This is a genomic window from Pseudomonas sp. 7P_10.2_Bac1, from assembly GCF_025465935.1.
GTDB lineage: Bacteria > Pseudomonadota > Gammaproteobacteria > Pseudomonadales > Pseudomonadaceae > Aquipseudomonas.
Genome location: NZ_JANLNV010000058.1, coordinates 288356 through 340562 on the forward strand (window position 1 = coordinate 288356; position 52207 = coordinate 340562).

At 58.5% G+C, this 52207-nt stretch carries 44 protein-coding genes (1 of these 44 only partly in view); 22 read left to right on the forward strand and 22 right to left on the reverse strand.

Annotated features, from left to right (window positions below; translation table 11 throughout):
• Positions 1-434, forward strand: the 3' portion of a protein-coding gene (locus tag NTD86_RS10990) for a glutathione S-transferase (protein ID WP_262202239.1). It extends 157 nt beyond the left edge of the window; only the last 434 of its 591 coding nucleotides appear in the window; the start codon falls outside the window, past its left edge; its stop codon occupies positions 432-434.
• Between the two features lie 112 nt (positions 435-546).
• Here the strand turns inward: NTD86_RS10990 and NTD86_RS10995 are convergent, their stop codons facing one another.
• Positions 547-1086 carry a cytochrome b gene (locus NTD86_RS10995; RefSeq protein ID WP_262202240.1) on the reverse strand — a complete coding sequence of 180 codons (540 nt, stop codon included), beginning with the start codon at positions 1084-1086 and terminating at the stop codon, positions 547-549.
• The gene (locus tag NTD86_RS11000; RefSeq protein ID WP_262202241.1) at positions 1083-2165 is read right to left on the reverse strand and encodes a catalase family peroxidase; all 1083 of its coding nucleotides are present in this window, start codon (positions 2163-2165) and stop codon (positions 1083-1085) included. The genes NTD86_RS10995 and NTD86_RS11000 overlap by 4 nt, the downstream gene beginning before the upstream one ends.
• A gap of 185 nt (positions 2166-2350) precedes the next feature.
• Between NTD86_RS11000 and NTD86_RS11005 the strand changes: the two genes are divergently transcribed.
• Positions 2351-2857 carry a sigma-70 family RNA polymerase sigma factor gene (locus tag NTD86_RS11005; protein WP_262202242.1) on the forward strand — a complete coding sequence of 169 codons (507 nt, stop codon included), beginning with the start codon at positions 2351-2353 and terminating at the stop codon, positions 2855-2857.
• Entirely contained in the window at positions 2854-3603 is a 750-nt protein-coding gene (locus NTD86_RS11010; protein WP_262202243.1) for an anti-sigma factor family protein, read from the forward strand. Before NTD86_RS11005 ends, NTD86_RS11010 begins: the two co-directional genes overlap by 4 nt.
• Before the next feature lie 219 nt (positions 3604-3822).
• On the opposite strand, the gene NTD86_RS11015 is transcribed toward NTD86_RS11010, so the two are convergent.
• The 10 genes from NTD86_RS11015 to NTD86_RS11060 form a co-directional block, all read right to left on the reverse strand.
• Positions 3823-3996 (reverse strand): hypothetical protein, encoded by a 174-nt coding sequence (locus NTD86_RS11015; protein ID WP_262202244.1) that lies wholly within the window; start codon positions 3994-3996, stop codon positions 3823-3825.
• Between the two features lie 147 nt (positions 3997-4143).
• Complete coding sequence (locus tag NTD86_RS11020) at positions 4144-5316, reverse strand: lactonase family protein (protein ID WP_262202245.1); 1173 nt, start codon at positions 5314-5316, stop codon at positions 4144-4146.
• Positions 5306-5602 (reverse strand): DUF5629 family protein, encoded by a 297-nt coding sequence (locus tag NTD86_RS11025; RefSeq protein ID WP_262202246.1) that lies wholly within the window; start codon positions 5600-5602, stop codon positions 5306-5308. Before NTD86_RS11025 ends, NTD86_RS11020 begins: the two co-directional genes overlap by 11 nt.
• Before the next feature lie 70 nt (positions 5603-5672).
• Positions 5673-10349, reverse strand: a complete 4677-nt coding sequence (locus NTD86_RS11030) for a dermonecrotic toxin domain-containing protein (protein WP_262202247.1) — start codon at positions 10347-10349, stop codon at positions 5673-5675.
• A 305-nt stretch (positions 10350-10654) separates the two neighbouring features.
• Positions 10655-13312: an aminopeptidase N gene (gene pepN / locus NTD86_RS11035; protein ID WP_262202248.1), complete on the reverse strand. Its 2658-nt coding sequence runs from the start codon at positions 13310-13312 to the stop codon at positions 10655-10657.
• A 13-nt stretch (positions 13313-13325) separates the two neighbouring features.
• Positions 13326-14156, reverse strand: coding sequence for a DUF2797 domain-containing protein (locus NTD86_RS11040; RefSeq protein ID WP_262202249.1), 831 nt, complete (start codon positions 14154-14156; stop codon positions 13326-13328).
• Entirely contained in the window at positions 14153-14413 is a 261-nt protein-coding gene (locus NTD86_RS11045) for a YeaC family protein (protein WP_048370246.1), read from the reverse strand. The genes NTD86_RS11040 and NTD86_RS11045 overlap by 4 nt, the downstream gene beginning before the upstream one ends.
• A 101-nt stretch (positions 14414-14514) precedes the next feature.
• A complete protein-coding gene (locus NTD86_RS11050; protein ID WP_262202250.1) occupies positions 14515-15384 on the reverse strand; it encodes a rhomboid family intramembrane serine protease in 870 nt (289 codons plus the stop codon).
• Positions 15381-16352, reverse strand: a complete 972-nt coding sequence (locus tag NTD86_RS11055) for a metallophosphoesterase (RefSeq protein WP_262202251.1) — start codon at positions 16350-16352, stop codon at positions 15381-15383. The genes NTD86_RS11050 and NTD86_RS11055 overlap by 4 nt, the downstream gene beginning before the upstream one ends.
• Entirely contained in the window at positions 16352-17242 is an 891-nt protein-coding gene (locus tag NTD86_RS11060) for an NAD(+) kinase (protein ID WP_153332966.1), read from the reverse strand. Before NTD86_RS11060 ends, NTD86_RS11055 begins: the two co-directional genes overlap by 1 nt.
• Positions 17243-17341: 99 nt before the next feature.
• Between NTD86_RS11060 and NTD86_RS11065 the strand changes: the two genes are divergently transcribed.
• The gene (locus tag NTD86_RS11065) at positions 17342-18298 is read left to right on the forward strand and encodes a DUF1853 family protein (RefSeq protein ID WP_262202252.1); all 957 of its coding nucleotides are present in this window, start codon (positions 17342-17344) and stop codon (positions 18296-18298) included.
• Between the two features lie 93 nt (positions 18299-18391).
• Complete coding sequence (locus NTD86_RS11070; protein ID WP_262202253.1) at positions 18392-18937, forward strand: cytochrome b; 546 nt, start codon at positions 18392-18394, stop codon at positions 18935-18937.
• Positions 18938-18944: 7 nt separating this feature from the next.
• Here NTD86_RS11070 and NTD86_RS11075 read toward each other — a convergent pair whose 3' ends face one another.
• Positions 18945-19868: a 1-aminocyclopropane-1-carboxylate deaminase/D-cysteine desulfhydrase gene (locus NTD86_RS11075; protein WP_262202254.1), complete on the reverse strand. Its 924-nt coding sequence runs from the start codon at positions 19866-19868 to the stop codon at positions 18945-18947.
• 194 nt (positions 19869-20062) lie between these two features.
• Between NTD86_RS11075 and mrdA the strand changes: the two genes are divergently transcribed.
• The 3 genes from mrdA to NTD86_RS11090 all read left to right on the forward strand — a co-directional run bounded on the left by mrdA (position 20063) and on the right by NTD86_RS11090 (position 24395).
• Positions 20063-21958 (forward strand): penicillin-binding protein 2, encoded by a 1896-nt coding sequence (gene mrdA / locus NTD86_RS11080; RefSeq protein ID WP_262202255.1) that lies wholly within the window; start codon positions 20063-20065, stop codon positions 21956-21958.
• A gap of 323 nt (positions 21959-22281) precedes the next feature.
• Positions 22282-23256, forward strand: a complete 975-nt coding sequence (tauA, locus tag NTD86_RS11085; protein WP_262202256.1) for a taurine ABC transporter substrate-binding protein — start codon at positions 22282-22284, stop codon at positions 23254-23256.
• Between the two features lie 143 nt (positions 23257-23399).
• Complete coding sequence (locus NTD86_RS11090) at positions 23400-24395, forward strand: GlxA family transcriptional regulator (RefSeq protein WP_262202257.1); 996 nt, start codon at positions 23400-23402, stop codon at positions 24393-24395.
• Between the two features lie 84 nt (positions 24396-24479).
• On the opposite strand, the gene NTD86_RS11095 is transcribed toward NTD86_RS11090, so the two are convergent.
• Complete coding sequence (locus NTD86_RS11095) at positions 24480-25820, reverse strand: MFS transporter (RefSeq protein ID WP_262202258.1); 1341 nt, start codon at positions 25818-25820, stop codon at positions 24480-24482.
• A 137-nt stretch (positions 25821-25957) separates the two neighbouring features.
• Positions 25958-27169 (reverse strand): M24 family metallopeptidase, encoded by a 1212-nt coding sequence (locus tag NTD86_RS11100; RefSeq protein ID WP_262202259.1) that lies wholly within the window; start codon positions 27167-27169, stop codon positions 25958-25960.
• Between the two features lie 250 nt (positions 27170-27419).
• Here NTD86_RS11100 and NTD86_RS11105 point away from each other — a divergent pair, with 250 nt between their 5' ends.
• From NTD86_RS11105 to NTD86_RS11125, 5 genes are all read left to right on the forward strand, one after another.
• Entirely contained in the window at positions 27420-28112 is a 693-nt protein-coding gene (locus tag NTD86_RS11105; RefSeq protein ID WP_262202289.1) for a response regulator transcription factor, read from the forward strand.
• On the forward strand, positions 28112-29461 hold the full coding sequence (locus NTD86_RS11110; protein WP_262202260.1) for a sensor histidine kinase: 1350 nt from the start codon (positions 28112-28114) through the stop codon (positions 29459-29461). The genes NTD86_RS11105 and NTD86_RS11110 overlap by 1 nt, the downstream gene beginning before the upstream one ends.
• Positions 29462-29534: 73 nt before the next feature.
• On the forward strand, positions 29535-31775 hold the full coding sequence (locus NTD86_RS11115) for a TonB-dependent siderophore receptor (RefSeq protein WP_262202261.1): 2241 nt from the start codon (positions 29535-29537) through the stop codon (positions 31773-31775).
• A gap of 19 nt (positions 31776-31794) precedes the next feature.
• Positions 31795-32676, forward strand: coding sequence for an alpha/beta hydrolase (locus tag NTD86_RS11120; RefSeq protein WP_262202262.1), 882 nt, complete (start codon positions 31795-31797; stop codon positions 32674-32676).
• A 426-nt stretch (positions 32677-33102) separates the two neighbouring features.
• On the forward strand, positions 33103-34353 hold the full coding sequence (locus tag NTD86_RS11125) for an MFS transporter (protein ID WP_262202263.1): 1251 nt from the start codon (positions 33103-33105) through the stop codon (positions 34351-34353).
• Between the two features lie 49 nt (positions 34354-34402).
• Here the strand turns inward: NTD86_RS11125 and NTD86_RS11130 are convergent, their stop codons facing one another.
• A complete protein-coding gene (locus NTD86_RS11130) occupies positions 34403-35599 on the reverse strand; it encodes a sugar transporter (RefSeq protein WP_262202264.1) in 1197 nt (398 codons plus the stop codon).
• Positions 35600-35899: 300 nt separating this feature from the next.
• Complete coding sequence (locus NTD86_RS11135; protein WP_262202265.1) at positions 35900-37228, reverse strand: MFS transporter; 1329 nt, start codon at positions 37226-37228, stop codon at positions 35900-35902.
• A 476-nt stretch (positions 37229-37704) separates the two neighbouring features.
• Here NTD86_RS11135 and NTD86_RS11140 point away from each other — a divergent pair, with 476 nt between their 5' ends.
• The gene (locus NTD86_RS11140) at positions 37705-38916 is read left to right on the forward strand and encodes an MFS transporter (RefSeq protein WP_262202266.1); all 1212 of its coding nucleotides are present in this window, start codon (positions 37705-37707) and stop codon (positions 38914-38916) included.
• 2 nt (positions 38917-38918) lie between these two features.
• On the opposite strand, the gene nikR is transcribed toward NTD86_RS11140, so the two are convergent.
• The gene (gene nikR, locus NTD86_RS11145) at positions 38919-39335 is read right to left on the reverse strand and encodes a nickel-responsive transcriptional regulator NikR (protein ID WP_262202267.1); all 417 of its coding nucleotides are present in this window, start codon (positions 39333-39335) and stop codon (positions 38919-38921) included.
• A gap of 109 nt (positions 39336-39444) precedes the next feature.
• On the opposite strand from nikR, the gene nikA reads away from it, so the two are divergent.
• The 6 genes from nikA (at position 39445) to NTD86_RS11175 (ending at position 46629) form a co-directional block, all read left to right on the forward strand.
• The gene (gene nikA / locus NTD86_RS11150) at positions 39445-41004 is read left to right on the forward strand and encodes a nickel ABC transporter substrate-binding protein (protein ID WP_410016972.1); all 1560 of its coding nucleotides are present in this window, start codon (positions 39445-39447) and stop codon (positions 41002-41004) included.
• Positions 41005-41007: 3 nt separating this feature from the next.
• Positions 41008-41949, forward strand: coding sequence for a nickel ABC transporter permease subunit NikB (nikB, locus tag NTD86_RS11155; protein ID WP_262202269.1), 942 nt, complete (start codon positions 41008-41010; stop codon positions 41947-41949).
• Positions 41946-42791: a nickel ABC transporter permease subunit NikC gene (nikC, locus tag NTD86_RS11160; RefSeq protein ID WP_262202270.1), complete on the forward strand. Its 846-nt coding sequence runs from the start codon at positions 41946-41948 to the stop codon at positions 42789-42791. Before nikB ends, nikC begins: the two co-directional genes overlap by 4 nt.
• Positions 42788-43561 carry an ATP-binding cassette domain-containing protein gene (locus tag NTD86_RS11165; protein WP_262202271.1) on the forward strand — a complete coding sequence of 258 codons (774 nt, stop codon included), beginning with the start codon at positions 42788-42790 and terminating at the stop codon, positions 43559-43561. Before nikC ends, NTD86_RS11165 begins: the two co-directional genes overlap by 4 nt.
• Positions 43558-44352: a nickel import ATP-binding protein NikE gene (gene nikE / locus NTD86_RS11170; RefSeq protein ID WP_262202272.1), complete on the forward strand. Its 795-nt coding sequence runs from the start codon at positions 43558-43560 to the stop codon at positions 44350-44352. The genes NTD86_RS11165 and nikE overlap by 4 nt, the downstream gene beginning before the upstream one ends.
• Before the next feature lie 162 nt (positions 44353-44514).
• The gene (locus NTD86_RS11175) at positions 44515-46629 is read left to right on the forward strand and encodes a TonB-dependent siderophore receptor (RefSeq protein ID WP_262202273.1); all 2115 of its coding nucleotides are present in this window, start codon (positions 44515-44517) and stop codon (positions 46627-46629) included.
• A 49-nt stretch (positions 46630-46678) separates the two neighbouring features.
• Here the strand turns inward: NTD86_RS11175 and NTD86_RS11180 are convergent, their stop codons facing one another.
• Positions 46679-47551 carry an alpha/beta fold hydrolase gene (locus NTD86_RS11180; RefSeq protein WP_262202274.1) on the reverse strand — a complete coding sequence of 291 codons (873 nt, stop codon included), beginning with the start codon at positions 47549-47551 and terminating at the stop codon, positions 46679-46681.
• 172 nt (positions 47552-47723) lie between these two features.
• On the opposite strand from NTD86_RS11180, the gene NTD86_RS11185 reads away from it, so the two are divergent.
• Complete coding sequence (locus NTD86_RS11185; RefSeq protein ID WP_262202275.1) at positions 47724-48314, forward strand: CGNR zinc finger domain-containing protein; 591 nt, start codon at positions 47724-47726, stop codon at positions 48312-48314.
• Between the two features lie 24 nt (positions 48315-48338).
• On the opposite strand, the gene NTD86_RS11190 is transcribed toward NTD86_RS11185, so the two are convergent.
• A complete protein-coding gene (locus tag NTD86_RS11190; RefSeq protein ID WP_262202276.1) occupies positions 48339-48791 on the reverse strand; it encodes a carboxymuconolactone decarboxylase family protein in 453 nt (150 codons plus the stop codon).
• A 121-nt stretch (positions 48792-48912) separates the two neighbouring features.
• Between NTD86_RS11190 and NTD86_RS11195 the strand changes: the two genes are divergently transcribed.
• Positions 48913-50331 (forward strand): PLP-dependent aminotransferase family protein, encoded by a 1419-nt coding sequence (locus tag NTD86_RS11195; protein WP_262202277.1) that lies wholly within the window; start codon positions 48913-48915, stop codon positions 50329-50331.
• A 53-nt stretch (positions 50332-50384) separates the two neighbouring features.
• Here the strand turns inward: NTD86_RS11195 and NTD86_RS11200 are convergent, their stop codons facing one another.
• Positions 50385-51065 (reverse strand): MgtC/SapB family protein, encoded by a 681-nt coding sequence (locus NTD86_RS11200; RefSeq protein WP_262202278.1) that lies wholly within the window; start codon positions 51063-51065, stop codon positions 50385-50387.
• 81 nt (positions 51066-51146) lie between these two features.
• Positions 51147-51836, reverse strand: coding sequence for an HAD-IA family hydrolase (locus NTD86_RS11205; protein WP_262202279.1), 690 nt, complete (start codon positions 51834-51836; stop codon positions 51147-51149).
• Between the last annotated feature and the right edge of the window lie 371 nt (positions 51837-52207).

The following is a 52207-nucleotide window of genomic DNA, read 5'->3' on the forward strand; positions in this document are numbered from 1 at the left end:
CGGTATTGGCCTGTGCCGATGGCCGGGTGATTGAACAAAGCCTGGAGATCATGCACTGGGCCTTGGCCCAGCATGACCCGGACAACTGGCTTGGCCCGGACAGTGCGGCGCTGATTGAAGCCAACGACGTTGAATTCAAGGCCCATCTGGACCGTTACAAATACGCCATCCGCTACCCGGAACAGCCGATGGAGCATTATCGGGCGCAAGGCGCGGCGTTTTTACAGCGGCTTGAAGGCCTGCTTGAACAGACCCCGTACCTGGCAGGCGACAGCTTGAGCCTGGCGGACGTTGCCCTGGCGCCATTCATACGCCAATTCGCCCACGTCGACCGTGAATGGTTTGATCAAGCCCCCTACCCGCGCCTGAATGCCTGGCTTGAACGGTTTTTAGCGTCAGAACTGTTTACCTCCGTCATGGCCAAAACGGCCTGACTGGGGACGCTGCGTACGCGATCTGTCAGTAATGCGGCGCGCAGGACCGCCATCTTGGCGGTCGCTGCGCACCCCATCGCAGCCTCATTCTTGGGCAGCGACTACAGGGCTTTTAATCCTTGCCCCGGACCATGCTTTCCAACACCCCGTCACGGCGTACCCAGCCATGGAACAACGCCGCGGCCAAGTGCAGCAGCACGGTAAGGAACATTAAATACGCCAGGTACGTATGGGCCTTGCGCAAGAATGCAAAGGTGCCTGGATTGGCAGGCAGGATGGCTGGCAGTTGCAACGAACTGCTCAGCATCACCGGGTCTCCCGCCGCCGAGATCATCGCCCAACCCACGACGGGCAACGCGAACATCAGCGCGTACAGCAACAGGTGCGACAGTTTTGCCGCCAGCACCTGTACCGACGCCATATCAGCAGGCAGCGACGGTTGTCGGGTCGTGAAACGCACAAACAGTCTCACGATCACCAGCAGCAAAATCGCAATGCCCAAGGGTTTGTGCAGGTTCAACAGCCATTCATGCCGCTCGGAGACCGAAGCCGCCAGCCCAGCCCCAATAAACAGCATGGCAATGATCATCAGCGCCATTAGCCAGTGCAGGAGGCGCGCCAGAGGTGCGAAATGCGAATTCGGTGTGCTCATGGACGTTTCTCCTGGGACAGCTGATCAACTTCACTGGTACGCCGCAAATAAGAGCTGGCATAAGCGGCCGAGCGCGCAGCCAGCAGCGGGTCATCCGAGCCTTCGATGCCATTGGGCAAAATCAACGGATCGTAGTTGATGTCACGGCATTCCCCATCGTTTTGTGGCTCCGCACTTTGCAGCACCAGGGTTCCCGCATTGACCACCTTACGGCTGGCTGGCCAGGTTTTACTCGCATCGTTTACCGGGTCGCCCGCCTCGGCCAAGGTCAGGTTGAACTGCCATCGCAATGGGCCGGCTGACAAGCGTTGCACCAGGTCTTTTTGCAGATAGTCAGCATCGTTTGGTGCACTCGCGTCAGCTGCGTCCCGCCCTTCTGGTACTACTGCCCAACGCACCGCCTGACGTTGTCCGGCCTCATTGACCAGATAAAAAGCGTTAATTGCGTTGTAAGTTTCGGTGGCAAAGCTGGCAGAGGGTTTAGCGGTCTTCACCCATTGCAGAAACGCTGCCGTCTCCGGGTGCGCGGCAAAAAACGCCGGCATGGCGTCGGGCTTCGGCTTGCCGGTGGCCGGGTCCGGCGCCCCCGCTTGCAACATTGCATAGAACGCTTCAGGCGTGCCCACCGGGAAAACCGGCATGCTGTTCATCCCGGTGCGCCACTGCTGGCCATTGGCCTGGGTAAAGCGTAGCGCCAGACTGCGAATCGGCACACTGCTGTCCGGCGCATAAGGGTTACCGCTCGGCAAGGCAAAACGCCCCACAACCGGCGTGCGTCCAGCCGCAAACACTTGCGCATTCGATAACGCCTGTGCACTACCGTTACTCTCGAAATAACCGATCACACACATGCCTTTGGCGTGGTTGCGTCGATAACCGGGGTGTACGCCGTTGTTGCGCTCCAGTGCGTTGACCAGGGTCTTGGGGCGCAACCGCTGCGCATCAAGGGTGCCATTGACGTAATAGAAGGCTGCGGCGATAGCCGCCACCACTGCACCGATAGCCGCCAGACGCAGCATCATGCTGGTAGGGCTCAGTGCAGCCTTGAGGGGCCGCACAGGCGGCAATTGATCTACCATAAAGCGCTCCGAGGCCATGGGCCATCAGGTGGATATGGCCTGTGAGACGCAGGTCGATCAGGCTTATTCCCGGCGCAAGGCAATTTTTTCTGATTATTTATTTTTCAAGTCCGTGGAATAAAAGTTAAACCTGGCCGTCTTCATGACGCTGATCCGATTAACGACCTCACCCGGCGCCAGTCACCATGCCCTCATTTGACGAGCAATTGCGCGAACTAATGCCGAGCCTCAGGCGCTTTGCCCTGTCGTTGACGCGCCACGCCAGCAATGCCGACGACCTGGTGCAAAACTGTCTTGAGCGCGCGCTCGGCAATGCCGCCAGTAAACGCCCGGACGGTGATTTACGCGCCTGGCTGTTTACCATCCTGTACCGCCAGTTTGTCGACCACCATCGGCGTAACCGGCGCTATGCGCGCATGCTGGAATTCTTTACTGGCCGCGACGACGCGCAACCGTCCACCGAGCGCACCGTGATAGCCCAATCCACACTGCAAGCATTCGACCAGTTGAGCACCGAGCAACGGGCGCTGCTGTTATGGATTTCTGTCGAGGGCTTGAGTTACCAACAGGTGGCCGACATTCTCGAAGTGCCGATCGGCACGGTGATGTCGCGCCTGTCACGCGCACGCCAGGCCCTGCGCGCACTCAGTGAAGGCGACATTACCCGCCCTGCTTTGCGGAGACTTAAATGATCACCATCCCGCCCAGTGAGCACGACCTGCATGCTTACGTCGATCACGCGCTCAGCGAGTCGGAACGACAACATGTCGAGCGTTATCTAGACGCCCACCCCGAGGTTGCCGCCAAGGTTCATGCCTGGCAACGCGATGCGCAAAACCTGCGCACGGCATTGCAGCAAACCCTGCTACAACCAGACAACCCGACACTCGATCCCGCGGCCATTCGCCAGCGCCAACGTCGCCAGGTAATGCGTCATTGGGCTACGGCGGCAGTCTTGTTGATTGCGGTCAGCGTGGGTGGGCTCGGCGGCTGGCAGGCCCGGCAAATGACCCTCAGCCCGGCCATCTTGCCGATGACCGATGCACTGGCGGCGCACCGCATGTTTGCCGAACAAGGGTTTCTGCCTGCCGACTATAAAGTCGAGCACAGCAGCGACATGCAAGCCTGGATGGACCGTTATTTCAGCCATGCTGAACGTTTGCCGGACTTGAGCCGTGCAGGCTTTGAACCAATCAGTTGCCGCTTGCTGAGCACCGATCAGGGCGGCGCGGCAATGGTGTTATATGAAAACCCTCAGGGTCAGCAAATCAGCTTTTACATCCGCCCGCCAGGCCCGCAAAACAGCTTGCTGGCACGGGGTATCCGACGCGACGGCGACTTGCAGGCAGACTACTGGTCAGGCTCCGGCTACAACTACGCCATGGTCGGCCCCGCCGAAGGGCCGACTGCAAAGTTGCTGAACACGCTGAGCTTTTGACCCGGCCCTGGTTGGATACTGACTAGTGACTGACGGCAATACGTGCCATAAACGAGCGTGTCAGGCGCAACAGGTTCACACCTACGTGGGGGGGGACCGCAGGACTGGATTGCTGCATCCATATGCAGACCTGTCAACGTTAGGGCGGGAGAAGGTTTTAGTGTCTCGCGATCGATCATAGGTCAAAAGATCGCGAGGCAGCCCCACCCCTAACGGGTTTCAGGAGTGGGTTTTAGGGTCCAGGGCCGCATAGAAGTTGGCGCTTTGCTGCAGGTATTTCTGGGTATAGGCCGTGGACTTTTTGTCGCTCGCCACCGAGCTGGCACTGGCTGGCAAGGCCACGGTGGCGGAAATGGCAGAAGCAGCGATCACAGAGAAAAGATTGAAGTTCATAGCGGTAACCCTCGACGATTCAGTTAGCTTGCTTGCCTGTTCAGGCCGTGGAACCAACTTAACGCCAAGGGTCTTCGCGCTGAAATTCATTGCGCCACTAACCAGTATTACTGCGATTGATAGAAGGCTTAGCCTCCAGCTGCACGCTTATGGGCGATTGATGAATTTGACGTCTGAGGGCGCATCCATTGCCAGCTTTTGCAGGGTTTTGCCCAGCTTGCCGGTGGTCGGATCTCGCTCCACTACCACGATTTCGTTGCTCATCTGGTTGGCGATCAGCAGGAATTTGCCGTTGGGGCTCAGGGTAAATTCACGCGGATGATCACCGTCTACCGAGCGACGCTGGATTTCGCTCAACTCTCCATTCGCCGGGTTGATGCTAAACACCAGTATCTCGTTGGCTTTGCCGCGATTGCTCACATACAGGAACTTGCCATCGGCGGATGCATGTAACGCGCCCGCGGCTCGGTTCTGGGCAGGCATGCCATGGGCCAGATCCACAGCCTGACGCTGTTTGAGCTGACCGTTGTCATAGTCGAAGACAAACACCTGGGCGCTCATTTCAGTGGTCAAGTACGCGTGCTTGCCGTCCTTGGAGAACAACAAGTGTCGAGGCCCGCTACCCGGTGGTAACTCAATGTCCGCAGGCGTGGCAGCAACCAGAGGGTGTTCCGGGTTGGCCGCTGGGTCGTAACGGTAGACAAACACTTTGTCGGCGCCCAGATCACTGGCGTAGACAAACTTGCCGTCAGGCGACGACACCACCGAATGCACATGGGCGGACATCTGGCGTTCGGGGTTGACCCGGCTCGGCTGATGGCTGCTCATTTGCGTCACAGGCTGCAACTGGCCGTCGGCATTGATCGGCACCACGGCAAGGCTGCCACCCGGATCGGCCCCTACGCCGTAGTTGGCCACAAACAGGTACTTTTCATCGGCGCTGAGGCTGGAGTGGGTTGGGTTCTCCCCCAACGTATTGACCTGACTGATCAGGCGCAACGTGTGGGTAGCAGGGTCTATTGCAATACTGCTAACGCGCCCGACCACATCGGCCTGGCCTTGCCCATTCTCATTCACCACAAACAGACGGCGTTGGTCTGGGGACAAGGTCAGCCATGACGGGTTGGCGGCCTTGAAGACTTGCAACGGCTCAGGCGTGATATGTCCGCTTTGGCTGTCAAACTGCAAGCGATAAATCCCTTGGCTCGTGCCTTGGGTGTAAGAGCCCACCAGCAGCTCCACATCAGGGCCCGAGGCGGCATGAGCAGACATGGCCCCGACACTCGAGGCCATCAACAGGGGCAACCATCTAAGCTTCATCCAGCACCTCTTCGTCATCATCGTTGCTCGCGCACACCGCGCTAAAGCAAACCAGGCGGTGTTCACTCGAGTCGCCGGTCAATGTCCAGCTTTGCAGCTGTTGGTCATACACAGCAGCATCGACCTGCTCGGGGGTGATACTCCAACGTTTATTCGCCCGACCGTCCATGGCTTCAATGAGCAGCCCCTTGGCATCAAGGGTAAAGTCAAAGGCATGCAGCCCGTCAATTTCCAGCATGTCGCTGGTTTCAAGGGCTGCACGCAAGGTCTGGTTTGAATCGCTCATTAATCATTCACCTGTGAGAAAGGCGTAATGATAGGTCAAAGCCGCGCATGAACCCATGCCTGTCTGTGTGTTACTGCACCTCCAGTGGCAGAAAACGCCGAGTCAGCATCGCCGGGTGGATAGCGCCGTAATACACCTGGGTAGGGACGCTGCCCGGTTTGGCTTTGGCGTCTTCGGCGCGTTGGCTCATGTAACGCTGGGAAGCCAGCTTGAAATGTGCCGTGTTGACCTTTTGTGCCGGGGTGTTCAGGTCCGGGTAATGCAAGTGCGCGTACCAGAGCACTCGCCCCTTGGTGTTTTTGATTTCGAACTCCTGGACAAAATCCTGACGCTCCCCCCTCATGGAAATTCGCGCATTGATTTTGACAAGGCTGACCTGTTGTCGCTCCAGCAAGGACTCAACGGTGGCAGCCGTAGGCGGCAACGACCATAACAGCTCTACGCCCTGCTCTCGCAGATGCCTGGCTCCCACTGCAAGGCGCTTGAGATACATCGGCACGGTACCCGGGCGCGGCGTATCAACGGGTGGTTGGTCCGGCGCAGCATGCCTGATTTCGAGCCCGAGCTTATCGAGCTTCTGAGCATAACGATCCAGAATTTCTTCGAGCTCCAGGGGGAACTTTGAACGTTTGGCGTAGCTCTTGACCCGATGTATCTGGGTATTCACGCTATCGATCAGTGCGTTGGCCTCTGCCTTGAGCACGCCCAGTGGCCTCGCGCTGACAGGCAATTGCGGTATTTGCACCTCTACCCACTGGCCAGGCGCTGTTTGCTGGAATGATGCCGTCACAAATGAAGAAGGGCCGCTATGGCTACCTTGAGCCTCTGCTGCCCCTCCAACATCCGCGATATCGGTTTGCCCTTCCGCGCTTCTGCCCTTACCGATCAAAATCCCCCTTTTACGGGTGCGAATGATTTTGCGTGTGTAGTGAGGGACACGCGCAGGCACGGATTGCGCCGGCAACCACTCTGAGTCAAGCCTGGCTTGCTCCAGCAGCATCGTCTCGGCATTTCGATCCAATTCTTTGATGACCAACAGCATGCGTTCGAACACAGGCAGGAACAAGCGCGAACTGGCTCCTTCGCGGAAGATCCCCAGCCGGTCTTCTGCCCTTGCATAACGCTCGCGAATATCATTGAGGATTTCAGTGCGCTCTGCGGCACTGAATAAATCGGGGTCGACCAGTTCATGCTGGCTGTCAGCGGTGTAGTACAACTCTGAGAGGATCTGCCGCAAAGTGATCCACTCTTCACTGCCCGGGGTCTGCACGATCAGGTCAATGTAAGCAACCAGCTGATGGGCCCGGCAAATGACGGCTGAACGGTAGAAGGTCGAACTGTCACCGACATAGAGCTTTTTAGCTTCAACTGCCGCTTCATGACCCAGTTTGGGGACATCCCGCAGTTTTTGAATATAACGGTCCATCTCCAGGAAATAACCAGCCGACTTTTCCAGCGTTGCAACCTGCGCCAGACAATCCAGCCGATAGGCTACCGATTCAAGCAGATCGACCCTGATGAAGCGTCCCTCAATGCTGTACACCTCGGGATATTGCAATTGATGCACACCTGTCAGCAGGATGTGGCAGTCGTACAACGTACTTGTAAGGCGCACCAGGTACTTATAGAAGCCGATTAAATTGGTCGGATCCTTATCTTCGGGCCGTATCGTCTGCTTTTCCAGAAACAGCTCAAGCGCTTCAGTGTATTCCGGCTTTTGCCGTTCAAGTACCGCGATCAACTCTTTGAGTGCAGCGCGTCGCTCGGGCAATAGCTCGGCAGCATCCTTATGAAATAAACGGTCACTGGCGTTTTGAGCGATTTCAAGCTCAGCTTCCAGCTCTTTGGCCCGCGAGTTGTAGCGTGTCAATTTTTCACGCAGTTCGTCATAACGTTTATTGCGTTGTTCTCTCATCGCCCACAAACGTCTTTTTGGCCCTCCGCCCAATAAACGGGCACGAACATCAAATCTCCAGACACCCGCATCATCGCCCACAATACGTGGCCCAAGGTCTTGCGGATCGTGAGGGCTCATCAGGTAAACATCGTCATCTTCAAACTGCACAGGGTATAAAAAGCCATCAATGACGGCGTACATCTTCCGGTTGGCGGTGAACAACCCTTTATATTCCCCGCGGGTAACGCCCACCATTTCACCGGCCACGTTTCCTGCACGGTTTCGATCCAACCAACTGAGCTGCCATTGCGTAAGCTTTATTCGGGGGTTGTTGAACCAGGAAAAATCCAATGCGGTTTGACGGTTGCCGACAGGGACTTCCACAGGATTACTGTTGGCCAGTTCAACGGCCGCTGATCTCACCGGTGACGTCATTTCGGCTAACGTTTTAACGCTTCCCGGAAGCCAGTCGCTGTCTGATACGACCGATCGCGGTGCAAGACGCGTGGTCGCCGGCGTGAGATGCAAAAGGACCACGGCGCAGTTGAAGAGCAAATCAATCACAACGGGAGTTTTGCTCTGCTCATCCATCGAGCGCAACGTTTCAATATCCTTCTGCACGGCCAGATACGTGAACGTCATGCCCGTCAACATACGCAAGGGCCAGGTCAAGGGCAGGTTGGGAATTACCGTACTGAACAGCAACCAACCACCGGTGATCAAGGACTGCCAGCGTTGCTCGGTATTGGACACCGATTGCCGATCGGCCAGCTCGGTTAACGTTGCACTCATGCTGGCATATAACGTATGCATGAAATCTGCACTCAAGGCTGACTCAGACAACTTGGCCGCACCAGCCCGAATCGGGAACGAAGAGGACTCATGGACACTCTGGGACGCCAGGTTCATCCGGTAAAACCCACCCGCCTCATACAACCGACGCGCACTGTCCGGCAGCCATTGCAGCACGCTGTTCTGCACGGCTCCTGGCTGTGCAATCCCGGCAAACAACGCAGACCAACTGGGGTATTCGATCAATGGCTGGCGATGCAATGGCCGGTACAAGACATGCCGACCCGCGTTAACGTTGACAGGGCCTATCACAAACATACCGGCAACCACGTGGGGAGGCAGCGAAGGCACCGATAACAGCGTGAGGGGCCGGATACAGATGGCCTGGTCGCCCACCACGCGCCCCTCAGGATGAAGCTGCATGAGTGCCTTGATCATCTGATACCCAGACTCCGTCATGTACGACGTCTTGAGCACTTTGCACTCAAGCGCTTGTAGCACAAGCAATTCGCGCAGTTCATCGCTGTAGAGTTTTTCCCGACGCTGGGCTTCATCAACCGTACTGAGCAGCCGCTGATAAATCCATTGCGGGTAGCGCTGACCAATATTGACGCGGGTAACCAGGTTCTTGATATAGGCCGGCGTCAACCACCACGACTGGATCAGTTGCCCCTTGGCATGGGTGATGGTCATATGGCTGCTACGAACGGCTGTCAGGTTCTCCACAGCCAGTTCCGTAAGCGTCAGCGTGTACTTGTTGAGCGTGCCCACCGTCCCCTCGCCCCCCGGGCCTAGCGGGTCGACGAAGGTGAGCAACAGGTCATCCGCGTGATAGCCCGGTGCCAGCGGTTGATCCCTGCGCATTTGTGCCTGCAAGGCATTCGCGGCAAAAGTATACAAATCGCTGATGTCATCGTTGAAGCGCTTGCCCTTGGCCTCTTTGTACACACTGGCCAGGGCGATCAGGTGCGAACGGTAGGCATACCGGTCTGCGATGGATGCCCCACGCAACCACTCGGGCAACGCGTTATAGACAGGCGTCAGATCGGGTGGATCGCTTTCTCCCAGCGCGGAAAAAGCAACAACCGGGTCAGTGGCAATGGCCACCTGGCGCTCCAGTTCGGCCAGCGTCAACGGCCGATTCAATGCCATGATTGCAGCCAGTTGGCGCTCTAATATGCACATCGCCTGCGTGTCGAGAAAGTCGCTGCCCGGCTCGTAAAGCTCGCATTTGACCGATTTGAGCACATACCTGTCGGTAAACCTTGTGCTCCAGGCGAGAGTGAACTGGTCCAGCAAGGAAAACCATTCAATTGAGCCATTGACCTTGCAGTGGCAATAGGTGATTTTGCGACCTTCAACACACTCGATGAGAATCTCTGACGTGAGCACATGGTAGGTTTGCTCCGCCTCAAACGTGCCGGCCACACTGTAGACCTTGGTACGACGATCAAGGGTGGACTTGTTCAAACGATCATTGCGATTGGGATAGTTGAGCATTTGCAGCAAGAAAGTACGTTGCCCGTCCGACAGGTGAGGCGTCACACTGACACCCTGGCGCAACTGATCCTGAATCATCTGCGCCAACCAGTGCAGACGGTCGCCACCGGTATCGGCGGGTTGATTCCAGTAGGTGGTGAGCGCGTCTTGCAGAGCCACCTGCCACACGGCAATGACATTCAGCAGTACCGGCTCGATTGCGCTCATCGCCTCAATTGCGCTGAACCCTCCTGCGGGCGGCACGTGCTCACTCATTGCGACAAAACATTCGCTGGCACTGTAATACCGGTAATTGAGCGGTTTTTGATTGGCTACATGCTCCAGCACAATATCCAGCAATAAACGATAACGTTGACGGCCCAGAGGTTTGCCCTCGTCGTCTACGGTCAGCACCACATAGGTGGTGTTCACGTCAAAAGCGTGCTGCCAGAACTTGGTATTCAAGCGTTCCGTCAGCAGTTGCGTCACCGCCGAACGTACGGTTGGACGCGATGCGAACTGCGCAGCCACCGCTTGCTGAATCAAGTGCGCGGCATATACGGGAGTGGAATCCGTCATGATCTCTTCCTTTTCATCGAACAGGGATCAGCCCCTGCCTGACAGGAAGAGTGAGAGGTTTTGAACGGGTGCAGGCGGTAGCGGGTTATCTACCAAGCAGCAACGGGTATTTCGTCAAAGATCTCTGGTTCTGGGTCATGAGCAAGAATGGAGACAGCCGGGAGGGAATGCGCAACCACTGCTGCGGCGCATGCAGGTGACGGCACGCTTCGCTTTTCAGCGACGACGTGGTGTGAGAGATCTAGAGGTGCCCCAAGCGTGAAAGCTGGCGCAAGAAGCACCAGCTTTCACAGGGCTAGCGCGGATTACGCCAGGCTTTTGCTGACCACTTCAAACACGTCGCTGGACAGCTCGCCGGAGCTGCGGATGCGCTCCAGCTCGGCTTTCATCAGCGCCTGACGGGCGCTGTCGTATTTACGCCAGCGGGTCAGCGGAGCCAACTGCCGGGAGGCAATTTGCGGGTTCAGCGCATTGAGCTGGATCACCAGGTCGGCAAGGAAGCGATAACCCGAACCATCGGCCGCGTGGAAGTTGACCAGGTTCTGCCCGGCAAAGGCACCGATCAAGGCCCGGACCTTATTCGGGTTTTTGATGTTGAATGCCGGGTGCTCCATCAGTTGCTTGACCCGACCTAAACCACCTGGCAGCGGGCTGGCCGCCTGCACGCTGAACCACTGGTCCATGACCAGCGGATTGTCCTTGAAGTGCTCGGCAAAGCTGGCCAGCGCCAGGGCTTTTTCGGTATCAAATGGCGAGTTGACCAGAATGGCCAGCGCGTTCAGGCGCTCGGTCATGTTGTCGCTGTGCTCGAATTGCTCCAGGGTGGCTGCCACGACTTCAGGCTTGCCGCTGAGGCTCAAATAAGACAGCGCAATGTTTTGTAGGCTGCGACGGGCAAAATGCTCATCTTCGGCCACATACGGCGTCACTTTGGACACTTCGCGGTTCGCCTGATAGCGCGCCCACAACGCGTCGAACAGGCCGTCTGCCAGTTGCTTGCGAGCAAACTCACGGGCAGCGTGGATAGCGTCCACATCAGCCACTTCGCTGATTTCGGTCAAGTAGGCTTCACCCGGCAGCGAGAGCATCTCCGCGACCATTGCCTGATCCAGCTCAGTGTTGGTCAACACGCTGCGTAGTGCCTCAACCAAACGCGGGTCCATGACCAGTGTTTCACCGCGCTGATATTGGCCAATCAGCGTCTGCAGAACCTGTACCGACAGTTGCTGACCGGCGTCCCAACGGTTGAAACCATCTGTGTCGTGTTGCATCAGGAACATCAGTTGGTCACTGCTGTACGCAAACTGCAACTTGACCGGTGCCGAGAACCCCCGCAGCAACGACGGCAGCGGCTTTTCCGTGATGCCGACAAAAGTGAAGGTCTGCTCAGCCTCGGTGACCGACAGCACGCGGCTTGTCCCCACGCCAGCCTGCTCGCCTACCAGTTGCAGCGGCAATTCGGCGCCCTGTGCATCCAGCAGGCCCAACTCGACCGGGATCACGAACGGTAGTTTTTCAACTTTATCCGGGGTTTGCGGGCAGCTCTGCGCGAAGGTCAGGCTATAGGTTTGCTGTGCAGCGTCGTAATGCTCGCTGACCGCCAGACGCGGGGTACCGGCCTGGCTGTACCAGCGCTTGAATTGCGTCAGGTCAGCACCATTGGCGTCTTCCATGGCCTTGATGAAGTCATCGCAGGTCACGGCCTGGCCGTCATGGCGTTCAAAGTACAGATCGCTACCCTTGCGGAAGCCTTCTGCGCCCAACAGCGTCTGGAGCATGCGCACTACTTCCGAGCCCTTCTCGTAAACAGTCAGGGTGTAGAAGTTGGAAATTTCGATAAAGCTCTCAGGGCGCACGGCGTGAGCCATCGGGCCTGCGTCTTCGGCGAACTGGTTGGTGCGCAGGAAGGCCACGTCCTGAATACGCTTGACCACCCGCGAGTTCATGTCGGCCGAGAACTCGGAATCACGGAACACCGTGAAGCCTTCCTTGAGCGACAATTGGAACCAGTCGCGGCAGGTCACGCGGTTGCCCGACCAGTTGTGAAAATATTCGTGAGCAACAATCGCTTCAACCCGCTGGTGAGCGGCGTCGGTCGCCGTTTCGGCGCGGGCCAGCACGGCGCTGGAGTTGAAAATGTTGAGGCCCTTGTTTTCCATGGCGCCCATGTTGAAGTCGTTCACCGCAACGATCATGAAGATGTCCAGATCGTATTCACGACCGTAGGTTTCTTCGTCCCAGCGCATCGACTTTTTCAGGCTGTTCATTGCGTGCTGGCACTTGTCGATGTTCTCTGGCTCGACATAAATGCGCAGCGCCACGGTGCGCTCGGTCATGGTGGTGAACGTGTCTTCCACGCACCACAAATCCCCGGCCACCAGGGCAAACAGATAGGCAGGCTTCTTGAACGGGTCTTCCCAGGTCGCCCAGTGACGACCGTCTTCATCGGGGCCGCTGGCAATCGGGTTACCGTTGGACAGCAGGATCGGATAGCGATGCTGCTCGGCCACCACCGTGGTGGTGAACTTGCTCATCACGTCCGGGCGATCGAGGTAATAGGTGATCTTGCGAAAGCCTTCGGCCTCGCACTGGGTGCAGAACATCGTGCCGGACTTGTACAGGCCTTCCAGCGCGGTATTGGATTCGGGGTGGATCTTGACGCTGGTATCGACCACAAACTGCTCACGGGTCGGGTGCAGGGTCAGGTGGCTGTCGGTCAGTTCGTAGTCCGCCGCTGTCAGCTCGACATCGTCCAGCTTGACCGACAACAGCTCCAGTTGCTGGCCGTCCAGCGCCAGGGCCGGGAAGCCGGCGCCACGCTCAGGGTTGCGGCGCATCACCAGTTGCGCATGGACCAGCGTGTGGTCCTCGAACAACTCGAAGGTCAGGTGCGTCTCGTCAATCAGGTACTCGGGCGCCTGGTAATCCTTCAGGTAGATCATTTGCGGTTGTTCGGTGCGCATGCTGCCATCCTTTTTACTGATGCACGGCCAACTGGTAGGCCGTGTATTTGCGAATATTGATAACGCCGGTGTCGAAGATAAGGTATTGACCCTTGATCCCCATCAACGTGCCTTCAACGATAGGGTCTTTGTCCAGATTAAAGCTCACGATCTTGCTCGGGTACTGCTCGACCGGGTAGCGAATCTCGATGGGCTCGACGCTATGCAAAGGTTGTACCGCCTGAAGGCCAAAACGTTCCTGCAAGATCTGCAGGCCTTCGGCGCAACTGCCAAACAGCTGATCACGCACCGCTACCAGATCCACCGGCTCGGCATCGCCCTTAAGCAGTGCGCGCCAGTTGGTACGGTCGGCCACTTGAGTGCGCAGCAGGTCTTCGACAAAACCCGATTGCTGGCGGGTGGCCACGCGCACAATCGGCAATGCCTGGCTCGCGCCCTGGTCCAGCCAACGAGTGGGCAGTTGCGTTGCCCGGGTAATGCCGACCTTGATCCCGGACGAGTTGGCCAGGTAGACCACATGGTCAGTCATGCAAAACTTCTCGCCCCACGATGGCTCACGACACGTGCCTGCATCGTAATGGCAGCGTTCCGGGCTCATGATGCACACATCGCATTGCGCCAGTTTGGTCATGCACGGGTAGCAATATCCCTGGCTGAAGCTTTTTTTGGTTTTGCGTCCGCAGTGGGTGCAGTTGATCTCCCCCAAGAACTCCAGACGCAATTTGGTACCGATCAACGGATTGACCGGCACCTGGGTATCGCCTAAACGAAACGCATATTGAACGGTCGGCGTTTCAAGGCTTGCCGACATTTTGCTGATTGCACCGCGACCAATCTCAATCAATGGATAGCATCCGACTTGAACAGGATGTTAGGCACGGGCGCCGACTTGGAACTGCACTCTTGTGGGCCCATGTAGCCGGTACGCTCCTCTTCGGGCAGGTTTTGCACTTCCCAGGCGATCATCGCCTGCAATGACAGCTCGCGCTGCTCGGCAGTCAGCTTGTTGCCATCGGCCCATTTGCCGATTTCAACCGCCAGCTTCAGGCTCTGATAGATATCAGGGGTGATGTTTTTAATCATTTCATTGAAAGAGGACATGCTTCTTTTCCTGCTCGATAACATTTGCATGAAATTAAACCCCTGCAGGAGCGAGCTTTCAAAGCTCAAAAGATCGCGAGCAAGCTCGCTCCTACACGGTCTTAAACCTGTTTGCGGCTTGCCCACAGCCCGCCCAGCAAGCCGGTCAGGCAGCCAATCAACAACCCGCCGACGTGTGCCGCGTTGGCGATTTCACCAAAGCCGATCATCGACACCAGCCCGGACATGCACAGTGCCAACCACACCAGCATCATTACCAGCACGCCGCGCGGCAAGTGAAAGACCGGATTGGGTGCCATCACCTGGTAAATCCACACATGCCCGAGCAAACCGTACAGCACACCGGACAAACCGCCGAACAGGCTCGGGCCGCCAAACAGGTACTGGGCAAAGTTCGACACCAGGCTGAACAACAAGCTCAAGCCAATGAGGTTGATGCTGCCCTGGCGTATTTCAACCCGACGCCCCAGCTCCCAGAACCACATGCCATTCATGGCAATGTGCAGGACGCCAAAATGGATGAACATCGGCGTAAACAACCGCCACCACTGCCCCGAGGCGAGGCTTTCCGACAAAGGCGTGAATTCGACGTATTGCCCATGGATATTGAAGCCCACAAAGGTCAACGCACTCAGGCTGGACAGGTTCTCGCCCAGCTGGGTGATCACCGCCACGACGATGCACACCAGCAAGATCAACGCGGTCGCCGGGCTGGCCCGCAGTTGCTGGGCGAAACTGGGGCGGCTCATTGCGGCAGGCCGCTCGGCTATCGGTAACTCGTTATTGGGGTCACCCGCCGGGTATTGCTGATACAGACTGCGGACATCATCGGCAATGGACTCTGGGGCCCACAGCACCTGCTGCCCGGCTTCTTCGCTGACCCGATGCGGGACTTGCAGGCGCTTGAGCAATGCCACAAATCCGCCCAGGTCGACCGAAATCGGTAAACGTAAAACAGCCACCACACTCATTGCACAGCCTCCGGGCGTTCTACATCCACCCACACAAACTTGTCGGGATCGAGCCGGGTTTCTTGATCCAGCCGGTACGCCACCAGCTTGCCGTACAACACCGCGCTGTAGTCCAGGCAGGCAAGGTTTGGCCGTATGGCCGCTGGCTCGCCGCTGCGCCAGTAGTGGCCAACAAACAGCATTGGCTCATCGCTGCCATAGCGCAGCAGCGTGCCCTTTTCCGTCGGCGACAGCGGCTTTTGCGCCACACGCTCTGGCAGTGCGTCAGGTTGAAACACGATATCTCCGTAGGTCTTGGGGTCGTCTTCCCAGAATTTGGTGCGGAAAAACGCTCGCGTCAGGCCGTCACCGCCGGTCAGGGTCATGCCATCCGGCAAACGCATGTCGGTGCCCCGCAGTAGCCGATTGAAGCTCAGGTGGGCAAAACTGTCTGAGTCCGCGGCGGCCTGCAGAAAGCGCTGATCAATACGCCCATCCGGGTAATGCGAACGTAGCGCGGCAATCACCTGCGGGTCCCAACAGGCATGCACCACCCGGAAGCGACCCGCATCGACAAACAGCGGCATGTCATAAAACCACTGCACAAAGTCGTGCCACTCGCCCGGGTAATGAGCGAATTGCTCCAGGGTTTCGTGAATCAGCCGGGTGTGCCGTGCATTGTGCTCACGCACATACTCTTTGCCACTGCCCGGCGGGGCCGGTGTGCACCAGCCCAGGGCGTTGAATTCATGGTTGCCCATCAGGCAGAGCGCCTGACCGGCCTGAACCATGTCGTACACAATATGCAGCGACTCGCGAATACGCGGGCCGCGGTCAATGATGTCACCCAGAAACACCGCCATCCGTTGCGGGTGTCGCCAGATACCGGCGAGTTTTCGATAGCCCAGACGTTCCAGCAGGTGCTCAAGGGTATGAGCACAGCCATGCACGTCACCGATCAGATCGTAACTGCGCGCAGGATCGAGCATCAGTCGCTCCTACCGCCCAGTCGGCTGCCCCAGCCAAGCTTGGTCCGACACACTTCATAGTAGTTGTGGTCCAACGGATGAATCAGGCGCAGCTTCTGCGCTTTTTTGCTGACAGTAATGGTGTCGCCCGGCGCACAGGTGAAGTGATTCTGGCCATCGCACGAGACTTGCGGGTAGATCTGCATGTCCTTGGCCACGACGATCTTCAGTTCGCTGTTGCCATCGACCACAATCGGGCGGCTGCTGAGGGTATGTGGGTACATCGGCACGATAACGATGGCGTCCAGCTTGGGGTGCATGATCGGGCCACCAGCCGACATGGCGTAGGCAGTGGAGCCCGTAGGCGTGGCCACGATCAGGCCGTCAGCCTTCTGGCTGCACACGAACTGGCCGTCGATGTGCATTTCGAATTCGATCATCCGCGTGGACTTGCCGGGGTGCAGCACCACGTCATTCAAGGCATCGCCCTGTCCGATGGCTTCACCGTGGCGACGTACTTCGGCCTGTAACAAGAAGCGATTTTCGACCTTATAGTGGCCATCGAGCACTTCTGCGACCTTGACTTCGAGCTCATCCGGGCGAATATCGGTTAAAAAACCCAGGCTGCCGCGGTTAATGCCCAATACGGGAACATTGTGACGGGCCAGTGCACGGGCCGCGCCGAGCAAACTGCCATCGCCGCCGACCACAATCACCATGTCACAGACCTCGCCGAGCATCTTGCGCGAAGAGGTCTGCAGGCCGTGCCCAGGCAACACCTCGGCGATGGTGTCTTCAAGGATCACGTGCATGTGCCGCTCAAGCAGAAATTTTTTCAGTCGGCGAACCGTATCGAGCACCTGTGAACTGCCCAAACGACCAATAATGCCGATATTACGAAATTGCTCCATGAGGCTCCTGCAAGGTTTTAGGCGTGCGAAAACAGCGATTATGGTCGAAACACGACAATAGACAAAACCCTTTCAGGCGATGGGAGCTATGCTCGCACAATGACCCTCTTTCCAGACTTGCTCAACCTGCCCCGCCAATTGCGTCACCCGCAGGTGCGTGATTTGGCGTGGGTAATACTCGCTCCGCCCATGCTCAGCCAAACCCCTTGGCCGCAGCGTCATCCTCTGGCGGGTAGTGATTGGGTCCAGGCCCCTGGCCAGTTGGAACGCTGGCTGCGAGAACTCGACCAGGACAGCCAGCCGCTGCAACACTGGCTGGAACAGGCAACCACCCGTCGCCTGGGGCGATACTACGAACGGCTCTGGCAATACGCCATCCAACACGCCCCAGGCGTAGAACTGATTGCAGCCAATCTGCCAATCCGTCTGGGAGGTCATACGCTGGGCGAGCTGGATTTGCTGGTGCGTGACCGAGACGGGGTTCACCACCTGGAGCTGGCTATCAAGCTCTACCTCGGCCCGCAGCAAGATGACGGCCGGGATCCGGCCAACTGGCTGGGCCCTGGCAGCAATGACCGACTGGATCGCAAACTCAAACACTTCAGCCAGCATCAGTTGCCCATGTCTAACCGCCCTGAAAGTCGCGACATACTGAATGCGCTGGATATCCAGGCATTCAGCGCCCAGATGTGGCTGGGAGGTTATCTGTTATACCCGTGGCCGGGGCATTCACTGCCGCCAGAAGGCGCACACCCGCAGCATCTGCGCGGCCGCTGGCTGCACCAGTGTGATTGGCCAGCCTTTGTGCGCCAAAGTGCGGCCGGTTGCTGGCAGCCCCTGCCCCGGCATGCCTGGCTGGCGCCAGCGCACTATCAGCAAGAGGGCTTGTGGAGCGAACAACAGCTCAGCGTATGGCTGGCCGAACTGCACCCGCAGGCACCGGCGCAACTGATGGTGCGCCTGGTCGAAAACGGCAACGGCGAGTGGGAAGAGGCTGAGCGGCTGTTTTTAGTGTCCGACCTATGGCCAAAGGTGCCCGGCAACCCAGAAAGCTGACCCAGCTCAGCCTTTTCACCGGCAGGCGTATTACAGTTAAGGCACTCCGTCGAACAAGAACGGAGGCTAAAACCTGAACCGTGAGGAAACGCCATGTCCTGGAAAAGCACCGCTGATCGCTACAGCCGGGCGTCCATTGCGCTGCACTGGCTGATGGTCCTGCTGTTTATTCTGATTTACGCCTCGATCGAATTACGGGGAATTTTCCCTAAAGACAGCGACGGCCGAACACTGATGAAAGACGCGCACTTTATGCTCGGCCTGACGGTGTTTGTGCTGGTCTGGCTGCGACTGCTGGCGCGAACCTTGGGCGTGGCACCCGACATCGTACCCGCCCCGCCCGCCTGGCAAACGGCGCTGGCCACCGTGATGCATTGGGCGCTGTACCTGTTCATGATCACCATGCCGGTGCTGGGTTACCTGATTCTTAGCCATAACGACAAGCCCGTGTTCTTCTATGGGATCGACATCCCGCCCCTGACCGCGAAAAACGTAGACCTCGCCAGGCAAATCAAAGGCTGGCACGAACTGTTGGCAACCCTGGGCTACTGGCTGATCGGCCTGCACGCGCTCGCCGGGCTCGGTCATCACTACCTGATCAGAGACAACACCCTGCTGCGCATGCTGCCAAAACGCTGAACGGCTCCTACGAAGCGAAGGTAACCCCCCGGCGCCCTTGCAAACCGCCGGTATGCACAAATATCACACGCTGCCCACGACCGATACGCCCCGCCTCAATCGCTTGCTTGAGCGCCATCAGGGCTTTGCCGGTATACAGCGGCTCCAGCGGCAAACCACTGGCCGCTTCGCTGGTCTGGATAAACGCCAGCAAGGCCTCATCCACTTTGGCAAAACCGCCACGACTGGCGTCGATCAGTTCAAAATGGCGCCCTGCATGCCCCGCCGCCTGCAAAATCGCCTCAACCTGCGGCGCCACGCCATGATCGTCCGGCACCGCCAACGCGCCATACACCGGGCGCTGCCCTGCCTCTGCGAGTACCAACCCGGCCAAGGTCGTGCCGGTACCGGCGGCCAGCCACCAAGCGTCGTAATCGGCCCAGCCCAGCGTGGCCAATTGCTCTTGCACCTGATGCACCAGCGTCATGCAGCCCAGCGCACCCGGCAGCCCACCACCGCCTTCCGGCACGGGATACAACGCTGGGTATTGGGCCTGCCAGGGCTCCCAAAAACCCGGTGCGTGCCGTGCCCGATAACCGGCAAAACCCAGCCAGTGCAGTTGCATGCCATAACGCTCAAGGTCCTGCGTGGTCGGGGTTTGCTGGGCGTAACCACGCATCAGCCCGACAGTCGCAAAACCAAACCGCTTGCCCGCCGCCGCCAGGGCATGCAAATGGTTGGAATGGGCTCCGCCAAGGCTGATCAAACCTTGTGCCCCAGCGGCGCGTGCGGCCGTCAGATGCTCGGTGAGTTTGAACCACTTGTTGCCACTGATCAGCGGGTCGATCTGATCCAGGCGCAAGACGGCCACCTCAACACCGGCCTGTTGCAGCCAATCCAGGTGTAAGCTCTGCAACAACGCGCGCGGGCGCCAATCCATCAAAGGCAGCATCGACACCGTTTCCTTAAAAGGAAGCAAGTTTACAGCAGGCTGTGACAACAGCAGACTGTCGGCTTGCGCGGATTTGCCGACCAATAAACCGACTTGAACTCGAGCTTCTTGGTAAGGTGTGCGCCGATTTTGCTGCCCGTTGTCGCCCCCGCTGGCTGCTTCATTTTTGTTTACTGACATGAGACACCCGGAACATGCCCGAGCCGATCCCTCTTAAAGATCACGACACCGAGAAACGGCTGGTCAATAAAAGACTGATTGCGTGCGCCCTGCTGGTCTTGGCGATCAGTTGCACGCTCATCGGTCGACTGTATTTTTTGCAAGTCACCGAGTTCGACTACAACTCGACGGTCTCTGAGAACAATCGGGTTCACGTGCTGCCCATACCGCCGGAACGCGGCCTGATCTATGACCGCAACGGCGTGCTGCTGGCCGATAACCAGCCAAGCTTCAACATGACCATCACCCGTGAGCGGGCCGGTGACACCGCCAAGGTGCTGGACAACGTGATGAACATCCTGCACCTGCCTGAAGAAGACCGCGCCGTGTTCACCAAGGCCATGAAGCAGGCCCGCCATCCGTTTGACCCTTCGACCTTGCTGTACGAACTGACCGAAGAGCAAATTGCCCTGCTGGCCGTCAACCAGTACCGCTTGCCGGGCATTGATGTCGAAGCGCAATTCGTCCGTCATTACCCTCAGGGCGATCACTTTGCGCATTCCGTGGGCTACGTCGGTCGGATCAACGAGAAAGAAGCCAAGCAGTTGGACCCGACCGAGTACCGGGGCACGCAGTCGATCGGCAAAACCGGCATCGAGCGCTTTTATGAGCCCGAACTGCATGGCCAGGTAGGTTTTGAAGAAGTCGAGACCAATGCCCAGGGCCGGGTGATGCGCGTGCTGCGCCACCATGATGCGGTTGCGGGCAAGAACATCGTCCTGAGTCTGGATATCCACCTGCAAGAAGCCGCCGAAGAGGCCTTGGGCGACCGTCGCGGCTCCATCATCGCCATCGACCCGAAAACCGGTGAAGTGCTGGCAATGGTCAGCAAGCCCAGCTTCGACCCCAATCTGTTTGTGACCGGCATCAGCTCCAAGGATTACTCGGCACTGCGTGACTCGGTGGACAAACCCTTGTTCAACCGTGCCTTGCGCGGCCTGTATGCGCCGGGCTCGACCATCAAGCCGGAGGTGGCCATTGCCGGCCTGGACAGCGGCGTGATTTCCGCCTCGACCCGCGTATTCGACCCTGGCTACTTCCAACTGCCCAACGTCGACCACAAATACCGCAACTGGAACCACAGCGGCGACGGCTGGGTTGACCTGAACGCTGCGATCATGCGCTCCAACGACACCTACTTTTATGACTTGGCGTCCAAACTGGGCATTGATCGCATGCACGACTACATGTCGATGTTCGGCCTCGGGCAAAAAGTCTCCCTGGACATGTTTGAGGAGTCCCCCGGCCTGATGCCATCGCGCGAGTGGAAACGCAGCACTCGTCGCCAGGCCTGGTTCCCCGGTGAAACCGTGATCTTGGGGATCGGTCAGGGCTACATGCAGGTCACACCGTTGCAACTGGCCCAGGCCACCGCACTGATCGCCAACAAAGGGGTGTGGAACCGTCCGCACCTGGCAAGGACCATCGACGGCACCCCGCCCGTAGACGCCAGCCCCATGCCGAATATCGTGCTGCACGACCCCAAGGAATGGGAACAGGTCAACCACGCCATGCAATTGGTAATGCACGATCCGCGCGGGATTGCCCGGGCAGCGGCGCAGGGTGTGCAATATCGGATTGCCGGTAAAAGTGGTACGGCGCAGGTGGTGGCGATCAAACAAGGCGAGCGTTACGACCGTTTGAAAACCGCCGAGCGCAACCGCGATAACGCCTTGTTTGTCGGCTTTGCCCCGGCAGAAGACCCACAAATCGTGATTTCGGTGATGATCGAGAACGGTGAAGCCGGTGGCCGCGTAGCCGGGCCGGTAGTGCGAAAAGTGATGGACGCCTGGCTACTAGACAGCCATGGCGTACTCAAACCTCAATACGCCAGCCCCCAGGAAAAACCGCACACCACTCCGCACGTTTGACATCACTCGGTCTTTTGATGTCTGACGAATGCCCTGTAGGAGCGAGCTTGCCTCGCGATCTTTTGATCTTTTAAAAGATCGCGAGGCAAGCTCGTTCCTACACTGGTTTACTGAGTACGGTGCAGGCCAGCTTTTTTTAATCGTATCCTCACGGCTGTTTTGCCTGATCTCAAGAACCCGCCGCACCTCACACCGACTGGCGCTCTAAGCTAGTTCCAAAACGGTATTGTCCCCTTCTTTTTAAAGCACTTAGATTCAGCCCAACGGATGACCGGGCGCGTACCGTGCCTTTCATACAACACCTTCACAACAAGGCTGATTCCATGTCTGTGCGTACACTTCTGCTGGCTCTCTCACTCGCAGGGCTAAGCCTCGGCGCCCACGCTGGCGACCTTACCATCGGCTATATCACCGGTATCGATCCGACCAAGCTGGCTCAGGCCGAAGGCACGTACGACAAAGCCATTGGCGAGAAAATCGACTGGCGCCGCTTCGATTCCGGCCCGGCCGTGGTCTCGGCGCTGGCCTCCGGCGATCTGCAAATCGGCAATTTAGGGTCAAGCCCGCTGGCCGCCGCCGCGTCGCGCAACGTGCCACTGGTCACGTTTATCGTCACCGCGCAGATCAAAGGCTCCGAAGCGCTGGTGGTACGCGATGGCAGCGGCATCACGAAACCCGAAGACCTGATCGGCAAAACCATTGCCACGCCCTTTGTGTCGACCTCGCACTACAGCCTGCTTGGCGCGCTGAAGCACTGGAACCTTACGCCACAGCAAGTCAAAGTGATCAACTTGAGCCCGGCCCAGATCACCGCAGCCTGGAAGCGCGGCGACATTGACGGTGCATTCACCTGGTCGCCAGCGCTGGGCGAAATCCGCAAGACTGGCAAAATCCTCACCGATGCCGGCCAGGTCAGCGAATGGGGTTCACCGACCTTTGAGGTGTGGGTTGCGCGCAAGGACTTTGCTGAGAAACACCCGGAAATCGTGGCCAAGTTTGCCAAAGTAAGCCTGGATGCCATTGCCGACTACAACGCACACCAGGCCGACTGGACCGCTAATTCGGAGCAGGTGCAGAAAATCGCCCGTCTCACTGGCGCCAACCCAGAAGACATCCCGGAGTTGCTGCACGGTGCGCACTTCCCTTCGGCAGCTGAACAGCATTCCGCGCAATTGCTCGGCGGCGGGACCGCCCAGGACATCGCACACACCGCACAATTTTTGAAAGAACAAGGCAAGATCGAAAGCGTATTGCCGGACTATTCGGCCTTTGTCAGCGATAAATTTGTGCCGCAATAACAAACGCTTAACCTCTGGCATAACAAATGCTTCCTTACGCTGCAGATCACCGCAGGTTGCCCCCGCACACGGGAACAAAAATGCAACGTACTGCGTGAACCCCGACGCTAGACGCGTCCTGAAGCGTAAGGAGCAAGCCGAGAATGCCCGCACCTGTTACAGGTTCAACGCTGAATGCGCCCACGGTGAAAACCGTGGGCTTTCTGGTGATACCAAACTTCACCACAATCGGTTTTGCCTCTGCGATTGAAACCCTGCGCATGGCGAATATGGCCGCGCGTCATGAACTGTTTCGCTCGGTGATCATCGCGCCCAACCTGGACCCGGTCATCGCCAGCAATGGCATGCGCATCCTGCCGGACTACGCCATCGATGACGCACCAAAACTGGACATTTTGCTGGTGGTCGGTTCCAACCCGATTGTGTCCCACCTCAGCAGCCGCCCCCTGCTCAACTGGCTGCGCAAGCTGGCCCACGACAAGGTCACACTAGGCGGCATTTGCACCGGCAGTTACTGGCTGGCTCGCGCCGGGCTGCTCAAGGGCTATCGATGCACCATCCACTGGGAGGATATCGAAACCCTCAAGGACCACTTCCCAGGAATCATCATTTCCAACCAACTGTTCGAGATGGACCGCGACCGCTACACCTGTTCAGGCGGTGTGGCGTCCATGGACATGACACTGCAAATCATCGCCCGCGAACCAGGCGGCCGGGAAATCGCAGCCCATGCGGCAGAGCTGCTGCTCTGTGATCGGGCACGGGGCGCGCAAGAACAGCAACGCGTGCCCCTGCGCCAAAAACTCGGTACTTCCCAACCCAAGCTCAGCCAGGTGGTCGCCATCATGGAAGCCAACCTAGAAGAACCCGTCAGCCTTGAAGATCTGGCCCGCCTCAACGAAGTGTCGGTGCGCCAGTTGGAGCGACTGTTTCACAAGCATCTGCAACGTACGCCGAGCCAGTATTACCTAGAACTTCGATTGGCCCGCGCCCGCACGTTATTACTGCGCAGCGAATCGCAAGTGCGCGACATCGCCCTGGCCTGCGGTTTCGTCTCGGCGGCGCACTTTTCCAAGTGCTACAGCCGATTGTTCGGCGTCTCGCCCATCGGCGAGCGCAAGCAGGTAGCGTTGCACTGAGTGTTTGCAGGCAAATAAAACGAAGGCTGCAATCTTCTACTCCATCAAAAGATTGCAGCCTTCGGCAGTTCCGCGCCGCTTTTATTAATCCTGCAACGCCTTGTATGCGGTTTCACGGCTGGCCAGCATCGCCATCAACGCTACCGCCGCAGCGGCCAGCAAGTACCAGGCCGGTGCCATTTTGTTGCCGGTGAGCTGGATCAACCAGGTCGCGATAAACGGCGCCGTCCCGCCAAATACCGCATTGGCCATGTTGAAGCTGAAGGCAAAGCCGCTGAATCGCACCCGCGTCGGGAAAATTTCGGCCAGAAAACACGGCAAGGTGCCATCGTTCATCGCCAGAATGGCCCCAAAGGCAATCTGAATCAGCAAAATCACCACCAGCGAGGTGTTACCGAGCATCCCGAACAAAGGGAATGTCAGCACCAGAAACAACACTGACGCCGCCACCAGCATGGTCTTGCGACCCCAGCGATCAGAGAGTTTACCCATCAGAAAGATCAAACCGATGTAGGTCGCCAGAGATACCGTAGAAGCGATAAATGAATCGCTCTCGCTCATGCCCATTTCAGTCGACAGATAGGTGGGCATGTAGCTGAGCAGCAGGTAAAACGCCACGGCGTTCAAACAAGTCACGCCAATGCCGATGACCACTGCACGGCGGTGCACCGTCAGCAACTCGCGAATCGGGGCATGAGTCGCGCACTCCTTGGCTTCCAGGCGTTTTTCCATCTCCAGAAACTTGGGCGAATCCTGCAAGCTCATCCGAATGTAACGCCCGACCAGGCCAAAAGGCGCGGCCAGCAGAAACGGCAGGCGCCAGCCCCACTCGTGAAGGTTCTCAACGCTGAGCAACGCGTGCAGACCGGCGACAAACACCGCCCCGAACAGCAGGCCAGCCGCCGTACTGGCCGGGACAATGCTGGTGTAGAAACCCCGCTTGCCCTGAGGCGCGTATTCGGCCAGAAACGCCGAAGCCCCCGCGTACTCGCCGGAGGCAGAAAACCCTTGCACCAACCGGATCACCAGGAGCAAGGCCGGAGCCCACAGGCCAATCTGCTGGTAACCCGGCAACAGGCCAATACAGAAGGTTGAGACGGTCATGATCAGAATCGACCAGGCCAAGGCACTGCGGCGCCCATATTTGTCGCCAAAATGCCCCCAGATCAATCCGCCGACAGGGCGCACGATAAACGACAACGCAAAAACCGCGAAGGTGGCCAGCAAGCCGGTTGCGGCATCGGTCTGCGGGAAAAACGTCAAGGCAATGACCGTCGCCAGGTACCCATACGCGGCATAGTCAAACCACTCGACAAAATTGCCCAGAAAACTGGCAGTGGCTGCGCGGCGCAAGGCTTTGCGTTCACTGGTGAGTTCCTGTTGTTGCTCCGCCGTCAGGGACAGCGCGGACGTGACTGTGGACATGACAAATACCCTCATTGGTGTTTTTTTGGCAGGGGTCATGGGTCAGAAACGCTGCGCGTCTGGGCGCGCATGCGATATATGCCAAACCTGTGGGCGCTGGCTCACCTGTATCCCGGCGAGCCAGCGCCCACAGAGAGTTACTTCTTGATGATGTTGTGCTGCGGCCCGTACGGGAAATGGGTGATGTTTTCACTGCCCTGTTGGTTGACGATCAAGATGTCATGCTCGCGATAGCCTCCGGCACCGGGGCGACCTTCGGGGATCATGATCATCGGTTCAATCGACACCACCATCCCCGGCTCCAGTACCGTGTCGATGTCTTCGCGCAACTCCAACCCGGCTTCACGCCCGTAGTAATGGCTCAACGTGCCGAAGGAGTGGCCGTAGCCAAAAGTGCGGTATTGCAGCAAATCGTGTTCCAGGAAGACTTCATTCAACTGCTTGGCGATGTCCGAGCAACGCATGCCCGGTTTGATCAGCTTCAACCCGGCCTCGTGCACCTTAACGTTCACTTCCCAGAGCCGCAGGTGTGCGTCGGAGCAATGATCGAGGAACAATGTACGCTCCAGCGCGGTGTAGTAACCGGCGATCATCGGGAAGCAGTTCAGGCTCAAAATGTCGCCCTTGTTGACCTTGCGGGTCGTTACCGGGTTGTGCGCACCATCGGTGTTGATGCCCGACTGAAACCAGGTCCAGCTGTCCATCAGTTCGGAATCGGGAAATGTACGGGCAATTTCCCGAACCATGGCTTGCGTGGCATGCAGTGCCACTTCGTACTCCGGCACCTGATCACCTAGCGCCTCGACCACCGCCGCCCCGCCGATATCGGCAATGCGAGCGCCGTGGCGAATGATCGCGTGTTCTTCAGCGGACTTGATCATGCGCATGCGCATGCACGGCGCGGCAATGTCGACAAACTCCGCTTGCGGGTAACAGCTGGCGAGCTTGTCGCGATTGAGCAGGTTCATATGATCGAACTCAATGCCGATGCGCCCTGCCTTGGGCAATGCTTGCTGGATGGCAACGAAGTAATTGTCGCGCTGCCAGTCGGTGTACACGATGTTGTCGGTACCCATCGTCCGGCGCCATGGTTGGCCGCCATCAATGTTGGCGCTGATGGTCACGACACGGTCCTGGGTAACCACCAACGCGTAGTTGCGGCCAAACGAGCAGTACAGAAAGTCACTGTAATAGTTGAGGTTGTGGTACGAGGTGAACACCGCGGCATCGATATTGTTCTGCGCCATGTAGGCTCGGAGCGTGGCCTGGCGATGGGCGTATTCCTGAGCAGAGAACGTTGGCGTGACCTTTTCGCCGTTCTTGATCTGGATGGTTTTAGGCATTTGCATGTCAGGTACCCTTGTCGTTGATCGCACTTGAAAAGCCGCCAGCGGGGCCGGCCGTGAGGATCATTCGAACAGATGCACGCCCGGTTTTTTTGTGCGAATCCGACCTGCAGTTGATCAGATCCGCTGTGCATCCCTCTGGCCAGAGGGGTGCACGCTGACACGCCGCCCCCTCATAGCAATTGCACAGCATCGGTATTAATGGGATATTCGCAAATGTGAAATATTCTCATTGATACCCTTCCCTATGCCTATGTCCACCCGCCTGCTATTGATCGAAGACGATTTCAGACTTCGCCACGACCTGGAACGCCATCTAGTACAACGCGGCTTTGCCGTCACCAGTTGCCCGGACGGGACTCAAGGCCTCAACGCGTTGCAACAACAGTCGTTTGATCTTGTGCTGCTGGACATCATGTTGCCGGGCATGGACGGCCTGTCACTGCTCGAAGCGTTACGCAGCCATCAAGATGTGCCGGTAATGCTGATGTCCGCATTGGGCAACGAACAGGACCGCATCACAGGCTTCACCCGAGGCGCCGATGACTACTTGCCCAAGCCCTTCAGCCTGGCGGAACTCGACGCCCGCACCGACGCCCTGTTACGGCGCATGGCCATGCTCAAGCCCGCCTCCATAGCGCAGCGTCACAGCTCGCTGATCTTTGATGAAACCGCACAAGATGTACTGCACAACGGCCAGTCTGCCGGGTTTACCGGCTCGGAGTTTCGGCTGCTGATCACTTTGCATGCACACGGTGGCGAACCCTTGAGCAAGGCGTTTTTGTATCAGCAGGTCTTGCACCGCATCTACACGCGACTGGACCGCGGCCTGGACGTGCATGTGTGCAACGTGCGGCGCAAGTTGGCGGCGATTGGCGCGCAACATATCCAGATCCAGTCGGTGCGCGGCCAAGGCTATATCCTGGTCGATACGGACAGACACTGATGCGCCGTCACCCGTTGCTGTGGAAGTTGGCGCTGCTGCAGATCAGCTTCTGTTTGCTGTTGACCTGGATTATCTGGATCTGGGGCCTGTCGGCGGAGCGCCAGACTTATTTCCTGACGCCCCAGGAGCGCGACTACCTGGCCGACTATGCCCAGCAAGCCGAGCGCATTTGGGAGGATCAAGGCACCGACGCTCTGGAACTTTTTACCCACCAACTGGCCACCAAGGAAGACACGTGGGTCACCGTGCTGGGGCCACATCTGGAAAGCTTGAGCAACACACCGCTGACACCCGAGATCTACCGCCAGTTGACCTTTATGCGCCAGCTCAACTGGCCCATGAGCCGGCGCCTGCAAGACGAACTGCCCTTTGTTAGCATTCCGTTTCCCAACCATCCGGAACACGGTCAGTTGGTCATCCAGCTGCCCGAACGCCTGTTGCCCAGCGGCCTCACCCCCTGGACCCACGTACTCAGCCATGGCGTGATGCCGACCTTGCTGGCTGCATTGCTCGGTTTGCTGCTGTATCGGCATCTGGTGCTGCCACTTAATCGCTTGCGCGATCGAGCCGACGCCTTGCGTGCCGATGATCTGGACAGCGAAATACCGCTGCCGTTGATCAAGCGGCGCGATGAACTGGGTGAACTGGCCAACGCCTTTGAACACATGGCCAGCCGCCTGCGACAAAGCCTGAATCAGCAGCGTCTGTTGCTGCGCACCTTGTCGCATGAATTGCGCACGCCACTGGCGCGTCTGCGCATCGCCCACGACAGCCACTTGCCGGTCGAACAATTACGCCAACGCCTGGACCGCGAAATCGACGACATGCAGCATCTGCTCGAAGACACCCTCAACCTCGCCTGGATGGACACCGAGCGCCCACAACTGAATCGTGAGCCGGTACTGGTGCGATCGGTGTGGGAAGCCCTGTGCGAAGACGCCTGCTTTGAAAGTGGCTGGACGCCCGAGCGACTGCCCTGCTTGCTGGGCACCGATTGCTATGTGCACGTGCACCTCGACAGCCTGGCTCACGCGCTGGAAAACCTCTTGCGCAATGCCATCCGCTATTCACCGCCGCAGGGCAAGGTCACCTTGAGCGGTTGGCGCGAGGGCGATGCCTGGCATCTGTGCCTGCAGGACGAAGGGCCCGGCGTCGCCCCCCAAGACTTGCCCAGGCTGTTCGAGCCTTACCAGCGCCTGACAGGCTCGATTGGCGAGGGTTTTGGCTTGGGCCTGGCGATTGCGCAACGGGGCATCGAACTGCAAAACGGCCGCTTATGGGCCACCAACGGCGACAGTGGCTTGTGCATGCACCTGCTGCTACCCGCCGGGAAGTGTTTAGAAAGTTAATGAGCTTTACTCTCAATTAGCAGTCATTATCATTCGTGATCTTCTTGTATCTGGTTGTCTCGGAGATCACCCGATGTCGTTACATGCGCTGCGCCCTTTCGCCCCCTTTGTTTTGTCCAGCTGCTGGTTGCTGACCAGTTCCGTTCATGCTGCGACCCAGGACACACCGCCCGCGGCCCTGGAACTGGAAAACACCAACGTCGTGGCCACGGCTCTGGAAGAAACCAAGCAGATGCCGGGGGTGTCGATCATCACCGCAGAAGACATCAAAAAACGCCCGCCGGCCAATGACCTGTCGCAGATCATTCGCACCATGCCAGGGGTCAACCTGACGGGTAACTCCACCAGCGGCCAGCGTGGCAACAATCGCCAGATCGACATTCGCGGCATGGGCCCGGAAAACACCCTGATTCTGGTCGATGGCAAGCCGGTCAACAGCCGCAACTCGGTACGGTACGGCTGGCGCGGGGAGCGTGATAGCCGTGGCGACACCAACTGGGTACCGGCCGATCAGGTCGAGCGTATCGAAGTGCTGCGTGGTCCAGCCGCTGCGCTGTACGGCAACGGTGCCGCTGGTGGCGTGGTCAACATCATCACCAAGCAGGCAGGGGCTCAAACCCACGGTGAGGCCACGGTCTACAGCAACTTCCCGACCCACAAAGACGAAGGCGCGAGCAAGCGCATGAGTTTCGGCCTCAACGGCCCGCTGACCGACACCCTGAGCTATCGGGTCTACGGCAACATCGCCAAGACTGACCCGGATGACTGGGACATCAACCAGGGCCATGAATCATTGCGTACCGGCAACCAGGTCGGGACCCTGCCCGCTGGCCGCGAAGGCGTGCGCAACAAGGACATTAACGGCCTGCTGAGCTGGCACCTGACCCCGGAACAGACCCTGGAATTCGAGGCTGGGTACAGCCGTCAGGGCAATATCTATACCGGCGACACGCAAAACACCAACAGCAACGCCTACGTCAAAAATCTGATGGGCCACGAAACCAACCGCACCTACCGAGAAACCTATGCGCTGACCCATCGCGGCGAATGGGACATCGGCAGCAGCATGGCTTACCTGCAATACGAAAAGACCCGCAACACGCGGATCAATGAAGGCTTGGCCGGGGGCACCGAAGGCATCTTCAGCAACAGCGGTTTTTACACCGCCGTGCTCAAGGACCTGACCGCCCATGGCGAACTCAACCTGCCGCTGCATGCTGGTTTCGACCAGACCCTGACCGTGGGCACGGAGTGGACCCAGCAAAAACTCGACGACCCTAGCGCCAACACCCAGGCCACCAGCGAAGGCGGCGCCATCTCCGGCTTGAGCAGCACCAACCGCAGTACCAGCTCTTCGGCGCAGATTTTCTCGCTGTTCGCCGCCGATAATATCGAGCTGCTGCCCGGCACCATGCTCACCCCGGGTTTGCGCCTGGACCACCACAGTATCGTGGGCAACAACTGGAGCCCGTCGCTCAATCTGTCGCACGCCTTGACCGACAGCGTGACGCTTAAAGCCGGTATCGCCCGTGCCTACAAAGCGCCCAATCTGTACCAGCTCAATCCAAACTACCTGCTGTATAGCCGCGGGCAGGGCTGCTACGGGCAAACCACCAGTTGCTACCTGCAAGGCAACGCCAACCTCAAGGCAGAAACCAGCGTCAACAAAGAACTGGGCATTGAGTACAACAAGGACGGCGTTGTCGCGGGGTTGACGTACTTTCGCAATGACTACAAAAACAAGATCGAATCCGGCCTGTCGCCAATCGGTCAGGCCGTAGGCGGCGCCGGTGACTACGCCAACGCGGGCATTTATCAGTGGGAAAACGTGCCCAAGGCCCTGGTTGAAGGCCTTGAAGGGACGCTGACTTTGCCACTGAGACCGCAAGTGACGTGGACCAACAACTTCACCTACATGCTGCAATCGAAAAACAAGCAAACCGGTGACTACCTGTCCGTCACGCCGCGCTACACCCTGAACTCGATGCTGGACTGGCAGGCCACCCAAGACCTGTCGCTGCAAGCGAGCGTGGCCTGGTACGGCAAGCAGACGCCGAAAAAATTCGACTACCACGGCGAGCGCGTCACCGGTACGTCCAACAACCAGCTCGCCCCTTATGCCATCGCCGGCATCAGCGGTACCTACGCCATTACCAGCCACCTGAGCGTGACCGCCGGTATCGAGAACCTGTTTGACAAACGCCTGTTCCGCGAAGGCAACGCCCAGGGCGTGGCCAACATCGCAGGAGCCGGTGCCGCGACGTACAACGAGCCTGGCCGCACGCTGTTTACCAGCCTGACAGCGTCGTTCTAAGCCATAACGAGATCGCCTGATGAGAACCAAGATCCTCCCTCTGGCGCTGTTGCTTGCACTGGCCATGCCCGCGCAAGCCGCTCAGGCCAGACCTGCGCCTGACCAGCCGATGGACACCAGCCTGCTGCAGCGCCAGGACCTGAACTATCACTTCAGCTCGCTGCTGATGGATTCTGCAGACGGCCAACGCCATTACCAACTGTGGATTGGCCGCCCTGACGGCGCCCCGCCCAAGGACGGCTACCCGGTGGCCTGGATGCTCGATGGCAACGCGGCCATTGGCGCGTTGGACCCTGAGTTATTGAAGACACTGACCCACGGCAAGGCGCCGTTGCTGGTGGCCATCGGTTACCAGACACCGCTGCGCATCGAACGCAACGCACGGACCTATGACTACACCCCCAAGCGGCCCGACGTAGCTCAGCAAACCGACCCGCTGACCGAACAACCCAGCGGCGGTGCCGATGTGTTTCTGGACCTGATTCGCGACCGTTTGCGCCCGGCTGTTGCCGCGCAAGCACCGATCAACCTGCAAGAGCAAACCTTGTGGGGTCACTCCTATGGCGGTCTGTTCGTGTTGCATGCCCTGCTCAACCGGCCAGGCGAGTTTGCCAACTATGCAGCGGCCAGCCCGTCATTGTGGTGGACTGACGTCGCACCGGATGCGGGTTTCAAGCAACGCATCGCCGGGCATCACCCTCACCTGCTATTGATGCGCGGCACTGCCGAGCCCGGCAACCCACGGGGTACTAGCGCCGGGCAGCCGGATCAGCGCATGCAAACGCTGAAAAACCAGTTGAGCGCCATACCGGGCTTGAGCGTTGATTACCATACCTTCGACGGCATGAGCCACGGAGAAACCCTGCCCGCGTCCTTGCGTTACGTGTTGCAAGCGCCATAGTTGTTTCGCAAAGCTCGGCAACTGCTACGGGGTTTTGTGCTCGCAACAATACCTGCAGGAGCCGAGCTTACCTCACGGTTTTTTGATCTTGCACTAGCCCTCTCCCGAGGGAGAAGGAACCGAATGGGGGGGATGTTAAAAATACCCGGCGGCCTGCTTACTGCGCGGCATGACAATTCCAGATCTCCTGTAGGAGCGAGCTTGCCTCGCGATCTTTTGATCTTGCCCCTCACCAAGGCAGTCGATTCAACGACTCCAACCATATCCCGTTTGCTACGCGTCAACACGGCCTCTAAAACGGAAACGATCTGACCCGCCTCATGCGCGGCCACATTCCACCATGGAATCCACTCTATAAAAAACATGAATTTTATTTATAGGATTACTTTCTTTATCTTCAGATAAATTCAAATGTAGAGCAGCGTCATGACTACCAAGCAACCACCTGACCTTGAGCAAGCCCCACACACGGAAGTCAACTGGCAGCGCAATCTTGCCGTCAGTGTGTTCGGCGCGTTCACGACGATTATTGCCATGACCTTGTTGTTGCCCTTCTTGCCCCTCTATGTGGAGCAGCTTGGAGTAACCGATTCGGCGGCCATTGTGCAGTGGTCAGGCGTCGCCTTTGGCGCGACCTTTCTGTCTGCGGCGCTCACAGCTCCCTTGTGGGGCCGATTAGGTGATCGCTACGGGCGCAAGTTGATGCTGATTCGTGCAAGCCTGGGCATGGCAATTGCCATGTCGTTGATTGGCCTTGCAGAAAACATTTACCAACTGGTGGGCTTGCGTCTGTTGGCCGGACTTCTGGGCGGCTATGCGTCAGGCGCCACCATTCTGGTCGCCACGCAAACGCCCAAGGCACGTTCGGGCTGGGCGCTGGGCATACTGGCGTCCGGGATCATGGCCGGTAACCTCGCCGGGCCCTTGATTGGCGGTCTGCTCCCGCCTTTGGTTGGTATCCGCAATACCTTCTTTCTGGCAGGCGGTCTGATCTTTGTCGCGTTCCTCGCCACGCTGTTTTTGATGAAAGAAGTACCCCGTCCGAAACCGCCAACCGGTGCGGCCAAACCGGCATCGGGCAACGCGTGGAGCTTGATCCCCGACAAACGCCCGGTCGTGACCATGTTTGTCGTGGCCGGCCTGATGATGTTCGCCATCATGTCCATTGAGCCCATCATCACCGTTTACTTGATCCAGTTGCACACCCAGGACGTCACCCTGATGGCCGGCGTGATCATGTCGGCCACCGCGCTGGCGAGCATCCTGTCAGCGTCGCGGGTGGGTAAACTGGCCGATCGCATTGGCCACTGGAAAGTCGTTACGGGGTGCATGAGCATCGCCGCCCTGCTGCTTATCCCGCAGGCCTTCGTCACCAATGAGTGGCAACTGGTGGTATTGCGCTTTTTGATGGGCCTCGCCCTGGGTGGATTGATGCCTGGCATCGCGGCGGTCATTCGTCATTCAGTGCCGAACACGGTGGCCGGGCACATGTTGGGCTACTCGACGTCCTGCCAATACATCGGCCAGGTCCTTGGGCCTTTGGCCGGTGGCTTTATCGGCGGGCATTTCGGCATGCCGGCGGTGTTTGTCATTACCTGCGTACTGATGGCCGGTTGTGCCGCTGTCATGTGGATCATGCGGCCTCAAGCACTGACGCCAGGGTCCAGCGCGGCATAAAAAAGGCGTCTGGCACACGCCAGACGCCTGTTTCTTATCACCAGGCGATTTAACCCGCTTGCGTAGACGCAGCCTCTGAACGGGCAATCCGGTGCATGGTCAAGCCAAAGACCACCAAGGCCAGCCCCGCCAGGGTGCCGCCGATCAGGCCGATGTACGAGAAACCCAGATGGCTGCCGACCCAACTGCCCAGCAGCGCACCGCCACCGATACCAATGTTGTAGATGCCCGAGAACATCGCCATGGCAACGTCGGTGGCATCGGGTGCCAAGGTCAGCACCTTCGACTGCAGGGCGAGGCCGAAGCCCATGATCGACATGCCCCAGATGATGCTCAGGACACTCAACGATTCGACCCAGCCACTGGCCGGCAGCAGCAGGAGCAGGCACAGCGCGAGCAAGCCGATGGCGATCAGCAGGAACACGTGCGGGTTGTATTTGTGAAAGAGGCTAAAGCACAGAGAACCAATGATCCCGGCGCCGCCGAATAACAGCAAAGTCGTAGTCACGATGGTGCCGCTCATGCCCGCCACATGCTGCACAAAAGGCTCGATGTAGCTGTAGGCAGTGAACTGGGCCGTGATCACCACTGCCGTCAGCACATAGATCGCTACCAGCGCCGGGCGCTTGAACAGCACCGGCAAACTTCTCAGCGACCCTGAGTTCTGGCTTGGCAGCAACGGCAAAGTCTTGAACAGCCACAGCACCAGCAAGGACGCCAGGATGGCGATCACCAGGAACGTGGTGCGCCAGCCCATGGCTTCACCCAGCAAGCGTCCCAACGGCACGCCCAGCACCATGGCCAATGAAGTGCCGGTGGCCAGCAAGCCCAATGCCTGCACCTGCTTGCCCTCTGGCGCCATGCGCACGGCCAGGGACGCGGTAATTGACCAGAACAAGGCATGGGACAACGCAACACCAATCCGGCTCAGCAGCAAAATGCCGAAATGAGTGGAGACGCTAGACAGCAGGTGGCTGACGATAAAGATGCCGAACAGCGACAGCAGCAGCTTGCGGCGCTCGACGTTACGGGTCAGCAACATGATCGGCAACGAAGTCAGTGACACCACCCACGCGTAAATCGTCAGCATCAGTCCGACGCTGGCGGTGGTCATGTCAAAGCTGGCCCCGATGGCGCTCAGCAGTCCGACGGGGACGAATTCAGTGGTATTGAACACAAAGGCGGCCAGCGCCAATGCGATGACGGGTTGCCAATTTGCCTGAGGTGTTGCGCCATGGCTGCTCATTTAAGGGGTGTTCTACTCACGTTCGATAATCCGACAGGTTCTTTTTGCGGTACTGACCACCAGACAGCTTAGCCAGTACAACAAGGACCGGCATTCTATAGCGTTATTTAGCCGCTGGCGGTGAACATCGAATGACGTCTGCGAGACATTTAGCCGCACTTCACGCTCAACATGGTCGTGGCGAGGGCTGAATACATGAACGGTTTTCAATCGCAATGGTAAATCACCGAATAGATGCGTCGCTTGAGGTCGTGATAGCCAGGCTTTACCACAACCCCTAAGCGAGCGTTCAGGCCGGGATCAAAAGCTGGGTATCGGCTGAGCAGAAGGCTCACGTGGCTTGAGCAGCAACAAACTGGCCGCAGCAATTACGAACACGATGGCGAACACCCCATACAAGTGCAGCGGTTGCCAGCCGCCATCGAGCAGAAAACCTGCCACAACGGGCGACAGGATGGCGCCAATCCGGCCGATCCCAATGCCCCAGCCCACGCCGGTGGTGCGGACCGAAGCGTCATAGACCATCGGCGACAGCGCATACAGCCCGGCCACGCAGCCGTTGGCGAACATCCCGATCAGCAGCCCCAAGCCAAGCGCGGTCATGACTGAGGACGCCGAGCCAACAAACAGCACCAACAAGCCTGCTGTCACCAGCATGAACAGCGACAACACCCGCGTCAGCGGCCAGCGGGACGCCAGGCCACCCACCAACGCAGCACCGAAGATCCCGCCGACACTCAACAGCACGCCACCGGTGATGCCCTGCTCTGCCGACAGCCCGGCAGACACCAGCAACTTTGGCGTCCAGCTCATCACAAAGTAGAAACCGAACATGACCAGAAAGAACAGGGTCCAGATCAGCAGCGTGGTACGCCGCAGAGCCGGTGTCAGCAGCCGGATGACCCCCTTGCTCTCACCGGCCGGGCTGGCAACCACCGCCGGCAAGCGGCTCAGAGTCGGTTGCCCCATGCGCCGGGCCAGGCGATTGATACGCTGCAAGGCTGTCGCCGGACGACGCGCCAGCAAAAAATCCAGTGACTCGGGCAGCCATAACAAGACCAGTGGGATGACCGCAAACGTCACCAGACCGCCAAACAGAAACACCGAACGCCAGCCCCAGTGCGACAGCAACCACACCGCGATCAAGCCACCCACAGTGGCGCCCAAGGCATAGCCGGTTGACTGCAGACTCACGGCCAGGCCGCGCCAGCGCTTGCTCGCGTACTCACTGGCAATCACGTTGCTGCTGGCCAGAATCCCGCCGATGCCAAGCCCGGTCACACCGCGTAGCAGTGCCAGTTGAATGGGAGACTGACTCAGTGAAGCCAGCAACATGCCGAGGCCGGAAACCACCAGGCAGCCGAGGATCAACGGGCGACGACCAATGCGATCTGCCCATGGCGCGATGAACAACGAACCGGCCGCCATGCCGAACAATCCGGCACTCAGCAACATTCCGATCTGTGCGCCGCTCAACGCCCACTCGGCCGACACCGAAGCCGCGGTAAAAGCCATGACCAGCACGTCGAAGCCGTCGATCATATTGAGCACAATGCACATGCCGATGGCGAGCCACTGCATGGAACTCATCGGGCCAGTGTCGACAGCTGTTTTCAGATCGATAGCCATGCTTGCGCCCCCTGCCCGGCCATCGCGCAAGCAAAAGCACCGCACAGCGCAGCGTTATTTACAGACATAAAACATGCAGAACCCAGGCAGTTCTTTGCCCTTGAGAAGGCTTTCATGACGAGACCCTTTTTGTAGTTTTTATGGGTAACGGTCAGGGACGGGACCCCGGACATCACCTGGCCGCTAGTCAACCCGTTAATCGATACACAGACAAGATGTTGGCTGGGAGCAGACAGGGCAAAACACCTCTAAAACACTTTAACTATGAGCAATAAATTCTTGTTTATCAGATAGTTAAACAAAACAATTACGACCGATATTACTGTGCGATTATCGATCACCTTCCATTCTTGCAGTCGTCAGCTCTGCACTTTGTTTAGAAGTTCCCGACCTCAGGGTGCAAAGGTTTGGATCCTGATCTGCACAAGAAGTCTGGTATTAAGGGCGGCAAATACTCATCAAGGGCTTCCCCTTCCATGTCATCTTCTTCACACGCTGCGCACACCTCCAACGGGGTGTTTGGTCTGTTCTGCCTGGGCAGCTTTTTGCTGTCCGTGTCCTACGGCACCACCTTTTTACTCGCCAAGGTGCTGAGCGCCCATGGCGGCAGTGAATCCGATGCAGGCACGATTATTTCGGCAGCCATGGTCAGTACGTTTGCGGCGGTGATTTTCTCGGGGCACCTCACCGACCTGTTCGGCGCGCCCAAATCCATCGCCGCTGCAGCGGTGCTGTTGGCGGCTGCGTGCCTGGGCTTTTCCAACGTCCAGACCTTCGGCGTGGCGACATTGATTTTTGGCTTGCTGCTAGGCCTGGGCTGGGGTGTGTTCTATACCTTGGGCCCGATCATCGTGGCGATGATCATCGAACCTGTGCGTCGGGTTAAGTACTTTGCCCTGCTGTCAGGCAGCATGATGACCGGCATTGGCGCCGGGCCCCTGCTTGGGCGCGTCAGCGAAGCTTTAGGTTATCCAGTAGAAACCGCCTTCATGGCGGCGAGCCTTGCCAGCCTGCTGGGCGGCCTGGCGTTTATTGCCATAGGCCCGATGATAAAGCGCCAAAGCACACGGATCGGCCCGGTCAGCGTATGCAAAATCACACCACGGGCCGCGGTGTCCGTGCTGCGCTCCAGGGCTGTGTTCGCGATTGTCATGGTGGGTCTGGGGGGCGCTATTTTCGGCGGATTGTCGAGCTTTCAAACCTCTTACGCGACGCTCAACCACCTGGACTACTCGCTGTTCTTTCTAGGCTTTATGAGCGCTGCGATTTCATGCCGCCTGCTGATCGCAGGCTTTATTGTCAAGCGCGATCCCTACTGGATGGCCTGTGTGCTGAGTGCACTGATTGTGCTTTCGGTGCTGATGTTCATGTTCAGCGTCACGTCCAGCGCGACTTATGTGCTGGCAGCCGTAACGCTGGGGGTTGGCTACGGCCTGACCTACTCGGTGATAAACGGGCTCGCCGCCAACGAAGCACCAACCGGGTATACCTCGCAATCGCTGGTGCTGTTCAGCCTGGCGTATTTTGTCGGAGTATTTGGTTTCCCGTGGCTGGCCGGGCACATCATCGTGAGCTACGGCATCCCCACCCTGCTCTCGATCATATTGGCGATTGCCGTGTGCAACTGGTCAATCACCGCGGGGCGCCTGCTCTGGCGCACCCGCAGCGCCAATTGCGCCCGCGCCTAGGGTTACTCCTCGGCAACCACCGCTTCTAGCGGAATGATCTGCGCGCTGCCATGCCGGACCCCACGTTCGGCCATGACGTGGCGCGCCAAAGCCGAGACCTCCTCCACTGCGCCCTTCAGTACGGAGACTTCCAGGCATTTGCCCTGATCAAGGTGCACATGCAGGGTCGATAACGTCAGGTCGTGGTGCTCATGAAAAGCGTTGTTCAAGCGCTTGGACAACTCCCGCGTGCCGTGATCATAGACATAACTCAGGGTCGCGACACAGGGTGCCGACGGGTCGCCAGGCGCCTGTTCCTGCAGCCCGGCGCGCAATAAATCACGAATGGCTTCTGATCGTCCTTGATAGCCGTGGGCCTCAACCCGCTGGTCAATGGTGGCCAGCAAAGCATCGTCCAGCGAAATAGTGACCCTTTGCATGAAAATTTGCCTCGCAGTTATGATGTTTTTACATAGACTTCATACCCAAGCTGTAAACAGGCTACGGGCCATCAACTTATTTGGGAGACGCAGTTTGAAGCAGTCGAGGATGAAACAACAGCTTGCCCTCTGGATCATCGGCGCATGCCTGAGCACCGGAGCCACGGCTGTCTACAGTGCCACTGCCGCACCGACGTTGACCTATTCCTGGCCAACCAATGCTGGCCCGCTGGACCCACGCGGTTACTCGCCAAACCAGATGTACGCCCAGGCCATGGTCTACGAACCACTGGTGCGCTACACCGCCCAAGGCACGCTCGAACCCTGGCTCGCCACCCACTGGAGCGTCTCGCCAGACGGCAAGACCTACACCTTTACCCTGCGCGACAACGTGAAGTTCAGCGACGGCAGCCCATTCAATGCTGCAGCGGCCAAAGCCAATCTAGACGCAGTCTTGGCCAACGGCAAACGGCATCAGTGGATGGAGCTTGTGTCGACCCTGGAGCGTGTGGAAGCCCCGGACGAACACACCTTGGTGCTGCAACTCAAACACCCGTATTACCCGACCCTGATGGAACTGGCACAGGTACGCCCCCTGCGTTTTGCCGCCCCTGACGCCAAACCCGGCACGCCGATCGGCACCGGGCCCTGGGTGCTGGCGCAGACCCGGCGTGGCGAATACGACCGTTTCGACCGCAACGAACACTACTGGGGCGCCAAGCCGGCCTACGGCTCCGTGCTGGTGAAAGTGATTTCGGACCCGGATAGCCGGGCCATTGCCTTACAAACCGGCGAACTGGATCTGATCCAGGGTGCCGAAGGTGAGATTTCGCCGGGCACCTTTGTGCGCCTGCGCGATTCCGGTTTCAACACCGCCATTTCCGCGCCCCTGGCCACCCGCACGGTGGCGATGAACACCGGCCTGGCGCCGACCAATGAGTTAGTTGTGCGTCAGGCGATCAACCAGGCCGTAGACAAAGACACCATCATCGCCAAAGTTCTGCATGGTCTGGAGCCGCGTGCAGACGCGCTGTTCTCCAGCAACATGCCGTACGCCAATATCGGTCTCAAGGCCTTGCCTTACGACCCGGAGCAGGCACGCCAGAGCCTCGACGAGGCGGGCTGGAAGCTCCCGACAGGCAAAACCATCCGTGAAAAGAACGGCCAACCGCTGAGCACCGAGCTGGTATTTCTGGGCACCAGTGCCTTGCAAAAAAGCCTGGCGGAAATCATTCAGGGCGAGCTGGCCAAGGTCGGCATCGACGTCAGGTTACGCGCCGAAGAAGAAGGTTCACTGGTGCAGCGTCAGCGTGAAGGCCGCTTCGGCATGATCTTCGCCGACACCTGGGGCGCGCCTTATGACCCGCACTCTTTCGTCAGCTCCATGCGCTATGCCGGGCACGCCGATTACATGGCCCAGCGCGGGCTGGCGATGAAGGATGAAATCGACCACTCCATCTCCAAAGTGTTGGGCGAGACCGACGAAAACAAACGTGCCGAAGGCTATCGCAACATTCTGACCACGTTGCAGGAACAAGCCGTGTACCTGCCGATCTCATACCTCACGGCCATCAGTGTCAGTGGCAAGAAGGTCGACAACGTGCAATTCGGAAGCACGCTGTTTGACGTCCCCTTTGAAGTGATGCGCCCAGCCACCGGGAAGCCCTGAGCCATGCTGCGCTATATCGCGTTGCGGCTGTTGCTGCTGATTCCGGTGCTGCTGGGGGTGTCGCTGATCGTCTTTGTCCTGCTGCACCTGGGCAATGGCGACCCGGCGCTGGACTACCTGCGCCTGTCACAAATCCCGCCTACTGACGCGGCACTGGCCGAAGCACGCCACGCCTTGGGCCTCGACCGGCCTTTGGTGGAGCAATACTTCTGCTGGCTGTGGAATGCCGTGCACCTGGACTTCGGCACTTCTTTCATCACCGGGCGCCCGGTGCTGGATGACGTCTTGTATTACCTGCCAGCCACGTTGCAACTGGGCGGTCTGGCCCTGTTCGTGACGCTGCTGATAAGCATCCCACTGGGGCTGGCTGCGGCTCGCTGGAAAGGTCGCTGGCCCGATCAGGTGGTGCGCTTCGTCACCTTTATCGGGGTCTCGATGCCCAACTTCTGGTTTGCCTTTTTGCTGATCGCCCTGCTTTCGCTGTGGCTGGGCTGGCTACCGCCCATGGGGCGCGGCGGGCCAGAGCACTTGATCATGCCCGTGCTGGCAATTGCTCTGATGTCCATGTCGATCAATGCCCGCTTATTGCGCGCCAGCCTGCTCGATGTGCGCCAGCACCGCCATGTGTTTTATGCCCGCGCCCGAGGCCTTAACGAACGGCAGGTCTGGCGCGACCACATTCTGCGCAACGCCTGGATGCCACTGGTCACCGCCACCGGCATGCATGTCGGCGAATTGATTGGCGGCGCACTGGTGATCGAAACGATTTTTGCCTGGCCCGGGATCGGCCGCTTCGCCGTCAGCGCAGTGCTCAATCGCGACTTCCCGGTGATGCAGTGCTTCACGTTGTTGCTCACCACTTTACTGGTGCTGTGCAACCTGGTCGTGGACATCTGCTACGCCTGGCTCGATCCACGGACACGGCTGTCGGGAGTGATGGCATGAGTGCAATGGCTGCGGTTTTTTCACGTAAAAAAGGCGGGTTGCGGGTCGGCTACCTGTTGGTCGGCGTGTTGTTGATCTTTGCGCTGTTCGGCACCTGGATCGCCCCCTATGACGCCACCCTGGTCAACCTCGACGACCGCCTGCTGCCCGCCAGCACCAGCCATTGGCTGGGCACCGATCATTTGGGCCGCGATGTACTGTCGCGGCTGATTGTGGGCACGCAATGGTCATTGGGCAGCGTGGTGCTGGTACTGGCGCTGGTCCTGCTCATGGGCGTGGTGATTGGCGGCATCGCCGGTATTGTGGGCGGCAAGGTCGACATGCTGTTGATGCGCCTGTGCGACATGTTCCTGACCTTCCCGACACTGGTGCTGGCGTTCTTTCTGATTGCCCTGCTGGGCACCGGGCTGACCAACGTGATTATCGCCATCGCCCTCTCGCATTGGGCCTGGTATGCGCGGATGGTGCGCGGCATGGTGCTGGCCCAGCGTAACCGTGACTATGTCCTGGCCTCGCGACTGGCCGGGGCTTCGCGCCTGACCCGCCTGCGCCAACATGTGATGCCCAATGTGGTGGGTCAATTGCTGGTGCTGGCGTCCATGGACATTGGCCACATGATGCTGCACGTCTCGGGGCTGTCTTTCCTTGGTCTGGGGGTAAGCCCGCCGACGCCGGAATGGGGCGTGATGATCAACGACTCCAAAGAGTTTATCTGGACCCATCCGCAACTGTTGCTGTGGCCGGGGCTGATGATTTTTATCTCGGTGATGGCCTTCAACCTGCTCGGTGACGCGTTGCGCGACCGACTCGATCCCAGTGTATTGGCGGAGATCAAGGAATGACCCGGACCCTGAGTATTCAAGGCCTGAGCCTCAGGCACATGCAACACACTCTGGTCGACAACCTCGACCTGACCCTCAAGGCTGGTCAGGTACATGCCTTGGTTGGCGCCAGCGGCTCGGGTAAATCACTGAGCTGCGTGGGCATTCTCGATCTGTTACCACCGGGTGTGCACAGCAACGGCGGCAGCCTGTATCTGGACGGGCGCGCGGTGCAACCCGCACACATTCGCGGGCGGCAAGCGGCTCTGGTGCTGCAAAACCCGCGCAGTGCTTTCAACCCGGTGCGCTCCTTGCGCCAGCATGCGCTGGAAACCCTGAAAATCCGCGGCGTGCGAGGTGTACAAGCCGAGCAGCTTATCCTCGACACCCTTGACGAAGTCGGCCTGAACGATGGCCAGCGGGTCCTCGACTCCTTTGCCTTCCAACTCAGCGGCGGCATGTTGCAACGTTTCATGATTGCCCTGGCCTTGCTGGCCGACAGTCACTTTTTGCTGGCCGACGAACCCACCAGCGACCTGGACGTTGTCGCGCAGGCACGCTTTCTTGACCTGCTGGAACGCCTGGTCGCACAGCGCAACCTCGGGGTGTTGTTGATTACCCATGATATGGGAGTGGTCGCCCGCTGCGCCGATCAGGTGTCGGTCATGGCCCACGGGCGCATCGTTGAGCAAACGGATGTGCACACCCTGTTTAACGCCCCCCGCAGTGAAGAAGCCCGCACCCTGCTGGCAGCGCATCATGCCTTGACGATGGAGAGTGGCGCGTCATGAGTTTTATTCAGATACGCGATCTTAGCCACGGTTACACCGCTGGTGGCCTGTTCAGCAAACGTCATCGCGTCCAGGTGCTCACTGGCTTGAACCTTGACGTACTCGCGGGCCAAAGCCTGGGCCTGCTAGGCGGCAGCGGCAGCGGAAAAAGCACCCTCGCCCGCCTGATAATGGGCCTGGAAGCACCCGACCAGGGCAACATCCTGTTCGAGGGGCAACGGCTACAAGGGCTTAACCCGGCGTTTCTACGGCGGGTGCAGATGGTCTTTCAAGACGCCATCAGCGCTTTCAACCCCCAGCGCAGCATTGGCTGGAGCATTGCCGAGCCGCTGCGCCACTTGTCTGGAATGTCTGATGAGGCGATCAGGGCGCGCGTCGAACAGCTGCTGCTGCAGGTCAAACTCTCGGTCAGCGACATCGACGCGTTGCCCGCGCAACTCAGTGGCGGCCAATTGCAACGCGCCGGTATCGCCAGGGCACTGGCCATAGCCCCGCAGATGATCATCCTTGATGAAGCCTTGTCCAACCTTGACCGGGTATTGCAGGTGCAAATTCTCGACCTGCTCACCGAAGTACGACGCGCATCCGGCACCGGATTTTTGCTGATCACCCACGACCTGAGCCTGGTCCGGCGCTTTTGCCAGCGGGTGGTGGTACTGGCAGAGGGCAAGCTGGTCGAAGACCGTGACGTCACCCCTGGCCTGCGCTTCGACCACCCCGCAGCCCGGATCTTGCAAGAGGCGGTGCTGCCTGCAATGCCCAAGACGCGACCCGTTCAACAATCTGCGTAAGCGAAGCTTCTGAAATGCAGTCGCTGCGCCAGCGACTGCAGGTACTCATACAAATACAAATGGTAAAGATTTGTAAATAGTAATGATTACCATCTGTTAAGATGTAAAACTTTGTAACTCATTCTCGGTTACGCAGTTCCTCATCTGGAGTACTCGCAGATCATGCGCAAAAAGTTCACCCTGCCAACGTCAGCCCTGACGCTGGTCGCTTTAGGTATTTTCAATCACGCCTTCGCCGCTCAAAGCACCGTCGACTTACCTGCTACCACGGTCAATGCTGCCGACAACGAGGAGGACTCGCCTGAGGGCTATCAGGGAAAACCCAGCGCCACCACCACCCGCCTCAACCTGACCGCGCAACAAACCCCGCAGGGCGTCACCAGCATCAAGCGCGAGCAACTGGATGACTTCAAGCTCAACAGCATTCGCGATGTGCTGGACAATACCCCGGGCGTGAATGTGCAGAAGGTCGAAACCGACCGCACCTACTTCACCGCACGCGGCTTTGACATCACCAACTTCCAATACGACGGCATGGGCATGCCATTGAACAACGGGCTGCTGGTGGGTGACATCGACATGGCGCCTTACGAGCAAGTGGATATTCTGCACGGCGCCAACGGCTTGATGAGCGGCACCGGCAACCCGTCCGCCACCGTCAACTTCGTGCGTAAACGCCCCACCGCCGATACCCAGGCCACCGTCAGTATCAGTGCCGGCTCGTGGGACAAGCGCCGTGAAGACATTGACGTCTCCGGGCCGCTGACCGATTCAGGCAATGTGCGCGGGCGACTGATTTACGCAAACGAAGTGGGCAACTCCTACCTGGACCGCTACTCCCGCGAAAAGAATATTTTCAGTGGTTTGCTGGCTTTCGACCTGACCGACAGCGACACCGTGACCGTCGGCGTAGAAGACCAGAAATCCAACGCCAACGGCGCCAGCTGGGGTGCGCTGCCACTGGTCGATGCCAGCGGCAACCCGATTCACTACCACAGCACCCGCTCCAACATTGCCCAGCCGTGGGTGTATTGGGATGTGCACACCACCCGCGCCTTTGCCGAGTGGGAACACCGCTTCGAGAATGACTGGAAATCGACGCTGACCCTGACGGCGATGGAACACCGTGAAGACACCAACATGTTCTACATCTATGGCAACAGCGCATCGCCCACCGGCTATACCGGCTTGGCCTCCAAGTATAAGGACGATACCCGCGAGCTGGATGGCGACCTCTCTTTCAGCGGCCCGTTCAGCCTCGGCGGCCGGGAGCATCAGTTGACCTTCGGGGCCAACGTGGCGCGCTCGCGCACTCAGGAAACGTCGCTGTACGGCACGTCGTCGTACTACACCTCGGTCTCGCTGCAAGACGCCTTGAACGGCGACATTCCCAAGCCGACCTACAACATTGCCGATCCTGACGCGACCTCGAACTACACCGACCGCCAGAAAAGCCTCTATGCCGGTGCACGCTTCAACCTCACCGACGACCTGCACCTGATTACCGGTGCGCGCATGCTCAGCGCCGACAGCGATGGCGAAAACTATGGCACCGGCCGTGATGTGCGCATTCATGGCAAGGTCACGCCTTATGCGGGCGTGGTTTACGACCTGACTGCGCAATACTCTCTGTATGCCAGCTACACCAAAATCTTCAACCCACAGTACGACCTGAACACCCAGGGCAAGGTCATCGACCCGCTGGAAGGCAAGAGCTATGAGGCCGGGATCAAGGGGCATTTGCTGAACAACAAGCTGGATGTCTCGGCCGCGGTGTTCCATACCCAGCAAGACAACGTCGCGACCTATGCCGGCTTCAACCCGGCACTGGGTGGTTACTTGTACGACGGCATGTCGTACAAGAGCAGCGGGATTGAACTGCAAGCGTCTGGCGAGCTGGCTCCCGGTCTGCAAATCAGCGGCGGTTACACCTACGTGTATATCACCAACGCCGATAACCAGCGGGGCAACAAGTTCATCCCGCGCAATGCCTTGACCTCTTCCCTGACCTACCAGTTGCCAATGGAGCCCAAGGTCAAGGTCGGTGGCAGCCTGAAATGGCAAAGCAAGATCGAGAACGACACCACACCGGCTGCCGATCAGGCCGCTTATGCACTGGTGGGCCTGATGGCCAGCTATCAGATCGACTCGCACTGGAGCACCCAGCTCAACCTCGACAACCTGACCAACCAGAAATACCTGGACAGCGTGCGTTACGACCAGAGCAACTTTGGCGACCCGCGCAATGTAACGGCATCGGTGAGCTGGAAGTTCTAAAAGCAGCTGCAGGCTTGCCCTATCAGGCAAGCCTGCCGCGCATCCCTCATCAAGCGCGTGGCAGCACTGCCAGAATCCGCTCGGCAATGTGCTCGGCATGGGTTTGCAACGCGAAATGGCCGGTGTCCAGCAACTCCACCACCGCATGGGGGTTATCGGTTTTATAGGCATGAGCCCCCGGCGGGATGAAAAACGGGTCGTGCTTGCCCCAAATCACCAGCGTCGGCACCTGCGCGACCTTGAAAAACGACTGGAAGCGCGGGTACAGGGTCAGGTTGTTGCGGTAGTCGAGGAACAGGTCCAACTGGATCTCGTCATTGCCGGGTTGCTGCATCAGCAACACGTCCAGCATCCAGTATTCCGGAGCGACCCGCTCGGGCGTTACAACGCCATGCAGGTACTGATAACGCGTCCCTTCCAGGCTGAGCACTGCCTTGCGAATGACCTCGCGGTTGGCCGAACTCGGCTCACTCCAATACGCGCGAATCGGCGCCCAGGCATCCCCCAGCCCTTCGAGATACGCATTGCCGTTTTGTGAAACCAGCCCAGTGATGCGCTGTGGGTGCGCCAACGCCAGGCGAAAACCCACAGGCGCGCCATAGTCGAACACATAAAGTGCATAGCGGCTGAGCCTCAACGCATCGACGAAATGCCCCAGGGTGATCGCCAGATTGTCGAAGGTGTACTCATAACCGCGCTCTGGCGGGACTTCGGTGAAACCAAAACCCGGTAAGTCCGGCGCGATAACCCGGTAATGAGACGCCAGCAACGGAATCAAATCGCGAAACATATGCGATGAGCTGGGAAAACCATGCAGCAACAGCATCACAGGCGCCGACGGGTCGCCTGCTTCGCGGTAAAACACACGCACACCGTCAGCCTCGACGTGCTGATAACGCACCGCAGGGGTTGAAATCGACATAAAGACACTCCTCAAGTAACCGTTCAAATTGATTTTTGGGGTTAGCTTTTTAAAAACTGACCGCAAACTTGTAACCTGTCAAATTAATTTATGCGGTTACCAATCTCAATTTTGTAACTACACAAGCAAGCGAATGGCGGTTACGATAGCGCAGTACTTTCGAGGACTGACCATGAACGCTACCCCCACCGCTACACCGCTTGAGCCTTATGTGCTGGCAGATGATCCCGTACTGGACCTGCTCAACACCCAAGCCAATGTCGATGCCGTGCCCGTGGATTTTTGGCAACACGATGCCGACGTGACCCGATGGCTGGTGCGCCTGGGCTGGTTCAGGGAGGGTGAAATACCTGAATTTGAAGCAGGTGCCCTGCTGGCTGCAGCCAGGCACCTGCGTGAAGTGATCCGTGGCTTGCTGGAACAGCGCAAGGCCGGACAGCTGGGTGATCCCGCGGCGCTAAACGCCTTTTTGCGCAAGGCGGTCAGTTATCCGCAATTGCTCTGGACCGCACCCGGTGAGCTCAATCTGCACCGTCAGCGCAAACAGCAAACCCCCGAGCAGTTTCTGGCTCCGCTGGCTGAAGCTGCGGCAGATTTGCTGGTCAACGCTGATTTTGAGTTGATCCGCACCTGCGAGCACCCGGAATGCGTGCTGTGGTTCTACGACCGCACCAAGGCGCACAAACGGCGCTGGTGCAGCATGGCGCTGTGCGGCAATCGCCATAAGGTGGCGGAGTTCCGCAAGCGCAAACTGAAGCCCTAGCGATTATGCCCAGAGGGGATCACATCACCCCTTTGCTGCACTCGGCACCATGCGAAAGGCCACACCCAAGCGGTTATAGGCGTTCATCAGCCCAATGGCATAGGTCAATTCTGCCACTTCCTTATCATTGAACTGGCCAGTGACCGCGTCATAGTCGGCTTGAGGCACGCCGGTCTGGGCAACCCGCGTAACGCTTTCGGCCCACGCCAGTGCGGCCTGTTCGCCTGGGGTGAACAGTGCTGGGGCTTCCTGCCATACCGGCACCAGCACCAGTTTGTCGACGGTCATGCCCTGCTTCAATAAATCACGCGAATGCAGATCGATGCAGTAAGCACAGCCATTGATCTGCGATACACGTAGGTACACCAGATCGATCAGCGCTTTTGGCAGAACGCTGTTTTGCAGTGCCATGTGCACACCGCCAAAGGCTTTGTAGCCTTCAGGGGAGGCCTTGGAATAGTCAATACGCTTGCTCATGCTCAGCCCTTGCTTTGATAAATGGAGTGACGGCATAGTGCGATTTCTTGGCCCTATCAGAAAGAGCCATGATCAATCTCTATGACCAGGCCATGATTCCATCACCTGCACAGGCCCCCGCATGGCCACCACAGTCCTGAGCCTGTCGGGGCTTGACCCGACATCCAGCGAGCCGATTTACCGCCAATTGTATTGGCGCTTTCGCGAAGCGATCCACAAGGGCCTGCTCAAACCCGGTGACCGGGTGCCCGCCGCCCGAGCCCTGGCCAAAGAACTAGGGCTGGCCCGTGGCACGATCGACAGCGCCTATTCACTGCTCACCTCGCAGGGCTACCTGCAATCACGCGGCCAGGCCGGCACGCGGGTGGCCTACGGAATTTGCGACACAGCCTCTGCGCCCTTGGCCACGGCGCAGCCACTGGCATTGCAACAGCAGACGATCCGCCAGCCGTCGCCCCTGCTGCCGTTTCAAATGGGTGTGCCCGCGCTGGATGCCTTCCCCAGAAAGATCTGGGCGCAAATCAGCGCCCGTTGTGTACGTGCTACCCATTCACAGGACCTGGCGAATCCTTCGGCCTATGGCTTGCAAGCACTGCGCGCCGCGATTGCCACCTATCTACAGGTTTCGCGTGGTATCAGTTGCTCACCCGCCCAGGTGTTTATCACCGCCGGCTATCGAGAGACGTTGTCGCTGATCGCCCATGCCGTGCTCACCCCCGCAGACCGGGTGCTGATTGAAGACCCGGGCTATCCGCCGACCCGGCGACTCTTGGAAGGTCTGCACATCACCCCCGTGCCGATCCCTGTGGATCAGGACGGGCTGTGCGTTGCAAGGGCACTTGAAGCTGGTCACCACGCCCGCGCTGCCGTAGTCACTCCCGCGCACCAGAGCCCACTGGGCGTGTCACTGTCTTTGCCACGTCGGCTGGCGTTGCTGGAGTGGGCGCGGGAGCAACAGGCATGGATTGTCGAAGACGATTACGACGGCGAATACCGCTACGTCAGCCGCCCTTTGCCCGCGCTCAAAAGCCTGGACCGCGACGGTCGAGTGCTTTACAGCGGCACCTTCAGCAAAGTCCTGTTCCCGGCCATGCGCCTTGCCTACGTAGTCGCGCCAGAGGCACTCGTGGAGCGTTTTGAACAGACCTGCGAGGCCTTTCAAAGCGGTTGCCCGGAGTTGAGCCAGGCCATTGTTGCCACCTTCATGGCTGAGGGCCATTTCGCTCGCCATATCCAGCGCATGCGCAAGCTCTACAGCGAGCGCCGGACCATGGCTGTCAATGGGCTGAAAAGCGTACTCGGCGAGCAGATTCAGATCGATGCCAATCCTGGAGGGATGCACCTGATCCTGCGGTTACGCCCACCACAATCAGACCGAGTGATGGTGCAACGGATGCGTAAAACGGGCTTGTTTGCCGAAGCATTGAGTGAATGGCAACAACAGGGCGAGCCCGCCTCGGGCCTGCTACTCGGCTTTGCCAATATCGACTCGCTGGCCACCGCCCAAGCCCTGGCCAGACGCATCCTGGCGTTGATGTAAAGCCGTGCCGCTATTTGCAACACGGTGTCATCGAGCGCAGAGACATTACAGGCCTACGATGAATGCTCCATGCTTTGCGCCCGCACGCCTGGAAGAGTCAGGATGCTCTTGAGCATTCCTGCCGACTCATAACGGGTGGTTTTTCTGAGTTCGAGGACGATGTTTTCGACCGAAATATCCGGGCCTTCATAGATGATCACCTGCTTGATGCGGTCTGCACGCTCGCCCAGGAGTTCGTCGAGCACTTGGCGGGTCACAGCGCCTGTGGGCGCAATCAGCTTGATCACGTGGGTCTTCAAATAACCGCGGTATTTGCGCTCCAGCGGTGTGACCGTCATCAGGATGAACAGAATCAGCGCGGTGGCGGCGGCAGCAAGCACGTAAAGCCCGCCGCCTACCGTCATGCCAATCGCGGCGACCACCCACAAACTCGAGGCAGTGGTCAGCCCTTTAATCACGTCCCCGCGCATCATGATCGACCCGGCACCGAGAAAACCGATGCCACTGACAATTTGCGCGGCAATCCGAGAAGGGTCCAGACGCGTGCCGGGCATGGTCAGCGCCTGTTCAAAACCATAAGCCGATACAACCATGAACAAACAAGAACCGGCAGCAACCATCATGTGAGTGCGTAAACCGGCCGTCCAAAACAAGTGCTCTCGCTGAAAACCTATCAAGCTGCCAAAAAATGCAGCCAACAGCAAACGCGTGCACATTTCCCACTCAGAAATCATGAAAACTCCTCAAACCAACTACCTGCTGATGCAGTCCAAGCCACCAGCATAGTCAAGGATTTCAAGTGCATAGGACATTATTCAGCGCAGCGATGGCAGACCGTAGGCGCCAAGATCGAACTCCGGCAATTGACGAATAATCAAATCCGCGTGGTGATATTTACTGTCGGGCATGGCTGCATCGGGGACGGCAATCGCCGTCATATTCGCAGCCTTGGCAGCCGTGACGCCAAAGGGTGAATCTTCAAAGACCAGGCAATCTTGCGGGGCAACCCCGAGGCGGCGAGCAGCGGTCAGGAAAATATCGGGAGCGGGTTTGGCAGCGCCCACTTGCGGGTCATCGGCCGTCACGATCGTGTCAAACAGCGCGAACCACTCGCGGTGCAACGTGGTTTTGTGGCCAAAACCGCTGCTGGTTGAACTGGTACCCACAGCAATCGGAATGTTGTGCGCCTTCAAGTGCCTTACCAGCGCCTCGGCGCCGGGCATGGCGAGTGCCTTGGAGAAGTGTTCAGCCATCAATGGCTCGCGGGCCTTGAGAAACTCTTGCCAAGTGATAGGTAATTCCAGGGCCTTGACGATGTACTCAGCCAGGTCCTGAGCCCCGCGCCCGATGATGTGCTGTTTGATGTTCCAGTCATACGTGCGGCCATAGCGTTCGACCACGATCTGTGTGACTTCGGAGTAGATGCCTTCGGTATCCAGCAACAAGCCGTCCATATCAAAAATCACGGCCTTGATCGGGCCGACAGCATTACGCGGTGTATTCATCACAACAGATCCGTGGTGGAAGGCGAATGGATGAGGCACCTTAACTGGCGGGCTTGTCAGAATGCCAGTGGGCGCACAAAAGTTTCCTTGGGGAGTTAGTTGGTGCCGAAGGCTGCGTTCTGGCATGAAGCGCTTTTTATTGGATCGGTGTACATATCCATTGGATGTATAACGGCGATCTACGGATTTCGCCCTTACGGCGAGGCAGTTTTGTATGACTCACCCACATAGGTAACAGTTTTTAACTGGCACGCCGCCACGCAGAAACTCTACTCGGCCTCCCGAAGGGGCGGACAGATCAGAAACCAAATCAAAAGATCGCAGCCTGCGGCAGCAGGCCGTGTGGCTTTTGATCTGGCTCTTGATCTGGT

Coding starts and splice junctions, on each gene's coding strand:
- NTD86_RS10995 (WP_262202240.1), bottom strand. CDS start 1,086: ATGAGCACACCGAATTCGCATTTCGCACCTCTGGCGCGCCTCCTGCAC.
- NTD86_RS11000 (WP_262202241.1), bottom strand. CDS start 2,165: ATGGTAGATCAATTGCCGCCTGTGCGGCCCCTCAAGGCTGCACTGAGC.
- NTD86_RS11005 (WP_262202242.1), top strand. CDS start 2,351: ATGCCCTCATTTGACGAGCAATTGCGCGAACTAATGCCGAGCCTCAGG.
- NTD86_RS11010 (WP_262202243.1), top strand. CDS start 2,854: ATGATCACCATCCCGCCCAGTGAGCACGACCTGCATGCTTACGTCGAT.
- NTD86_RS11015 (WP_262202244.1), bottom strand. CDS start 3,996: ATGAACTTCAATCTTTTCTCTGTGATCGCTGCTTCTGCCATTTCCGCC.
- NTD86_RS11020 (WP_262202245.1), bottom strand. CDS start 5,316: ATGAAGCTTAGATGGTTGCCCCTGTTGATGGCCTCGAGTGTCGGGGCC.
- NTD86_RS11025 (WP_262202246.1), bottom strand. CDS start 5,602: ATGAGCGATTCAAACCAGACCTTGCGTGCAGCCCTTGAAACCAGCGAC.
- NTD86_RS11030 (WP_262202247.1), bottom strand. CDS start 10,349: ATGACGGATTCCACTCCCGTATATGCCGCGCACTTGATTCAGCAAGCG.
- pepN (WP_262202248.1), bottom strand. CDS start 13,312: ATGCGCACCGAACAACCGCAAATGATCTACCTGAAGGATTACCAGGCG.
- NTD86_RS11045 (WP_048370246.1), bottom strand. CDS start 14,413: ATGTCCTCTTTCAATGAAATGATTAAAAACATCACCCCTGATATCTAT.
- NTD86_RS11050 (WP_262202250.1), bottom strand. CDS start 15,384: ATGAGTGTGGTGGCTGTTTTACGTTTACCGATTTCGGTCGACCTGGGC.
- NTD86_RS11055 (WP_262202251.1), bottom strand. CDS start 16,352: ATGCTCGATCCTGCGCGCAGTTACGATCTGATCGGTGACGTGCATGGC.
- NTD86_RS11060 (WP_153332966.1), bottom strand. CDS start 17,242: ATGGAGCAATTTCGTAATATCGGCATTATTGGTCGTTTGGGCAGTTCA.
- NTD86_RS11065 (WP_262202252.1), top strand. CDS start 17,342: ATGACCCTCTTTCCAGACTTGCTCAACCTGCCCCGCCAATTGCGTCAC.
- NTD86_RS11070 (WP_262202253.1), top strand. CDS start 18,392: ATGTCCTGGAAAAGCACCGCTGATCGCTACAGCCGGGCGTCCATTGCG.
- NTD86_RS11075 (WP_262202254.1), bottom strand. CDS start 19,868: ATGCTGCCTTTGATGGATTGGCGCCCGCGCGCGTTGTTGCAGAGCTTA.
- mrdA (WP_262202255.1), top strand. CDS start 20,063: ATGCCCGAGCCGATCCCTCTTAAAGATCACGACACCGAGAAACGGCTG.
- tauA (WP_262202256.1), top strand. CDS start 22,282: ATGTCTGTGCGTACACTTCTGCTGGCTCTCTCACTCGCAGGGCTAAGC.
- NTD86_RS11090 (WP_262202257.1), top strand. CDS start 23,400: ATGCCCGCACCTGTTACAGGTTCAACGCTGAATGCGCCCACGGTGAAA.
- NTD86_RS11095 (WP_262202258.1), bottom strand. CDS start 25,820: ATGTCCACAGTCACGTCCGCGCTGTCCCTGACGGCGGAGCAACAACAG.
- NTD86_RS11100 (WP_262202259.1), bottom strand. CDS start 27,169: ATGCAAATGCCTAAAACCATCCAGATCAAGAACGGCGAAAAGGTCACG.
- NTD86_RS11105 (WP_262202289.1), top strand. CDS start 27,420: ATGTCCACCCGCCTGCTATTGATCGAAGACGATTTCAGACTTCGCCAC.
- NTD86_RS11110 (WP_262202260.1), top strand. CDS start 28,112: ATGCGCCGTCACCCGTTGCTGTGGAAGTTGGCGCTGCTGCAGATCAGC.
- NTD86_RS11115 (WP_262202261.1), top strand. CDS start 29,535: ATGTCGTTACATGCGCTGCGCCCTTTCGCCCCCTTTGTTTTGTCCAGC.
- NTD86_RS11120 (WP_262202262.1), top strand. CDS start 31,795: ATGAGAACCAAGATCCTCCCTCTGGCGCTGTTGCTTGCACTGGCCATG.
- NTD86_RS11125 (WP_262202263.1), top strand. CDS start 33,103: ATGACTACCAAGCAACCACCTGACCTTGAGCAAGCCCCACACACGGAA.
- NTD86_RS11130 (WP_262202264.1), bottom strand. CDS start 35,599: ATGAGCAGCCATGGCGCAACACCTCAGGCAAATTGGCAACCCGTCATC.
- NTD86_RS11135 (WP_262202265.1), bottom strand. CDS start 37,228: ATGGCTATCGATCTGAAAACAGCTGTCGACACTGGCCCGATGAGTTCC.
- NTD86_RS11140 (WP_262202266.1), top strand. CDS start 37,705: ATGTCATCTTCTTCACACGCTGCGCACACCTCCAACGGGGTGTTTGGT.
- nikR (WP_262202267.1), bottom strand. CDS start 39,335: ATGCAAAGGGTCACTATTTCGCTGGACGATGCTTTGCTGGCCACCATT.
- nikA (WP_410016972.1), top strand. CDS start 39,445: ATGAAACAACAGCTTGCCCTCTGGATCATCGGCGCATGCCTGAGCACC.
- nikB (WP_262202269.1), top strand. CDS start 41,008: ATGCTGCGCTATATCGCGTTGCGGCTGTTGCTGCTGATTCCGGTGCTG.
- nikC (WP_262202270.1), top strand. CDS start 41,946: ATGAGTGCAATGGCTGCGGTTTTTTCACGTAAAAAAGGCGGGTTGCGG.
- NTD86_RS11165 (WP_262202271.1), top strand. CDS start 42,788: ATGACCCGGACCCTGAGTATTCAAGGCCTGAGCCTCAGGCACATGCAA.
- nikE (WP_262202272.1), top strand. CDS start 43,558: ATGAGTTTTATTCAGATACGCGATCTTAGCCACGGTTACACCGCTGGT.
- NTD86_RS11175 (WP_262202273.1), top strand. CDS start 44,515: ATGCGCAAAAAGTTCACCCTGCCAACGTCAGCCCTGACGCTGGTCGCT.
- NTD86_RS11180 (WP_262202274.1), bottom strand. CDS start 47,551: ATGTCGATTTCAACCCCTGCGGTGCGTTATCAGCACGTCGAGGCTGAC.
- NTD86_RS11185 (WP_262202275.1), top strand. CDS start 47,724: ATGAACGCTACCCCCACCGCTACACCGCTTGAGCCTTATGTGCTGGCA.
- NTD86_RS11190 (WP_262202276.1), bottom strand. CDS start 48,791: ATGAGCAAGCGTATTGACTATTCCAAGGCCTCCCCTGAAGGCTACAAA.
- NTD86_RS11195 (WP_262202277.1), top strand. CDS start 48,913: ATGGCCACCACAGTCCTGAGCCTGTCGGGGCTTGACCCGACATCCAGC.
- NTD86_RS11200 (WP_262202278.1), bottom strand. CDS start 51,065: ATGATTTCTGAGTGGGAAATGTGCACGCGTTTGCTGTTGGCTGCATTT.
- NTD86_RS11205 (WP_262202279.1), bottom strand. CDS start 51,836: ATGAATACACCGCGTAATGCTGTCGGCCCGATCAAGGCCGTGATTTTT.